The sequence below is a fragment of the Streptomyces sp. NPDC026575 genome (assembly GCF_055567415.1).
This window is the reverse complement of the sequence record NZ_JBVHQM010000003.1, coordinates 229,089-286,759: the sequence shown is the minus strand read 5'-3', so window position 1 is coordinate 286,759 and position 57,671 is coordinate 229,089. Positions and strand designations below refer to the sequence as shown.

General features: G+C 72.7%; 26 protein-coding genes and 2 pseudogenes (2 of these 28 cut by a window edge). 10 read left to right on the top strand and 18 right to left on the bottom strand.

All coding sequences use genetic code 11. The features are described from left to right. From ACZ4NB_RS05555 to fabD, 5 genes are all read right to left on the bottom strand, one after another. Nucleotides 1-18,022 carry the 5' portion of an SDR family NAD(P)-dependent oxidoreductase gene (locus ACZ4NB_RS05555; RefSeq protein ID WP_467658485.1) on the bottom strand. The gene continues 6,233 nt to the left of window position 1, outside the view, so 18,022 of the gene's 24,255 nt are visible here — the first part of the coding sequence; its start codon is at nt 18,020-18,022; its stop codon lies beyond the left edge, outside the window. A gap of 69 nt (nt 18,023-18,091) precedes the next feature. Next, nucleotides 18,092-27,706 carry an SDR family NAD(P)-dependent oxidoreductase gene (locus ACZ4NB_RS05550; RefSeq protein WP_467658484.1) on the bottom strand — a complete coding sequence of 3,205 codons (9,615 nt, stop codon included), beginning with the start codon at nt 27,704-27,706 and terminating at the stop codon, nt 18,092-18,094. A gap of 16 nt (nt 27,707-27,722) precedes the next feature. Then, nucleotides 27,723-29,693 (bottom strand): asparagine synthase (glutamine-hydrolyzing), encoded by a 1,971-nt coding sequence (gene asnB, locus ACZ4NB_RS05545; protein WP_467658483.1) that lies wholly within the window; start codon nt 29,691-29,693, stop codon nt 27,723-27,725. Nucleotides 29,694-29,697: 4 nt separating this feature from the next. Beyond that, nucleotides 29,698-29,949 carry an acyl carrier protein gene (locus ACZ4NB_RS05540; RefSeq protein ID WP_467658482.1) on the bottom strand — a complete coding sequence of 84 codons (252 nt, stop codon included), beginning with the start codon at nt 29,947-29,949 and terminating at the stop codon, nt 29,698-29,700. An 83-nt stretch (nt 29,950-30,032) separates the two neighbouring features. Continuing rightward, complete coding sequence (fabD, locus tag ACZ4NB_RS05535) at nt 30,033-31,610, bottom strand: ACP S-malonyltransferase (protein ID WP_467658481.1); 1,578 nt, start codon at nt 31,608-31,610, stop codon at nt 30,033-30,035. A gap of 369 nt (nt 31,611-31,979) precedes the next feature. Here fabD and ACZ4NB_RS05530 point away from each other — a divergent pair, with 369 nt between their 5' ends. Together ACZ4NB_RS05530 and ACZ4NB_RS05525 are read left to right on the top strand one after the other, a co-directional pair. Then, nucleotides 31,980-35,648: a BTAD domain-containing putative transcriptional regulator gene (locus ACZ4NB_RS05530; protein ID WP_467658480.1), complete on the top strand. Its 3,669-nt coding sequence runs from the start codon at nt 31,980-31,982 to the stop codon at nt 35,646-35,648. Between the two features lie 59 nt (nt 35,649-35,707). Beyond that, entirely contained in the window at nt 35,708-37,213 is a 1,506-nt protein-coding gene (locus tag ACZ4NB_RS05525) for a hypothetical protein (protein ID WP_467658479.1), read from the top strand. Between the two features lie 113 nt (nt 37,214-37,326). Here ACZ4NB_RS05525 and ACZ4NB_RS05520 read toward each other — a convergent pair whose 3' ends face one another. After that, on the bottom strand, nt 37,327-37,800 hold the full coding sequence (locus ACZ4NB_RS05520; protein ID WP_467658478.1) for a carboxymuconolactone decarboxylase family protein: 474 nt from the start codon (nt 37,798-37,800) through the stop codon (nt 37,327-37,329). A gap of 225 nt (nt 37,801-38,025) precedes the next feature. Then, on the bottom strand, nt 38,026-38,451 hold the full coding sequence (locus ACZ4NB_RS05515) for a MarR family winged helix-turn-helix transcriptional regulator (protein ID WP_467658477.1): 426 nt from the start codon (nt 38,449-38,451) through the stop codon (nt 38,026-38,028). A gap of 175 nt (nt 38,452-38,626) precedes the next feature. Between ACZ4NB_RS05515 and eno the strand changes: the two genes are divergently transcribed. Together eno and ACZ4NB_RS05505 are read left to right on the top strand one after the other, a co-directional pair. Next, complete coding sequence (eno, locus tag ACZ4NB_RS05510; RefSeq protein ID WP_467658476.1) at nt 38,627-39,934, top strand: phosphopyruvate hydratase; 1,308 nt, start codon at nt 38,627-38,629, stop codon at nt 39,932-39,934. Between the two features lie 517 nt (nt 39,935-40,451). Further along, nucleotides 40,452-42,365 carry a tetratricopeptide repeat protein gene (locus tag ACZ4NB_RS05505; RefSeq protein ID WP_467658475.1) on the top strand — a complete coding sequence of 638 codons (1,914 nt, stop codon included), beginning with the start codon at nt 40,452-40,454 and terminating at the stop codon, nt 42,363-42,365. Nucleotides 42,366-42,450: 85 nt separating this feature from the next. Here ACZ4NB_RS05505 and ACZ4NB_RS05500 read toward each other — a convergent pair whose 3' ends face one another. After that, on the bottom strand, nt 42,451-42,717 hold the full coding sequence (locus tag ACZ4NB_RS05500) for a hypothetical protein (RefSeq protein ID WP_467658473.1): 267 nt from the start codon (nt 42,715-42,717) through the stop codon (nt 42,451-42,453). A gap of 220 nt (nt 42,718-42,937) precedes the next feature. Beyond that, nucleotides 42,938-43,315 carry a VOC family protein gene (locus ACZ4NB_RS05495; protein WP_467658472.1) on the bottom strand — a complete coding sequence of 126 codons (378 nt, stop codon included), beginning with the start codon at nt 43,313-43,315 and terminating at the stop codon, nt 42,938-42,940. An 83-nt stretch (nt 43,316-43,398) separates the two neighbouring features. Here ACZ4NB_RS05495 and ACZ4NB_RS05490 point away from each other — a divergent pair, with 83 nt between their 5' ends. Next, nucleotides 43,399-43,695 carry an ArsR/SmtB family transcription factor gene (locus ACZ4NB_RS05490; protein WP_467658471.1) on the top strand — a complete coding sequence of 99 codons (297 nt, stop codon included), beginning with the start codon at nt 43,399-43,401 and terminating at the stop codon, nt 43,693-43,695. Between the two features lie 97 nt (nt 43,696-43,792). On the opposite strand, the gene ACZ4NB_RS05485 is transcribed toward ACZ4NB_RS05490, so the two are convergent. From ACZ4NB_RS05485 to ACZ4NB_RS05465, 5 genes are all read right to left on the bottom strand, one after another. Beyond that, complete coding sequence (locus ACZ4NB_RS05485; RefSeq protein ID WP_467658469.1) at nt 43,793-44,650, bottom strand: SAM-dependent methyltransferase; 858 nt, start codon at nt 44,648-44,650, stop codon at nt 43,793-43,795. Nucleotides 44,651-44,688: 38 nt separating this feature from the next. Beyond that, nucleotides 44,689-44,898 carry a hypothetical protein gene (locus ACZ4NB_RS05480; RefSeq protein WP_467658468.1) on the bottom strand — a complete coding sequence of 70 codons (210 nt, stop codon included), beginning with the start codon at nt 44,896-44,898 and terminating at the stop codon, nt 44,689-44,691. A gap of 339 nt (nt 44,899-45,237) precedes the next feature. Next, a complete protein-coding gene (gene secY / locus ACZ4NB_RS05475) occupies nt 45,238-46,548 on the bottom strand; it encodes a preprotein translocase subunit SecY (protein WP_467658467.1) in 1,311 nt (436 codons plus the stop codon). 814 nt (nt 46,549-47,362) lie between these two features. Then, nucleotides 47,363-47,752 carry a cellulase gene (locus ACZ4NB_RS05470; RefSeq protein WP_467658466.1) on the bottom strand — a complete coding sequence of 130 codons (390 nt, stop codon included), beginning with the start codon at nt 47,750-47,752 and terminating at the stop codon, nt 47,363-47,365. Nucleotides 47,753-47,763: 11 nt separating this feature from the next. Continuing rightward, entirely contained in the window at nt 47,764-48,270 is a 507-nt protein-coding gene (locus tag ACZ4NB_RS05465; protein WP_467658464.1) for a SigE family RNA polymerase sigma factor, read from the bottom strand. Nucleotides 48,271-48,555: 285 nt separating this feature from the next. Between ACZ4NB_RS05465 and ACZ4NB_RS05460 the strand changes: the two genes are divergently transcribed. After that, nucleotides 48,556-50,109: a PH domain-containing protein gene (locus ACZ4NB_RS05460; RefSeq protein ID WP_467658463.1), complete on the top strand. Its 1,554-nt coding sequence runs from the start codon at nt 48,556-48,558 to the stop codon at nt 50,107-50,109. A 133-nt stretch (nt 50,110-50,242) separates the two neighbouring features. On the opposite strand, the gene leuA is transcribed toward ACZ4NB_RS05460, so the two are convergent. Continuing rightward, nucleotides 50,243-51,961 carry a 2-isopropylmalate synthase gene (leuA, locus tag ACZ4NB_RS05455; RefSeq protein WP_467658651.1) on the bottom strand — a complete coding sequence of 573 codons (1,719 nt, stop codon included), beginning with the start codon at nt 51,959-51,961 and terminating at the stop codon, nt 50,243-50,245. Between the two features lie 355 nt (nt 51,962-52,316). Here leuA and ACZ4NB_RS05450 point away from each other — a divergent pair, with 355 nt between their 5' ends. Continuing rightward, nucleotides 52,317-53,006 carry a FadR/GntR family transcriptional regulator gene (locus tag ACZ4NB_RS05450; RefSeq protein ID WP_467658462.1) on the top strand — a complete coding sequence of 230 codons (690 nt, stop codon included), beginning with the start codon at nt 52,317-52,319 and terminating at the stop codon, nt 53,004-53,006. A gap of 32 nt (nt 53,007-53,038) precedes the next feature. On the opposite strand, the gene ACZ4NB_RS05445 is transcribed toward ACZ4NB_RS05450, so the two are convergent. Together ACZ4NB_RS05445 and ACZ4NB_RS05440 are read right to left on the bottom strand one after the other, a co-directional pair. Continuing rightward, nucleotides 53,039-53,830 (bottom strand): alpha/beta fold hydrolase, encoded by a 792-nt coding sequence (locus tag ACZ4NB_RS05445; RefSeq protein WP_467658460.1) that lies wholly within the window; start codon nt 53,828-53,830, stop codon nt 53,039-53,041. Between the two features lie 192 nt (nt 53,831-54,022). Next, nucleotides 54,023-54,169: pseudogene (locus ACZ4NB_RS05440) on the bottom strand (peptidase C39 family protein); the annotation flags it as partial. 564 nt (nt 54,170-54,733) lie between these two features. On the opposite strand from ACZ4NB_RS05440, the pseudogene ACZ4NB_RS05435 reads away from it, so the two are divergent. Together ACZ4NB_RS05435 and ACZ4NB_RS05430 are read left to right on the top strand one after the other, a co-directional pair. Next, nucleotides 54,734-54,838 (top strand): annotated as a pseudogene (locus ACZ4NB_RS05435) (3-hydroxyacyl-CoA dehydrogenase family protein); the annotation flags it as partial. 240 nt (nt 54,839-55,078) lie between these two features. Further along, on the top strand, nt 55,079-55,564 hold the full coding sequence (locus ACZ4NB_RS05430; RefSeq protein ID WP_467658459.1) for a hypothetical protein: 486 nt from the start codon (nt 55,079-55,081) through the stop codon (nt 55,562-55,564). Between the two features lie 482 nt (nt 55,565-56,046). Here the strand turns inward: ACZ4NB_RS05430 and ACZ4NB_RS05425 are convergent, their stop codons facing one another. Further along, nucleotides 56,047-56,244 (bottom strand): hypothetical protein, encoded by a 198-nt coding sequence (locus ACZ4NB_RS05425; RefSeq protein WP_467658458.1) that lies wholly within the window; start codon nt 56,242-56,244, stop codon nt 56,047-56,049. Nucleotides 56,245-57,499: 1,255 nt separating this feature from the next. Here ACZ4NB_RS05425 and ACZ4NB_RS05420 point away from each other — a divergent pair. Then, on the top strand, nt 57,500-57,671 hold the 5' end (the start) of the coding sequence (locus tag ACZ4NB_RS05420) for a P-loop domain-containing protein (protein ID WP_467658456.1). 4,070 nt of this gene lie beyond the right edge of the window; the window shows 172 of its 4,242 coding nt (coding positions 1-172); its start codon is at nt 57,500-57,502; its stop codon lies beyond the right edge, outside the window.

The following is a 57,671-nucleotide window of genomic DNA, read 5'->3' as shown; positions in this document are numbered from 1 at the left end:
TGTAGGCCATATCGCCCAGGTCCAGGTCCTCGTGGGTGAGGACGTGCTCCAGCAGGCGCTCGGCCTGGGCGCGGCGGCCGGCGTCGTCCTGCGCCGACAGGACGATCAGCCAGGCCCGCCGCGGGGCGTGCCCGGCGGTCCGCACGGCCGGGGCCTGTTCGATCAGCGCGTGCGCGTTGGTGCCCGCGGCGCCGAACGAGCTGACGCCGGCGCGGCGCGGACCGTCGGCGGGCGCCGGCCACGGGCGCAGCTCGGTGTTGACGTAGAAGGGGCTGCCCGCCAGCGTGATCGCCGGATTGGCCCGGCGGAAGTGCAGCGACGGCGGCAGCTGCTCGTTCCGCAGCGCGAGCAGCACCTTGATGACGCCGGCCACGCCCGCGGCGAACTGGGTGTGCCCCAGGTTGGTCTTGACCGACCCCAGGGCGCAGCCGCCCTCGGGCGCGTCACCGAACGCGGCGCGCAGCGCCTCGAACTCGATGGGGTCGCCCAGCGGTGTGCCGGTCCCGTGCGCCTCGATCAGCTGGATGCCGGCGGGGTCGACGCCGGCGCGCTCGTGGACGCCGCGCAGGAGGCGCTCCTGCGATCCGGCGCTGGGCGCGGTGAGCCCGTTGGTGGTGCCGTCCTGGTTCATGCCGGAGCCGCGGATCACCCCGTAGACCTGGTCGCCGTCGCGCAGTGCGTCGGCGAGCCGCTTGAGCACGACCACGCCGGCGCCCTCCCCCGGCACGAAGCCGTCGGCGCGCTCGTCGAAGGTGTGGCAGCGGCCGCGGGCGGACAGCATGTTCGCCCGCACGGCGGACCGGTAGAAGATCGGCGTGGACTGGACGAAGACCCCGCCCGCCAGCGCCATGGAGGTGTTGCCCAGGCGGAGGTCCTGGCACGCCTGGTGGACGGCCACCAGTGAGCTGGAGCAGGCGGTGTCGACCGACAGCGCGGCCCCTTGCAGGTCGAGGAAGTAGGAGATCCGCGAGGCGATGACCGAGGAGATGTTGCCCCACAGGGTCTGCGGTGGCGCGTCGTCGCCGATCAGCTGCTGGTAGTCGCTGGGCGAGCCGCCGACGTAGACGCCGCAGCCGCGGCCGTCGAGCCGTTCACCGGCGTAGCCCGCGTCCTCCAGGGCGTGCCAGCACTCCTCCAGGAAGATGCGCTGCTGCGGGTCGGTGTGGGTGGCCTCCTTGCCGGACATGCGGAAGAACCAGGCGTCGAAGCGCTCGATGTCGTCGACGAAGCTGCCGTACTGGCGCTCGGCGCCCGCGCCCAGCTCCTTGGCCAGGTCCCAGCGGGTGACCTCGCCGACCAGGTCGTCGCCCGCGGCGAGGTGTGCCCACAGGGCGGCCGCGTCGGGCGACTGCGCGAACCGGGCGGCGATGCCCACCACGGCGATGCCGTCGTCGTCCGGGGTGTTCGGGGCGACCGGGGCGTGCGGCTCGTCGGCGGGGGCCGCGGGGACGGAAGCCGGGGCGGTGGGCGCCGCCACGGAGGCGGCGGAAGCGACGGAGGTGACCGGAGTGACGGCCTCGGCCGACGGCTCGCGCAGGGCGCGGACGGACCGCACCTGGGGCGCGTACCGGGTGACCAGATGGTCGGTCAGCCGGTCGAGCGAGCTGTGCTCGAAGAGTGCGGTGCTCGGCAGCTCGACGGCGAAGGCGTGGTTGACCGCGGCGACGAGCTTGACGCTGAGGATCGAGTCCACGCCGTAGTCGGAGAAGGACGCCTGGGGGTCGATCTCGTCGGGCTCCATCATCAGCACGCGGGACAGCTCGGCCAGCAGCAGTTCACCGGCCTGGTACCGCACGGTCGCCTCGTCCAGCTCCGGCGTCCGCGGCGCGGGAGCCGGCCGGACGGGCTCGGGCGACGGCGCGGCGGCGGGGCCGTCGGCGGCTTCCGGGGCCGGCCGGCGCCGGCTCGGAGCGGCGGCCGTCGGCCAGTAGCTCCTGCGCTGGAACGGGTAGGTGGGCAGCGGGGTGCGGCGCACGTCGAGGCCGGCGAACAGCGGGGCGAAGTCGACCGCTTCGCCGCCGAGGTACCGGGCCCGGGCACGCTCCGGCGCGGTGTCGCCGCGCCCGTCGGCGGTGTCGCCGCGCCCGTCGGCCAGCCAGGCCGTCAGCCGATGTACGAGCGCCTCGCGGTCGGCGGCCACGAAGGCCGCGCGGTGGGCGAAGTGGTCCCGGCCGACCGCCAGCGTGTAGGCGATGTCGCCCAGGGGGGTGTCGGGGGTGCGGCGCAGGTGCGCCAGGAGGTCCTCGGCGCGGCGGTGCAGCGCCTCGGGCTGCTGGCCGGACAGGACGAACAGCAGCTCGCCCGCGGCCTGTTCGCGCTCGTCACGGTCCGGGGCGTTCTCCACGACCAGATGGCCGTTGGTGCCGCTGAAGCCGAACGCGCTCAGGGCCGCGACGCGCTTTCCCTGGCCGTTGGGCTGCCACGGCCGCAGCGTGGTGTTCACGTGGAAGGGGCTTTCGGTGAGTCGGATCGCGGGGTTGGGGTCGTGGTAGTGGAGGGACGGCGGGATCTGGCCGTGGCGCAGCGAGAGCACGACCTTGAGCAGGCTCGCCACGCCCGCGGCGGAGGTGGTGTGGCCGAGGTTGGTCTTGATCGAGCCGAGGGCGCAGGTGTCCGGGCCGCCGGCCGGGCCGAACGCGCCGACCAGGGCCTGGCATTCGATGGGGTCGCCGAGCTGGGTGCCGGTGCCGTGCGCCTCGACCATGCCGATCTCGGCCGGGTCGATGCCGAATTCGGTGTGCACCTGGCGGATCAGGCGCTCCTGCGACAGGGCGCTGGGGGCGGTGATGCCGTTGGTGGCCCCGTCCTGGTTGACGGCGGAGCCGCGGATCACGGCGTGGATGTGGTCGCCGTCGGCCAGCGCGTCGGACAGCCGGCGCAGCACCACGACGCCCACGCCCTCGCCGGGGACGAATCCGTCGGCCGCGGCGTCGAAGGTGTGGCACTTGCCGGTGGGCGAGAGCATCCCGCCGCGGCCGGCCGCCAGGTAGGTGTCCGGGGTGGTCTGGACACTGACGCCGCCCGCGAGGGCCATGTCGGTCTCGCCGGTCCACAGGCCCTGGCAGGCGAGGTGCACGGCGACCAGCGAACTGGAGCAGGCGGTGTCGACCGCGACGGCGGGGCCCTGGAGGTTGAGGTGGTAGGCGATGCGCGCCGGGACGACCGAGGGCGCGTTGCCCCAGGCCGCCTGGGCGGGCGGGGCGTCCTCGAACCACTGGGGGTAGTCGCCGCCGGTGCAGCCGGCGTAGACGCCGCACCGGCGGCCGTCCAGCGCGGAGCCCGCGTAGCCGGCGTCCTCGATGGCCGCCCACGCCTGTTCCAGGAACAGCCGCTGCTGGGGGTCGGTGTAGGTGGCTTCGAGGCCGGTCAGGTTGAAGAAGCGGGCGTCGAAGCGGTCGATGCCGTCGAGGAAGCTGCCGGCGCGGCAGGGCAGTTCGTCCTGGCTGTAGCCGGACAGGTCCCACCGTTCGACCGGGCCGACGAGGTCGCGGCCCGCGGCGAGGTGCTGCCAGAGGGCGTCGGGGTCGTCCGACTCCGCGAAGCGGCCGCTGATCCCGACGATGGCGATGGGCTCGTGCCCTTCGGGGCGGTGCGGTGCTCCGGTGGTGTCCGGTGCGGGCACCGGTGCCGGGACGGCGGGGGCCGACGCGGTGGGGGCCGACGCGGTGGGAGCCGGCGCGGTGGGAGCCGGCAGTTGCGGCCGGTGGTTCTCGGCGATGTGGGCGGCGAGCTGTGCGACGCTCCGGTAGTCGAAGATGACCGTGGTCAGCAGGTCGATCCCCAGCCCCTCGTTGAGGCGCTGGACGAACCGGGCGCCGACGATGGAGTCGAGGCCGAAGTCGGCGAACGCCTGGTCCGGGCCGATCCGGTCGGCGGGCATCCGCAGCGCGTCGGCCAGCTCGGCCAGGACCACGTCCTTGACGGTCCGGGCCGCGGCGGGGGCCGGGACCGCGGGCTCCGCCGGCGGCCGGGCCGCGGCGCCGCTCGCCTCGGGCGCTTGGGAGAGCAGCCGCGGGCTGCGGGCAAGGCCGTCGCTGTGGGCCACGACGATCTGCTGTCCGAGCGCCAGGGCGTCCCGCGCCGGATGGCCGATACCGGTGAAGCCCTCCTGCTCCAGTACGAGTTGCCAGGCCCCCGGCGACAGCGCGGGACTGCCGGGCACCCGCAGTTCGGCGTCGTCGTAGAGCCACCAGCCGTCCAGCAGGCCGAAGGTGAGGTGGTTGACGAGGTAGAAGCCGCTGATCTCGTTGAGGGCCAGCAGACCGTTGCCGCGCAGCAGCGCCTTGGCGTGCCGCAGGGCCGGGCGGATGGTGTCGGTGGCGTGCAGCACGTTGGCCGCGATGACGACGTCGAAGGCGCCGGTGTCGAGCCCCTGGAGGTGCGGGGGCCTGGCGGCGTCGAAGACGCGGTAGGTGAGGTGGTCGCGGCCCGGCCCGAAGGTGTCCTGGGCGCTCTGCAGGAATGCCTGGGACAGGTCGGTGAAGCAGTACTCGGCCAGGTCGAGTCCTTCGCGGGCGAGGCGGTCGAGCACCGGGCCGGTGGTGCCGCCGGTGCCCGCGCCGATCTCCAGCACCCGCAGCCGGGCGCCCGGGTCGGCGTCCCGGCGCGCGCGCAGGAAGGCCGCCACGTGTGCGGCGAGGACGGCGTTGAAGTGCCCGGCCACGCGGTTGTCCCGGTAGACGCCTTCGACGAGGGAGAACCCTCCCTGGGGGAACAGCACGTCGGTGGCGCGCACCCGGCCGCACAGGATGTCGGCGAGTGCGGGCAGGGTCTGGTCCAGCAGGTTCAGCGGTGCCCGCAGATCGGGGTTGGCGGCGGCCCAACGGGGCGTCTGCGCGGCCCAGTCGGCGCGGCAGGCGTCGGCGTCCCGGGCGGTCGGGCAGCCGGCGCTCCAGCGGCCCCGCTCGTCGAGCATGCCGTGCTCGGCGAGCGCGCGCAGGGTGGCCGAGAGCCACCCGTCGAACCGCGCGTCGACGCCCTGCCGCTCCTTCCACTCGGCCAGGCCGTGGCGCGGGTCGGCAAGGCCCGCCCGGCGCAGCTCGGCGGCGAGCCGGCGGAGCAGGTACGCGTCGATCTCGCCCGGGACCGGGCCCGCGTGGTAGGCGGCCAGGTCGGTGGGCAGGGCGAGGGCCGCGGCGCCGCCCCTGGCCGCCGCACCGTGCGGCTGCGGGGTCAGCGTCTCCGTGGTGAGCACCCCCTCGACGGGCAGCGGGCGGCCCAGGCGCATGAAGCCGATCTGGTGCAGCGGGCCGGCCAGGAGGCGCTCCAGCGCGCCCATCGCCGTGGCGGGGTCGATCGGGGCCAGCCCCATGGAGGTCACATCGCGCAGCAGCTCGTCGGGGACGTTGTCCCAGTAGCCCCAGTTGACGACCTTGACCCGGCAGTCCAGCGCCGCGCGCAGGGCCTCGGCGCGGGCGTCCTCGTAGGCGCAGGCCGCCGAGTAGTGCGCCTGGTGGGAGTTGCGGATGAAGCTCACCAGCGAGGAGATCAGCAGGATGAAGTCCAGGCCGCGGCCGGCGAAGACATCGGTGAAGTGCACGCAGGGGTCGACCTTGGCCGCGAGGGTGGCCTCCAGCTCGGGCTCGGTCAACCGGGCGAGCGGGGTGTGGCTGAAGACCATCGCCAGATGCACCACACCGTCGATCCGGCCGTGGCGGCGGACGACCTCGTCCCGCATGCGGGCCAGCGCGTCGGGGTCGGCGGCGTCGGCCGAGAGGTAGACCGGGCTCCGCCCGCCCGCCGCGACCCGGGCCGCCTTGGCCCGGATGTCCTCGTCCTCGGCGCGCCGGCCGACCCATACGACATGTGCGTCGTGCTGCCGTACGAGGTACTCGCTGAGCAGGACGCCGAGGTCGCCCGCGCCGCCGATCAGCACATAGACGCCGTTGCGGCGCAGTACGGGTTCGGCGGGCGGTTCGGTGGCGTCCACCGGCAGGAGCTGGCGGCGCAGCCACTGGCCGCCGCGGCGGGCGAGCGGATGGGCGCGGCGGTCGGCGGGCAGGGCGAAGACCTCGTCGACGACGAACGGTTCGCCGTCGGCCAGGTCGACCGCGCGGATGCGCCAGTGCGGCTGCTCCTTGGCCAGGCCGCCGAGCAGGCCGTGCAGGCTCGCCTGCACCGGGTCGGCGGCCCGGGAGCCGCCCGTGTCGAACGCGTCGCGGGTCACGAGGGTGAGTCCGAGCCGCTGCTCGTCGCGGGTGAGGGCGAGTGCCTTCAGCACGCGGAACATGCGCCGGATCGCCGCGCGTTGGGCGCTGATCTGCGCCTCGGCGCCGCCGTCGGCGGCCGCGGTCGGGAACTGCAGGACGAGGTGGTCGAAGTCGTCGCCCAGGCGGGCGAGTTCGTCGCGCACCTCCTCGGCGGACGAGGCGCCGGTGGTGTCCAGCACCACGGTCTCCGGGCGGCGGGCGGTCAGCTCCGCGAGGACGTCCGGTTCGAGGCCGATCGCCACGACCCGGGAGGCCGCGGACGGGTAGGGGCCGCCGCGCAGCAGCCGGGCGGGCTCCCAGACGGGGTGCAGGGTGAGGTCGCCCGCGGGCAGCTCGTAGGAGTTGGCCGGCTGGGCGGGCGGGGCGGATACGGCGGTGGTGGTCGTCACCGGCACAGCGGGCGCCGTCGCGGCCGCCACGGCGGGGCGCGGTGCGGCCGACTGCGGTGCGGCCGGCTGCCGCGCGGTGTCCCCGAACGCGGCCGGGGCCTCCGCGAGTTCCGGCAGTCCGTCGGTGTACCAGTAGCGCTCCCGGGCGAACGGGTAGCCCGGCAGGGCGACCCTGCGCGGCCCGGCTCCCTCGGTGTGGAGGCGGGCCCAGTCGACGGTCAGGCCGCTGGTCCATGCCTCGGCCAGCGGCGCCAGCTTGCCGCGCCGCGCCCAGCGCACGACCGTCTCCTGGAAGTCCTCGTCGGTCAGGAAGTCCCGGGTCGCACCGGCCCGTTCGCCGCCCGATCCGAGGTACGCGCCCGCGGGCAGCCCGCCGCCGAGCGCGCAGGCGTCCAGCGCGTCGACCAGGGCGGGCAGCGCGTCGGCGACCACGGCGAACCGCGCGGACATCGCCTCGCGGCCGACCTGGAGCGTGTAGGCGATGTCGGGCAGGTCCGCGTCGCTCCACCGCTCCGTGCGCAGCGTGTCGCGCAGCCGGCCGGCCGACTCGCGCAGCCGCTCCTCGTCGAAGGCCGACAGCACCACGACGACGGGTTCGCCGCGGTGCGCGGGCGCGTCGGGCGCGCGGTCCGTCCCGGCGGGCTCCGCCACGTACTCCTCGATCACGACATGGGCGTTGGAGCCGCCCGCGCCGAACGAGGAGAGGCCGCCGAGGCGCGGGCGGGTGCCGGTCCGCGGCCAGAGCGCGGCTTCGCGCTGCAGGACGAAGGGGCTGTCGGCGAAGTCGATCTCGGGGTTGACGCGTTCGGCGTGCAGGGACGGTAGGAGCATGCCGTGCCGCATCTGCAGCAGCAGCTTGGCCAGGCCCGCGATGCCCGCCGCGGACTCCAGGTGGCCGATGTTGGACTTCGCCGAGCCGATGGCGCAGAAGTTGCGGGCGTCGGTGAACTCGGCGAAGGCCGCGTTCAGCCCGGCGATCTCGATCGGGTCGCCCAGCGAGGTGCCGGTGCCGTGCGCCTCGATGCAGCCGATGTCCCGGGGGTCCACGCCGGCCCGGCGCCAGGCGCTGCGGATGACCGCCGCCTGCGCGAGCGGGTTCGGCACGGTGAATCCGTGGGTGTGGCCGCCGTGGTTGACGGCGGTGCCGCGGATCACGCCGAGGATGCGGTCGCCGTCGGCGACGGCGTCGGCGAGCGGGCGCAGCAGCACCGCGCCGACGCCCTCACCGGGCACATAGCCGTCGCCGCCCTCGCCGAAGCTGCGGCAGCGGCCGTCGCTGGAGGCGAACTGGCCCTCGCCGATCATCAGGTACTTGCCCGGGTGCACCGACAGGTTGACCCCGCCGGCCAGGGCGGCACCGCACTCCCCGCGCTGGAGGGCGGCGCAGGCGAGGTGGATCGCGGACAGCGCCGAGGCGCACATGGTGTCGACGGTGGCGCTGGGGCCGCTGGCGTCGAGGAAGTACGAGACGCGGTTGGCGATGGACGCCAGGCTCCCCGGGACGACGACCGGCTCGCCGCGCACGCTGTACTCGGCGCCGTAGAGCTGGTACTCGGAGTACATCGCGCCGACGAACACCCCGATGTCGCCGGCGTCCTGGCCCACCCGGGCGCCGGCCGCGGCGCGCAGGGCGTCGCGGGTGTAGCCGGCGTCCTCCAGGGTGGTGTGGGCGCACTGCAGGAACAGCCGCTCCTGCGGGTCCATCATGGACGCCGCCTTCGGCGAGATCCCGAAGAACAGCGGGTCGAACTCGTCGATCCCGTCGAGGAAGCCGCCCCACTTGCTGTACGTCCTGCCGGGCACACCGCGGCGGGCGTCGTAGTAGCGGCTGTGGTCCCAGCGGCCGGCGGGGATCTCGGTGACGCTGTCCCGGCCGGCGAGCAGGTTCTCCCAGTAGGCGTCCAGGTCGGGTGCGCCGGGGTAGCGGCCCGCCATGCCGACGATGGCGATGGGCATCTGCCGCCCGTCGCGGAGCGGCTCGGCCGGCTCGGCCGCCGGGCGGGCGGCGGAGCGGGGGGCCGGGTCCTGGGCGGTGTGCTCCGGGGCGCCGTCCGGCTCGGGTGCGGTGGCGGAGGGCTCGGTGGGTGCGGGCGCGGAGCCCTCGCCCGCCAGTCCGACCAGCGTCGCGAGCGCGTCGGGCTGGGTGCGCAGGAAGTGCCGTACGAGGCCGTCGACCGTCCGCACCTCGAAGAACAGGGTGCTGCCGACGTTGTCGAGCCCCTTGCGGACCGCCTCGGTCAGCTGGACGACCAGGATGGAGTCGATGCCGTAGCGGTCGAAGGAGACATCGGCCCGGATGTCGGCGACCGGCAGTTGCAGGGTGTCCGCGATCAGGGCGCGGAAGTGGTCGCGAGCCAGGTCCGCGAGCCGCTCGTCGTCACGCGCTCCGGTGGCGGCGTCGGTGTCGGCGGCCGAAGTCGGCGCCGGGGCGGGCGGTTGCGGCTCGGCGGGCCGGGGCCGCGCCGACGGCAGGGTGCCGCGGAAGGCGGACTCCCCGTCCGGCCGCGGCTGGCGGATCGCCCCGTCGCTCTCGGCGACGATCACCTGCTGGCCGAGGTCGTCGGCGCCCTCGGCGGCGACGAACGCCGCCCGGAAGCCGACCTCGCCGAGCACCCGCCGCCAGCTCTCCGGCGCGAGTCCCGGGGAGCCGGCGATCCGCGGCGCCGGGTCGTCGTAGAGCCACCAGCCGTCCAGCAGGCCGAACGTGAGGTGGCTGAAGAGGATGTTGTCGCTCAGCTCGTTGAGCAGCAGCAGGGCGTGCGGGCGCGCGGCGGCCTTGGCGTTGCGCAGCGTCGTGCGGATGTTGCGGGTCGCGTGCAGCACGTTGGTGGCGATCACCACGTCGTAGTCGCCGGGGGTCACCTCCTGGCCCGCCAGCGGCTGCTCGGCGTTGAAGAGCCGGGGGTCCAGGTACGGGGCGATCTCGCCGTACTCCCGCCGGGCGTGCAGCAGGAACGCCTTGGAGATGTCGGTGTAGGTGTAGGTGTCGATGTGCCCGGCCCACGGCCGCAGCCTGCGGAACACGGTGGCGCTGGTGCCGCCGGTGCCGGCGCCGATCTCCAGGATGCGCAGGCGGGCGGACGGGTCGTCGGCCAGCCGGCGTTCGAGGTAGTCGACGAGGGTGTCGGCGAGCACGTCGTTGAAGTAGTCGGCGACCGGGTTGTTCTTGTAGACGCCCTCGACCAGTTCGAGCGAGGCGTGGGGGAACATCACGTCGGTGGCCCGGCGGCGGCCGGTGAGGATGCCGGTCAGCGCGCGCAGCGTGGTGTCGACGAGGACGGCCTGGGGGCGTTTGGCGTCGTCGGCCAGCCAGGTCTGCCGCGCCCGGTCCCAGTCGGCCCAGGCGTCGTCGAGGGATCCCCTGCGGGTGTCGAGGGCGGCGTAGCCGTCCTCGCCCGCGCGGCGCAGGCGGCCCGCGTCGGCGAGTACGGCGAGGGTGTGCTCGGTCCAGCGCTGGTAGCGGTCCTCGATGCCGCCGACGGCGCGCCACTCGGCGGCGGTGGCCGCGCGGCCGTCGCGGAACAGTCCCAGGGATGCCAGCAGCGCCCAGCTGATGTCGACGAGGGCGTCCTGCATGGCGCCGGCGTGGCCGCCCGCCTGTTCGCGCAGCCGCGCGATCTCGGCGCTGCGGTCGGGGCGGTCCGCACTCAGCGCGCCGATCAGGGACGGGGTGGTGGCGGCCGGGTGGGTGAGGGCGTCGGCGTCGTGGAGTCCGTCGATGCTGCGGGTGTCGGTGGCCTTGAGCAGTGCCAACTGCGGGTACGGGGAGGCCAGCAGGGCGTCGAAGGCGGCCATGCCCTCGTCCGGTTCGATCGAGCCCAGGCCGAGCGCCGCCATGCGTCGGCGGTAGCCGTCGGCGGTGACGACGCCGACGCCGGCCCAGTAGCCCCAGTTCATGACCTTGACCGGGCAGTCGAGCCGGGTGGCCAGGTGCTCGGCGTAGGCGTCGGCGAAGGTGCAGCCCGCCGCGTAGTTGGCCTGGCCGGGAGCCTTGAAGAATGCCTGCATGGAGGAGAAGTACGCGAGGAACGCCAGCGGCTGGCCGGCGAAGGCGTCGGCGAGGTTCACCGCGATGTCGGCCTTGGCGGCGTAGGTCGTGCAAAACCGCTCCTCGTCCATCCGGGCCAGGGTCTGGTCGCCGAGGACGATCGCGGTGTGCAGGACGCCGCGCACGGGTCCGTGCCGCCGCACGATCTCGTCGCGGGCGCGGCGCAGCGCGTCGGGGTCGGTGGCGTCGGCCTGGATGTAGTCCGGTGCGGGGCCGTGCGCCGCCAGTGCCTCCTGCCGGGCGGCGATATCGGCGTCCAGGGGGCGGCGGCCGATCCAGACGACCCGGGCGCCGTGCCGACGCATCATGTGCTCGGTCCACACGGTGCCGATGCCGCCGGCGCCGCCGACGGCCACGAGCACACTGCCGGGTGCGAGCGGGGCGGCCGCGGCGCCGGGCTCGTACGTCTCCAGCAGGCGCGGGCGGTACCACTCGCCGTGCCGGTGGGCCAGGGTCTCGCCGCGGGGGTCGGCGGGCAGTTCCAGCAGTGCCGGCCACGGCACCGGGGCGTCCGCTGCGACGTCGGCGACGCGGAGGTGCCAGTGCGGGTACTCCTTGGCCAGGGTCCCGGCGAGGCCGTGCACACCGGCGTGGGCGGGGTCGCAGCCGGTGTCGCCCGGCAGTCGGCGCGCCTGTCGGGTGACCAGGGTCAGGCCCAGTTCACGGGCGTCGGCGCCATCGGCCAGGAGCGCCTTGACCAGGCGGAAGACGGCGAGGGGGGCGTCGTACCGCGCCCCGGCCGGATCGCCGGTGGCGCCGGCCGGAGCGAGCCAGAAGACATGCTCGGCGCCGGCGGGCAGCCGCGCGGCCAGCCGGTCGGCCGGCTCGTCGGCGCGGGCGTCCAGGACGGTGGCGTCGGGGTAGCGGCGGCGCAGTCCGTCCTGTTCCTCGGCGGTGCCGCCGAGCAGCACGACGCGGGTGTGCGGCGCGGGCCACAGTGCAGCGGGGGCGGCGGGCAGCGCGTCCCACACCGGCGCCAGCAGCGTCGCGCGCGGGGCCTCGCCGGTCGGGGCGGTCATCCGGCGGAACGCGTAACCGCGCAGGCTCACGCAGAGCCGTCCGTCGTCGTCGTACACGTCGATGTCGACCTTCGTCACGTCCTGATCGGCGGCGGGGGCGTAGCCCTCGGTGTGGCGCAGATGGGCCCACATGCGCTCGGTGGTGGGGGCGAGGAGGTCGGCGGCGTCCAGGGCGAACGGCAGCGCGGGCGCGCCGGGTTGTTCGTCGAGCGTGCCGGTGGCGTCGCCGTAGAGGCCGACGACGGCCTGGACGGCGCTGTCCAGCAGCGCGGGGTGCAGCGCGAGGGTGCCGTCGCGGGCGCCTTCGGGCAGTACGAGCCGGGCCAGCACCTCGCCGTCGCCGACGGCCAGGGTGTCGATGGCGCGCAGGCGCGCTCCATGGCGGATGCCGACGGCGTCCAGTGCCGCCCGTACCTGGCCGTGCGACAGGGTGCGGCGGCCGCAGCGGGCCCGCAGGGCGTCCAGGTGCGCCGGCTGCGGGGAGCCGGGCGCGGCGGTGCGGCCCTGGGCGTGCACGGCCGAGTCCTCGCGCAGGACCCGGAAGGCGTCGCCGTCCAGATCGACGCGCAGTTCGGCGCCGCCGTCCCCGACGGGGAACGGCTCGGGCCACACCACGTCGCGCAGGCCGACCGGTGCGAAGGAGCCGCCGGTCACGGCGCGGCGGGCGACCTCCAGCGCGAGCACGCCGGGCAGTACGGCCCGGCCGCCCACGTGGTGGTCGGCCAGGAAGAACTCCTCGCCGTCGAGCCGCAGGCGGTAGGCGGCCCCGTCGGTGCCCTCGGGCGCCCGGCCGTCCCGGGTGCCGGTGGCGCCGGTGCCGGTATCGGTATCGGTATCAGCCCAGTAGCGCTGCCGCTCGAACGGGTAGGTCGGCAGCGGTACTTGGCGGCGCGAGGCGGGCGCGAAGCTGTCGGCGAACCGGTCGGCCTCGCCCCGGACGTAGGCCGCGGCCAGCGCGGCCGGGGCCAGGGCGCGGACACCGCCGACGGGGCGGGGGTCCGCGGCGGTCTCCCCCTGCAGCACCGTGTCGCCGGCGGTCCCGGACAGCCAGCGGCGCAGGCGGGCCGCCAGGTCGGGCAGGCCGGTGGCGACGACGGCCAGTCGGTGCGCGAAGTGGCCGCGTCCCGCGGCGAGGCTGTAGGCGACGGCGTCGGCGGGCAGGCCGGGTTCGCGGTCGAGGTGGGCGAGCAGCCGTTCGGCGACGGCTCGCAGGGCGGCCGGGGTGCGGGCCGACAGCAGGAAGGCGTGCTCCCCGCCCGCGCCGGTGGCCTGGGGGACCGGGTGCTCCTCCAGTACGACGTGCGCGTTGGTGCCGCTGGCTCCGAAGGAGCTGACGGCCGCCCGGCGCGGGCCGCGGGCGGGCTCGGCCCAGGGCTGCGCGGTGGTGGTGACGGTGAACGGGCTGCCGTCGAGCACGACGGCCCGGTTGGCCTCCTGGAAGTGCAGCGACGGCGGGATCTGCCGGTGCCGCAGGGCCAGCAGCGCCTTGATGACGCCCGCGATGCCGGCCGCGAACTGCGTGTGCCCGATGTTGGTCTTGATCGATCCCAGCACGGCGCTGCCGGCCGGGGCGCCCTCGAACGCGCGGGTCAGCGCGCGGAATTCGATCGGGTCGCCGAGCTGGGTGCCCGTGCCGTGGGCCTCGACGAGCTGGATGCCGCCGGGCTCGATCCCGCATGCGGTGTGCACCTCGCGCAGCAGCTGTTCCTGCGAGGCGGCGCTGGGGGCGGTGATGCCGTTGGTGGTGCCGTCCTGGTTGATGCCGGTGCCGCGGACGATGCCGTAGATGTGGTCGCCGTCGCGGCGGGCGTCGGCGAGCCGCTTGAGGACGACCGCGCCCGCGCCCTCGCCGGGGACGAAGCCGTCGGCGCGGGCGTCGAAGCTGTGGCAGCGGCCGCTGGGCGAGAGCATGCCCGCGCGCGTCGCCGACTCGTACAGCCGCGGCGTGGTCTGGATGAACACCCCGCCCGCGAGGGCCATATCGGCGTCGCCGGAGAGCAGGTCGCGGCAGGCGAGGTGCAGCGAGACCAGGGAGCTGGAGCAGGAGGTGTCGGTGGTGAGGGCGGGGCCCTTGAGATCGAGGTGGTAGGCGATCCGGGAGGCGACGACCGAGCCCATGGTGCCCCACAGGGCCTGCGCGGGCGGGCGGGCGGCCAGGTGGTCGTGGTAGTCCCCGGCGTAACAGCCCACGTAGACACCGCAGTTGCGGTGGGTCAGGCGTTCACCGGTGTAGCCGGCGTCCTCCAGGGCGTTCCAGCACTGTTCGAGGAAGATCCGCTGCTGGGGGTCCATGGCGGCGGCCTCGACGCCGGAGACGGCGAAGAACACCGGGTCGAACTGGTCGATGCCGCGGACGAAGCCCCCGGCGCGGCAGGCCACGTCCGCGCCGAGCGGCCAGCGGGTCACCGGTTCGACGAGGTCGCGGCCGGCCATCAGGTGGTCCCACAGGGCGCGCGGGTCCTCGGCGTCGGCGTAGCGGGCGGCCATCCCGACGACGGCGACGGCGTCGTCGTCCGGCGTCGCGGCGGCCGGGGAGGCCGCTGGGCGCGGCGCGTCACCGCGGGTGGCGACGAGGAACGCGTGCAGGCGCTCGACGGTTCCGTGGTCGAACAGGTCGGTCGTCTCCAGCGCGGTGCCCAGGGCCGTGTTGAGCGTGTGGACCAGGTTCACGCCGAGGATGGAGTCCAGGCCGTAGTCGGCGAAGGGGCGGCGGCGCTCGATCTCGGCGACCGGCATCTGCAGGGCTTCGGCCAGCGCGTCGAGCAGGACGCGCTCGATGTCGGCGGTCCCGGCCGCCGCCGTGCCGGACGGGGCCGTGGCCGGCGTCGTCTCCGGCTGCCCGCCGCCGACCGGGCCGTACCAGAACCGCCGTCCGGCGAAGGGGTAGGCGGGCAGATGGACCCGCGCGGGCGGCTCGGCGCCGGTGTGCAGGCGGGCCCAGTCGAGCGGCATGCCCTTGGCCCAGAAGGCGGCCAGGTCCCGCCAGTCGCCGCGACCGATCCAGCGGGCGACGAGCTCGCGCAGTTCGTCCTTCTCCGCCAGGGCGGCCAGGGTCTCGCGGGTGGCCCGGACGCGGCCGCGGGACCAGGGGCCCTCGGCGTCGGCGTCGGGGGCGGAGTCGGGGGCGGCGAGGAAGGCGGCCAGCTGGTCGAGCCACTCCTGCGGGGTGCTCGCGACGAAGCACACCCGCTCGTCCATCTCCTCGCGGCCGGTCTGGAGGGTGGCCGCGACGGCGGGCAGGTCCACGGGGGCCCCGGAGCGCAGCAGTCCGGCGAGCTGTCCGGCCCGTGCGCGCAGGTCCTCGGTGGTCCGGGCGGACAGCGGCAGCAGCACCGGCCGCGCGGACGGGGCGGATGCGGCGGGTACGGGCGTCGTGCCCCGGTACTCGGCGACGATGACATGGGCGTTGGCGCCGCCCGCGCCGAACGAGGAGATCCCGGCCATCCGCGGGCCGCCGTCCGCGGGCCGCGGCCAGGGGGCCACGCCGGTCTGCAGGGCGAACGGGGTGGCCGCGAAGTCGATGTCGGGGTTGGTCCGCTCGACGTGCAGGGTGGGCGCGAACTCGCCGTGCCGCAGCTGCAGTACGGCCTTGGTCAGGCCCGCGATGCCCGCGGCGGCCTCCAGGTGGCCGATGTTCGACTTGACCGAGCCGAGGGCGCAGGCGCCGCGCTCGCCGGTGTCGGGCGCGAATGCCTGGGTCAGACCGTCGATCTCGACGGGGTCGCCGAGCCGGGTGCCGGTGCCGTGCGCCTCGACGTAGCCGATGTCGGCGGCGGACACCCCGGCGCGGTCGAGGGCGTCGCGGATCAGCGCGGCCTGTGCGCGCGGGTTGGGCACGGTGTAGCCGTTGGTGCGCCCGCCGTGGTTGATGGCGGAGCCGACGATCACCGCGTGGACGGGGTCGCCGTCGGCCTCGGCCGCGGCCAGCGGCTTGAGCAGCACCGCGCCGACACCCTCGCCGGGCAGGAACCCGTCGCCGCCCGCGCCGAAGCTGCGGCAGTGCCCGTCGGTGGCGAGCATCCGGGAGCGGCTCAGCTCGACGTACGAGGAGGGGTGCAGGTAGAGGTTGACGCCGCCGGCGATGGCCAGCTCGCACGCGCCGTGCCGCAGATGCTCGCACGCCTCGTGGATCGCGGTCAGCGACGACGAGCACATGGTGTCGATCGGCATGCTCGGGCCGCGCAGGTCCAGCAGGTACGACACCCGGTTGGCCAGCGAGCCGAAGGACGTGCGGGGCGCGGGCGGCAGCCCGTCGGTGGCCGGCGGGCGGTGGCGGTCGAAGCCGGTCTTGGTGATCCCGGCGAAGACGCCGACCGACGAGCCGTGCCGCTCGGCGAGGCGGCGCCGGGTGTATCCGGCGTCCTCCAGCACCGACCAGGCGCTCTCGACGAACAGCCGTTCCTGCGGGTCCATGTCGGCGGCGTCGCGCGGCGCGATCCCGAAGAACGCGGCGTCGAACCGCGCGAAGTCGTCGAGGAAGGCGCCCCACTTGCTGTAGCTGGCGCCCCGCTCCACGGCCCGCTGCGGGTCCGGTTCGAAGAAGCCGTCCAGCGACCAGCGCTCGGCGGGGATCTCGCGGACGCTCTCGCGGCCCGCGCGCAGGTTCTCCCAGAACGCCTCCGGGGTCGCCGCACCCGGGTAGCGGCCGCTGAGGCCGATGATGGCGATCGGCTCGTCCGCGCCGACCGGACGCGGCGTCCGCGCCGCGCGGGCTGCTCGGGGGCGCACCGGTGCGGCGGCCTCGTCGGCCCGCGCCGTGCCCGGTGCGTCGGTCGCGGCCGCCGCCTCCGGTGCGGTGGCCGCCCCCGCCGCGTCGTCGAGCCAGCGGCGGCAGCCGTCCGCGTGCCGCTCCGCGAGGTGGCCGGCCAGGTCGTTCAGCGTCGGGTACTGGTAGAGCACCGTCTTGGGCAGGGCGCCGAACCACCGCGCGAAGTCGCGGTTGAGCCGGGTCACGGCCAGCGAGTCGATGCCGAAGCCGTCGAGCGGCGCGGCCGCGTCGAGCCGGGCGGCGTCCAGCCGCACCGTCCGGGCGATCAGCTCCTTCAGCAGCGGCAGTACGCGTGCCCGCAGCGACGCCGGCTCTGTCGGCGTCTGCGTCTGCGTCTGCGTCGTCTCCGCCGCCTGCGGGGCTTCCGCGTCCACTGCGCTCTCCTCGTCCATGACCAGTAGGTGTGGTGTGCCGAGCGCCAGTGCGCCGTGCAGGGCCCGCAGCGCCGTGTCCGTTGCCAGGGGGCGTCCGAAGCGGGCGGTGAGCGCGGGCAGTTCCGCGGCCGGGACGCTCATCCCGCCGTCCTGCCACAGCGGCCAGCCGATCGAGACGCTCGTGCCGTGCCGCTCGCCGGCGGCGGCCAGGTCGGCGCGGTGGGCGAGGTAGGCGTCGAGGAACCCGTTGGCGGCGGCGTAGTCGGCCTGCCCGGGGTTGCCGCGCGTCCCGGCGCCGGAGGAGAACGCCGCGAGGAAGTCCAGCGGCAGACCCCGGGTGGCCTCGTCGAGGTTCACCAGTCCGGCCACCTTCGGCGCCAGGACCCGCTGGGCGTCCTGGTGCGACTTGCGGATCACATAGTCGTCGCTGATCAGGCCGGCCGCGTGCACGACCCCGTCGAGCCTGCCGTACGTGCCCACAAGGGAGTTGACCAGGTCCGCCACGGCGGCGGCGTCGGTGACGTCCACCCGGCGGTACTCGGTGCCCGGTACCGGGCGACCCGGCTCGGCGCCCTCCGGCGAGCGTCCGCACAGCACCACCCGGGCGCCGGGGGCGCGGGTGGCGATGTCGGCGGCGACCAGCCGGCCGACGCCGCCCGCTCCCCCGCTGATCAGGTAGACGCCGTCGGTCTTCCACGGCGGGCGGGCCGCCGCGTCCGGGGCCGGGGTCCACACGCGGACCTGGCGGCGGCCGTCGGTGTGGCGTACGTGGTCCGCCTCCTGTCCGGACTCCGCCCGCAGTACGTCGGCGAGTTCCCCGCCCGACGGCCACCGCGTGAACTCGATCAGCTGGCCGTGCAGCGACGGGTCCTCCTGGGCGGCGGTGCGCAGCATGCCGAGGAGACCGGCGTAGCCGTACACAGTGCCCTCGCGGCACACGACCTGCACCGAGCGGGGGCCGCCGGCGGGCTGGTTCAGCAGCCGCTGGAGCTCGCCGAGCAGCAGGGTCGCCGCGTGCTCGTAGGCGGCGGCCGGTCCGTCGGCGCGGCTTTCCACGCGGGCGACGGACACACCGGGCAGCTGCCGGCGCAGGGCGGTGACATCCGCGTCGGGGGCGTCGCACAGCACGACCAGCCGACGGGTCGCGGGGGTCGCGGTGCGCCCTCGCACCGGTTCGTCGTGCCAGGCCGGCACACGAAGGAGGTTTCTGCTCACGTTCATTCCGTTCCAGGTCACTGGGCGGCCGGGCCGCCCGGTCCAGTCAGGAGGCGGGGAGGGGAGGCGTCAGATCCGGCTCAGGGCGTCCGGGTCGGCCCGGCCGTCGAGGACCGCGTCGAGCAGCGCCGCACGGGCGTCGGTCTCGAACGCGGGCTCGGCCGCGGGGGCGGGGGCGGCGGGTGGTGGGGCGGGGGCCGTGCCGTCCGCGGGCACCCAGTAGCGGTCGCGGGCGAAGGGGTAGGCGGGCAGCCGCACGGTGCGGCGCTCGCCCGCGCGATGACCGGCCTGCCAGTCGACCGGGGCGCCGTCGCACCACAGGGCGGTGACATGGTCGAGCCGTCCGTCGTGCAGGGCCCGGGTGACCTCGGGGGACTGCTCCGGCTCGCGTCGTACGCCGGCGCCGCGCGAGCGCCGCAGGGCGCCGGTGTGCCAGCCGGCGGGCTCGCCGCCCGCGAGGAACCGGTCCAGTGTGCCGAGCACCTCGTCGATGCCTGCGGCGACGAAGCCCAGTCGCGCTTCCATGGCCTCCCGGCCCACCTGGAGGGTGAACGCCAGGTCCGCCAGGTCCGGTGCGTGCCCGTCGCGGCGCGCCCGGTCGAGGAAGTCCCGCAGCCGGCCGGCCGCGGCACGCAGCCGGCCGTCGTCGCGGGCGGACAGCACGATGGCCTGGGAGGCGGCCGGACGGGCCGGCGCCACCGGTGCGGACGCCGCGGGCGGTGCTTCGAGGACGACATGGGCGTTGGCGCCGCCGAAGCCGAAGCTGCTCACACCGGCCCGCAGGGGCTGCGGCCGCCCGGTGGCGTCGGTGCGCGGCTCCCAGCGGCGCAGCTCGCGCACCACCTCGAAACCTCCGCCGTCGAGCGGCAGTTGGGGGTTGAGCGGGTCGCAGTGCAGGCTCGCCGGCAGTTCGCGGTGGCGCATGGCGAGCAGCACCTTCAGCACTCCGGCCAGGCCCGCGGCCGACTCGGCGTGGCCGATGTTGCTCTTCACCGAGCCGAGCGCGCACGGCCGGGCCGCCTGCCGCGCCCTGCCCGCGGCGGTGCGCAGTGCGCGGTAGGCGCTGTCGAGGGCGTTGACCTCGACCGGGTCACCCAGGCCGGTGCCCGTGCCGTGCGCCTCGACGTAGCCGATGCCGTCCGGGTCGATCCCGCGCATCGCGTCCTGGATCAGCGCGGTCTGCGCCCTGCCGTTGGGGGCGGTCAGGGAACCGGCGCGGCCGCCGTGGTTCTCGGCGCTGCCGCGGACCACGCCCCAGATGGCGTCGCCGTCCCGCAGGGCTCGGGCGAGCGGCTTGAGCAGCACCGCGGCGACGCCCTCGGCGCGGACGTATCCGTCGGCTCCGGCGGCGAAGGTCTTGCAGCGGCCGTCCGGGCTGAGCATGCCCGCCATCTGCGTCGCGGCGAAGGTGTCGACGCTCAGCAGCAGGTTGACCCCGCCCGCGACGGCCATCTCGCAGCGGCCCGAGCGGATGCTCTCCACGGCGCGGTGCAGCGCCACCAGCGAGCTGGAGCAGGCCGTGTCGACGGGTTCGCTCGGCCCGTTCACGTCCAGCACGTAGGAGATCCGGTTGGCCAGCATGGAGTGGGCGTTGCCGGTGGCGGTGAAGCCGTCGGGTGCCACGCCGCTGGCGTTGAGCAGGTGGTGGTAGTCGCCGCCGGAGACCCCGAAGTAGACGCCGGTACTGGCGGGGAGGCGCGCCGGGGCGTAGCCGCCGTTCTCCAGCGCGGCCCACACGGTCTGCAGCGCCAGGCGGTGCTGGGGGTCCATCAGCTCCGCTTCGAGCCGGGAGAGGTGGAAGAAGTCCGCGTCGAAGCGGTCCACGTCCTCGATCAGACCGGCGTACTTCGGGAAGTCCGCCCGCGCCACGACGTCCGCGTAGGGGCCGTCGAAGCGGTCGCCGGGGTAGTCGGAGACCAGGTCCTCGCCCGCGCGCAGCCGCTGCCAGAAGGCGTCCAGGTCGTCCGCGCCGGGGAACCGTCCGGCGGCGCCGACGATGGCCACCGCGTCGTCGTCCGGCTCGGGGGCCGGCGGCGGCTCGGTTGCCCGCTTCGGCTGCGGGGTCGCCGCCGGAGCCGGCCGGGTGGCGGCGACCGGCGCCGGGGCGTCGGCGGCCTTGGGGAGGGTCAGCTCCGGTCCGTAGCGGTCCTGGAGATGCTCGGCGAGGCTGCGGATGTCGGGGCACTCGAAGAAGACGGCGGGGGTGAGGTCCGTGCCGAGGATGCCGTTGAGTTCCGAGGCCAGCTTGGCCAGCGCGATGGACTCGAAGCCGTACGCGTGGAAGTGCGTGTCGAGGTCGATCTCGGCCAGGTCGAACTTCAGCAGGTCGGCGACGGTCTCGCGGAGCGCGGCGAGCAGCGCCGCCGGTGCGTCCCCGGGCGCCGCGGCGGTCACGGGCGGCGCGGCGGTCACGGACGGCGCGGGCTCCGGCGGTACGGCCACCGGCCTCCGCTCCCCCTCGCCGGTCGGCATCGGCGGTGCCGGACGCGGTGTCGGCGGCAGCGCCACCACTGTCCGTTCGGCCTCACCGGGAAGTGCCGGCTCAAGGCCGCCGACGGTGAACTCGGCGTCCTCGATCCGGCCCAGCACCCGGCCGTCCGCGTCGAGGAAGGCCACATGGAAGACCGCTTCGGACGTCCGCGCCAGCACGATCGCCCGGGTGCGCTCCCACTGCTCGCCCTGCACCGATCCGACCCGTACCACTTCGGCGTCGACCCGGCCCCAGGCGTGCGCGACGCCCTGGACCAGCCCGGCGAGCGCCCAGGCCGGGAGCTGCACCTGCCGCTTGTGCGGGTCCTGGCACATGGCCGGTTCGGCGACCCGGACCAGCAGCCGGTGGCCGTCGAGCTCGGTGACGCCTTCGACGCTGCGGGCGTACGGCCGGGCGTCGAGACCGGCGCGGCCGAGCGCGGCGTGGAAGCCGTCCCGGTCGAGGGTCTCGGGCGCGGTCAGCACCTGCGGCATCGAGGCGTCCTCGGCGGGCGCTGACGGTAGGACGTCGGCGGCGAAGCGGAGGGTGGCCTCGTCGGCGTCCCACAGCTCGACGCGGTGCCCGCCGTCGTCGGACGTGCCCAGCCGCCAGGTGAACGCCTCGGGGGCGTCCGCGGGCGAGGGCAGTGCGGCCCATCGCGCGTGCCGCAGCCGCAGCGGCCCCGCCAGACCGGCGAGCCGGGCGAACGCCAGGCCCGCGTCCAGCAGCGCCACCGTGGCGTATCGGCGCTTGCGCCCCACGGTGTAGACGTAGTCCAGGAGTTCGTCGCCGCGCAGCCGGAGGGTGTAGCGCACGCCGCTGAGGTCCGAGGCGTTGGTGCCGACCCAGGGGTGCGCGCGCCGGGTGAAGGCGAGCGGCCGCAGCACGCTGGGCGCGTCGTCGTCCTCGGGGTACCAGCAGCGCACCTTGTCGAAGGGGTAGGCGGGCAGCGAGGGCTTGGCCGGGCGGCCGCCCGCCGGCCACAGCCGGTCCCAGTCGATGCTCGCGCCGTCCGCCCAGTGCCGCGCCAGCTCCGCCTGGCTGCCGTCGCGCAGGGCCTGTTCGACGGTTGCCGGGTCGGCGGTGCGCCGGCGCCGCAGCGTGCTCGCCGTGAAGTGCACGCCCGCGGGCACGGCGGGCGAGGGCGCCGTGAGGTCCACGGCGGACAGCCGGGCCAGCCGGGCCTCGGCGTCGGCGAGGTCCTCGGCGACGAAGGCCAGTCGGCACGGCAGTTCGTTCTTGCCGGTCTGCAGGGTGTACGCGAGGGCGTCCAGGCCCGGTGCGGTCCGTCGCAGGTACGCGTGCAGATCGCGCAGCACCGTCTGCAGGGCCTTGGGCGTCATGGCGGAGAACACCAGCAGCCGCGGGCGGCCGCTGTCGGGTGCGGCGGCGACCTGCCCGTCGTACTCCTCGACGACGAGGTGCACATTGATGCCGCCGGCGCCGATGGACGTCACGCCCGCCCGGCGCGGCACCTCCTCGCCGCCGACCACCGGGCGCCGCCAGGGGTCGCGCCGGCGCTGCACCACGAACGGCGTGCGGTCGAAGTCGATCGCCGAGCTGAGCGTCTCGGCGTGCAGCGAGGGCGCCAGCGTGCGGTGCTTGAGCTGGAGCAGCACCTTGGTCAGGCCCGCCATGCCGGAACCGGACAGCAGGTGCGCCACATTGGACTTGACCGAGCCCAGTGCGCAGAAGCCCAGGTCCGGGGTGTGCCGGCCGAAGGCGAGGGCGGCGCCCTTGATCTCGATGGGGTCGCCGAGGGAGGTCGCCGAGCCGTGCCCCTCCAGGTAGCTGATCGTGCGGGCGTCGACCCCGGCGTCGTCCAGCGCCTTCTCGATGGCGCGGGCCTGCTGCTGCGGGCTCGGCACCGTGAAGCCGTTGCGGACCCCGGCGTTGGTCATCCCGCTGCCCTTGATCACGCCGTAGACGTGGTCGCCGTCGGCGACGGCATCGGCCAGCGGCTTGAGCACGAGCGTGCCCACGCCTTCGCCCAGGATCGTGCCGTCGGCGCCGAGGCCGTAACTGCGCACGACATCGGCCGACTTGGTGGTGAAGTGCGCCTGCGAGGTCGCGATGAGGTCGTACGGGTGCAGCATCAGGTTGATACCGCCGACCACGGCCACCCGGCACTCGCCGCCGCGCAGCATGCGCACCGCCTGGTGGACGCAGGCCGACGCCGACGAGCACATGGTGTCGAGGAACGCCGACGGCCCGGTGAAGCCGTAGTGGTAGGACAGCATGTTCGCCATCACGCCCAGCTCGCTGCCGCTGGTCGCGGTGCCGCGCATCAGCATGTTCTGGAAGCCGTAGAGCGAGTAGCTGTTGTTCATCGAGCCGACGAGCACGCCGACGTCGCCGTCGTAGCGGCGCCGCAGGGTCTCGCGTGAGTAGCCCGCGTCCTCCAGGGCCGTCACGCCCGCCTGAAGGAACAGCCGGACCTCAGGGGACAGCAGCTCGGCGTCGCGCTGGGAGATGTTGAAGTAGCGCGGATCGAACGCCTCGACGTCCCGCAGGAACGTACCGGTCCTGACGACGGTCTTGCCGTCGACGTCGCGCTCGTCGAAGTAGATGTCGCTGTGCCGCCACCGCGACTCCGGGACGGGCTCGAAGCTGTGCCGGCCCTCGCTGAGCAGCTCCCAGAACTCCTCCAGGGTGTCGGCGCCCGGGTACCGGCCCGCCATGCCGATCACCGCGATGTCGTGGCGGTCCGGGTCGGCGGCCCGGACGACCGGGGCGGGCCCGGACGCGGGCACCGGCACGGTCGCGGGCGGCTGTTCGGCGGCGGGGACCTCGGCGGCGGGCGCGGGCGGCTCCGCGACCGCGGCGGCCTTCTCCGGGGCGGGCTCCTCGGGTGCGGGTGCTTCGGGGGCGAAGAGTTCCAGGAGCCGTGCGCGGTGCTCGGCGACGAAGTAGCCGGCCGCGCCCCGCAGATCGACGTACTCGAAGAAGAGCGTCTTGGGCAGCGATCCGAAGGTGTCCTCCAGCCTGCTGGTCAGCTCGACGATGGAGATCGAGTCGATGCCGTAGGTCTCCAGCTTCTCCTCGGCCAGGATGTGCTCGGGGTCCTGCAGGGTCACCTCGGCGAACAGGTTCCGCAGCAGGTCCTGTGTACGGGCGAGGAGTTCGCCCTCGTCCAGGGCTGCCGGCGCGGCCGCCTCGCGCGCCGCCGCGGACGTGCCCGGCTCGGGCCGCGCGGCGCGGTCCAGGCCCGCGTACTCGCGCAGCTTGGCGCGCTCCCCGAAGAGCACCACGCGGCGCACCGGCGCGGCGGGGTGCAGTGCGCGCTCCAGCGCGTCCAGGCCGGTCCCGCTGGGCAGCGGCACGGTCCCGGTGCGCTTGCGCAGATAGGCGAGGCTGGCGTCGTCCACGCGCATGCCCCCGTCGGCCCACAGCGGCCAGTCCACCGAGCGGGTCACCCGGCCGGCGGCCTGCCGGCGGGCGGCGAACGCGTCGAGGAAGGCGTTGGCGGCGGCGTAGTCGCCCTGCGCGGCGTTGCCGAAGGCGCCCGCCACGGAGCCGAACAGCACCAGGAAGTCCAGGCCGTGGGCGCGCGTCGCGTCGTCGAGGTACGTGGCGCCGTCCACCTTGGGCGCGAGTACGGCGGCGGTGCCCGCGAGGGGCTTGTTCGCGAGGTAGCCGTCGTCGAGGACACCGGCCGCGTGGAAGACGCCGTCGAGCCGTCCGTGGAGCGCGCGGATGTCCGCGACGGCGTCCCGCACGGCGTCCGGGTCCGTGACGTCGGTGCTGCGGTAGGCCAGCTCGCCGCGGGACAGACGGGCCCGCAGGGCGAGGACGGCGGGGCTGTCCGCCGAGCGGCCGCCGACGACGACCGTGGCGCGGTGGCGCTCGCAGAGCCGCTCGGCGAGCAGCAGGCCGAGTCCGCCGGCGCCGCCGGTGATCCAGTAGACGCCGCCGTCGCGCAGCAGCGTCCCGCCCGCCTCGCCGGGAGGAAGTTCGACGAAGCGGTGCCGCAAGCGGCGGTCCCGGGCGTCGTAGGCGACTTCGGTGCCGTCCGCGGCACCGGCCTCGGCTCGGACCACCCGCTCGAAGCGGTCGGCGTCGCGGGGGTCGCATGCGTCGAGGAGCACCAGCCTGCCGCGGAAGGAGGGGTTCTCCTGCTGTGCGGTCTTCAGCAGCGCCGCCAGCGGCGCGTAGACCGGCGAGTCCGGGGCGCCCGGCGCCACGACGAGCACCTGCCGTCCCTGGCCGAGCAGTTGCCGGACCTGCGGATAGCAGGACTCGAACGCCGTCTTCATGGCGGCGGCATCGGTGGCGGTGTCGGCGGTCACCGCCAGCTGCCGGACGTCCACGCCCAGCCGCGCGGCGCTCGCCGCGGCGAGGTCGCCGTCCAGGGCGGCGTTGAGCACCGTCACCGCACCGGCCGGGTGGGCCTGCCCGGCCGCGGGGGCCGGGGCGGGGGCCTCCTCCCAGACGCCGGTGACCTCCAGGAGTTCGCCGTCCGGGGCCGCCGGCCTGGCGGCGGGCAGCTCCCTCGACGTATAGCCGGAAAGGCGCACGCACAGCCGGCCGTCGGCGTCGTAGAGATCGATGTCGGCCCCGGTCGCCCCGGCCGCCTTGCCGCCGCCGGCCGGCCGCAGCCACGCCCACATCGTCGCGCTCGTCGGTGCGTGCACGGTGAGCCGGTCCAGCGCGAACGGCACCGCGGGGGCGGTGGGCCGGCGCCAGCCGCCGTCGGGCGAGCCGAGGGCCAGGGCCGCGAGCAGGGCGCTGTCGAGGATCGCGGGCTGCAGTGCCGTGCCGTCCGGGGTGCCCTCGGGCAGCCGCAGTTCGGCCAGCACACCGTCCGGGCCGCGGTGCAGGGCGTGCAGAGCGCGCAGCGCGTGGCCGTGCTCGATGCCGCTGGACCGCAGCACCGCGTACCCCTCGGCGACGTCGACGCTCCGGGGGAACCGCTCGCGCAGCGCGTCCGGGTCCGTCCGCTCGTCCTCGGCGGCCGCGCCGTACTCGACCCGGCCGCTGGTGTACGGCGTGCCGTCGCCGTCGGTGATCGCGTAGTCGTAGCCGTCGCCGGCGGGCGTCAGGCGTAGGCGCGGGAACAGCCCGGCGTCGCCGACCAGCAGCGGGCGGATCCACACCGCGTTGCGGATGCGGGGCGCGAGCCCGGCCCGGGTGCCGGCGACGGCGGCCCGGCCGGCCGCCGCGGTGACGAGTTCCAGGGCCAGCACGCCCGGGACGATCCGTGCGCCGTTGACGAGGTGGTCGCGGACGAAACCCTGTGCGGCGTCGAAGTGCAGGGGGAAGGTCCAACCGCCTCCGTGCGCCTCGCCGTCGCCGAGCGGGGCGGGCGCGGCGGGCGCGAGGTCCGTCGCGCCGTCCTCCGGCCCGGTGTCCGTCGCCTCGCGCTCCGGCCGTGCGGCCGCATCGTCGCGGGTCGGCTGGAACCAGTGCGGCGTACGGGCGAACGCATAGCCGGGCAGATGCACCCGGCGGCCGCGCTCGGGCCACTGCGCCCAGTCCACGGGCAGGCCCTGGACCCAGGCGGCCGCGAACTTGTCCCCCCTCTCCTGCGCGAGCCAGCGCTCGGCCAGGGCCGTCAGATCGTCCGCGTCCAGGCCCTCGGGGGCTTCGGCGCCGGCCCGGCCGCGCGGGCAGTCTGCGGGCGGCTCCTCCCCCGCGGCGACGCGCTCCAGCTGCGCCGCCCACTCCTCGACGCCGCTCGCCCGGAACACCACGCGCTCGCGCAGCGGCACCCGGCCCTCGCGCAGCGTACGGGCGACATCCGTCAGCGACGGGGCGTCGCCCTGCTCGATCCGGGTGCGGACCCAGCGGGCGAGCCGGTCGCAGGTCTCGCGGAGCCGGTCGGTGTCCCTGGCGGACACCGGGAGCCACTGCTCGCCGGTGTCCTCGGTGGCGGCCACCGGGTCCGCGGCCTCCAGCAGGGCGTGGGCGTTGGTCCCGCCGAATCCGAAGGAGCTGACGCCCGCGCGCAGCGGAGCGGACCCTTCGGCGGTCCAGTCGGTGAGCCGGTCGAGGACGTACAGCGGGCTGCCGTCCAGCTTGATGAGGGGGTTGAGCTTGCGGAAGTTTACCGTCGCGGGCAGCTTGCGGTGGCGCATGGCGAGGATGACCTTGAGCATGCCCGCGATGCCGGCGGCCCCTTCCAGGTGGCCGATGTTGGTCTTCACCGAGCCGATGCCGCACCGGTGCGCCGCGGCCGGCTCGGGCCGGTCGGCCGCCAGGTCGGCGAACGCCTGCTTCAGGCCGCGGACCTCGATGGGGTCCCCGACGGGTGTGCCGGGGCCGTGGGTCTCCACGTAGCTGACGGTCTCGGGCGCGATGCCGGCCCTGCGGTAGACCCCGGCGATCAGTTCGGCCTGTGCGGCCGGGTTGGTGACGGTCAGCGAGCTGGTGCGCCCGCCGTGGTTGCTGCCGATGCCCTTGATCACGGCGTGCACCGCGTCGCCGTCGCGGCGGGCGTCCGCGGCCCGCTTGAGCAGGACGATGCCGCCGCCCTCGCCGCGCACATAGCCGTTGGCGTCGGCGTCGAAGGCCCGGCACAGGCCGTCGGGCGAGAGCATGCCCGCCTTGGCGAAGGCGATGAAGTGCCGCGGCGACCAGGTCAGGTTGACCCCGCCGGCCAGCGCGAGATCGCAGTCCCCGGCCTGGAGGGCCTGCACCCCCTGCTGCACGGCGACGAGCGAGCCGGCGCAGGCCGTGTCGTTGACGACGCTCGGGCCGCGCAGGTCGAAGTGGTGGGAGACCCGGTTGGCGATGATCGCGTAGGCGGCGCCGGTCGGGTAGTAGGCGTCGATCTCCTCGACTTCCTGCTCGATCAGCTCGGCGTAGTCCCAGTGGCACACGCCCATGAAGACGCCGATGGCGGAGCCCGCGACGCGGTCGGCCCGGTAGCCGGCGTCCTCCAGGGCGTGCCAGCTCAGCTCCAGGGCCATCCGCTGCTGCGGGTCCATGGAGCGCGCCTCGCGCGGGGAGATCTGGAAGAAGTCGGCGTCGAAGCAGTCGGCGTCGTCGACGAAGCCGCCCCAGACGCTGTTGGTCTTGTTGAACTCGCGGCGCGGGTGGCCGAGGTGGTCCTCCTTGCGCCAGCGGCGCTCGGGTACCTCGCTGATCAGCGAGCGGCCCGCGGCCAGATGGCTCCAGAACTCCTCGGGCGTGCGCGAGCCGGGCAGCCGCAGGGACAGGCCGATGACGGCGATGTCCCGGTCGTCGGCGAGGACGTCGTTCTCCTTGGTCATGGCGCGTTCTTTCGTCCTAGGCCGACTGGGCGCCGCTGCGCCGGTCGACGACGTGAAGGGGGACCCCCAGCGGGCTCCGGTTGCGGGCGTTGCCGCGGACGTACCAGTGGTGCAGCCAGACCGTCGACGCCAGGCAGACGAAGGTCTGGTTCTCCTTGGTGCCGATCTGCTCGGGCGGGCTGTCGAAGACGCGGTCGGTGAACCGCCGCACGAAGCGCGCGTCGAGGACGCCGATCTCGTCGAGGGTGCCGGGGTCGGTCAGCAGCTCGCGGTAATCCGGGCGGGAGCGGACGAACGCGGCGCTGTCCGGGGCGCGGTAGGGGAACTTCCCCTTCTTGACGATCCGTTCCGGCAGCACCTCGGCGTAGGCTCGCTTGAGCAGGTACTTCTCGTCGTAGGGGTCGCCGAAGCGCAGATTGACCGAGGCGGCGCGGCGGACGACCGCGGGGTCGAGGAAGGGGCAGCGGTTCTCCACACCGTGGGCCAGCGCCATCCGCTCGCCCTGCGTCGAGAGCAGATAGCCGCTCAGCAGGGTGCGGAACTCCAGCCACTGGGCCTTCTGCACGGGGGTGAGCCGCGCGTACCCGGGCTCCTCGGCCACGAGTTCGGTGAGGGCCGCGAAGGGGTCGCCGGCGTTCTTGAGCAGGCGGGCGGCGAAGCGGCCGTTCTGGAACCGCATCTGGTGGGAGAAGAGGCCGGGCAGGGTCTCCTCGGTGAACTGCCGGTAGAGGCCCAGCATCCGGCGGTGGCCCTCCTCGCCGCTGAGGTGGCGCAGGTACGGGTAGAGCCGGCTCATGCGGCGCAGGCGGGTGTCGTCGTCCAGCTCGTGCCAGGTCGACAGCAGCAGCGTGTCCTTGAAGATGCCGTAGCCCAGGAACGCCTCGTCGGCGCCCTCGCCGCTGAGCACCACCTTGATCCCTTCGCTGCGGACATGGCCCGCCAGCAGGTACATGGGGACGAAGGCGGTGCGGAAGACGGGCACCTCGGCGTGCCGGACGGCTTCGGGGAAGGCGTCGACGACGTCCTCGTCGGTCACCCGCACCGTGGAGTGGTGCGTGCCCAGATGCGCGGCGAGCGCGGCCTGTTCGGCCGATTCGTCGAACTCGGCGTCCTCGAACTCGATCGAGAACGTCCGCAGCGGGCGGTCGGTCCGCCGCGCCGCGAGGTGCGCGATGATCGAGGAGTCCAGGCCGCCGGAGGCGTAGACGCCGACCTCGACGTCGCTGCGCAGCCGCACGTCGACCGCGGCTTCGAGGTCCGCGCGGACGAGTTCGACGGCCTCCTGCTCGCTCTGCGGGGCCGGGCCCGCGGCCAGGTCGAGGGTGGCCCAGCGGCCGCGCCGGACCTCGTCGCCGCGCAGGGACAGGTACTCGCCCATGGGGATCTGCTCGATCCCGTGGTAGCCGCTCTGGCCGGGCAGCGGGGTCCAGGTGGCGAAGACCGACGCCAGCTGCGCCTCGTCGAAGGCGAAGCGGAAGTCCGGGTAGGCCAGGAACGCCTTCATCTCGGAGGCGAACAGCCAGGCGCCGCGGTGCCGCGCGACGAACAGGGGCCGCTTGCCGAACCGGTCGCGCACCAGGTGCAGTTCGCCGGTGACGCTGTCGTAGAGGGCGAACGCGAAGGCGCCGTTGAAGCGGGGCAGGCAGTCCAGGCCCCAGGCCACCCAGGCGGCCAGCACGACCTCGGTGTCGGACTCGGTGCGGAAGGCGAAGCCGCGGGCGGTCAGCTGCTCACGCAGCTCCCGGTAGTTGTACAGCTCGCCGTTGTAGCACAGCCAGTAGCGGCCGTCGGCGCTGCCGACCGGCTGCGAGCCGGTGGCCAGGTCGATGATGCTCAGCCGCACCGTGCCCATGGCCAGCCGGTCGTCGAGTAAGCAGCCCGCCTCGTCGGGGCCGCGGTGCTCGATCTGGGCGAGCATGCCGTGGATCAGGGTCTCGTACTCCTGCGGGGGCAGGGGGCTCTGGAAGAAGCCGGCTATGCCGCACATCGGGTCACCTGCTCCCGGCGGCCCGCGCGCGGGCGGCGTCGACGAACTCGACGATGCCGGACAGCGAGACCATGACGTTGCCGAGGATCTCGTCGCCGAGCGGCACCGCGTACTTCTCCTCGATGTGCCCCATCAGCGAGATATAGCCGAACGAGTCGAGGATGCCCGCCTTGAACAGGTCGGTGTCCTCGGTGATGTCCGAGTCGAACTCGAACATGAACTGCTCTTCCATGTGCTTCTTGAGTTCCTGCTTCATGGCTGTGCGTCACCCTCGCGATGGTCGATTCGGGGCGCGTGCCGGTGTCCGGCGCGCGTGGACTCTGCGCTGCTGCGGCGGTGTCAGGCGGGCGCGAGCCCGGCGGCGACGATCCGGCCCAGCGCGGGCCACTGGGAACGGATGAAGAAGTGGCCGCCGGGGAACCGGTGTGCGGCCAGGGGCCGGGTGCTCTCCCGTTGCCAGCCGTCCAGGTCGGCTCGGGTGAAGCGCTCGTCCTCGCCGGTCATGGCGGTGATCGGCACGTCCAGCGGCGCGGCCTCCTCGTGCCGGTAGGCGCCCAGCGCGGTGAAGTCGGCCCGCATCATCGGCTCGTAGTACGCCATCAGGTCGGGGTGCTCCCACAGCTCCTCCGGGATGCCGCCGAGCTCGCGCAGGTGCTCCCAGAAGGCGTCGGTCGACAGCTCCCAGGTGTGCCGTTCCCGGCTCGGGATCGCCGGTCCGCACTCTCCGGAGACGAACAGGTGGACCGGTGCGGGCAGCCGCTCGGCGCGCAGCCGGCGGCAGAGCAGGAAGGCCAGCCGGGCGCCGAGGCTGTGGCCGTAGAGCGCGTAGGGGGCGTCGAGCCGGTCCCGCACCTGCCCGAGCAGGTCGTCGACGATCGCGGCGGGGTCCAACAGGAGCGGCTCGGCGGCTCGGCGGCCGCGCCCGGGGCGCTCCAGCGTCACGACGTCGACGTCCGGGCAGGCCGCGGCGAGTCCCGCGTAGGCGCGCTCGTCGCCTCCGGCGTAGGCGACGCAGAACAGGCGCCGCCGCGACGGCGGTTGCGGCTGCGGCTGCGCTTGCGGCTCGGGCGTCCGGTGGGCGGGTACCGCGTCGATCTGCCCGATCATGCGGGTGAGGACTCCTTTCCCGCCCACCTCGCGGCAGCGGTCGGCGCTGGTGTGCGCGAGCAGGTAGCGGACGCTGTCCAGCCACCGCACCGATCCGCTGATCTGGTCGCTCAGCGTCGTGGCGGCGTCCTGGTCGGTGTACGGCCGTGCGGTGAGGTTGGCGATCACCGTGGCCCGCAGCGGCGCGAACCGGAAGCCCTTGAGGAAGGCGGCGAACTCGTCGCGGGCGGCGGCCATGAACCGCGAGTGGAAGGCGGCCGAGACCTTCAGCCGGGCCACCCGGGTCCCGCGCGCGTCGAGCGTCTTGTGCGCACGCTCGATCTCGTCCAGGGCCCCGGACAGCACGGTCTGCACGGGGGTGTTGATGTTGGCGACGTCGAGCCGCGCGAGCCCCTCCTCGGCGAGGAAGGCCCGCACCTCGTCCGCGTCCGGCCCCACGACGGCGAGCATGCCCCCGTCCGAGGCCCGGGCCATCAGCTCGCCCCGCTTGACGACGAGCTTCAGTCCGGTCTCGAAGTCGAAGGCCCCGGCGGCGTGCAGGGCGTTGTACTCCCCCAGGCTGTGGCCCAGCAGGTACCCGCCCTCGGGCTCGCCGCGCTCCAGCGAGTCCTGGTAGGCCAGGGCGTTGACGACGTAGAGCGCGGGCTGGGTGTAGCGGGTGTCGTCGAGGCGGCCGTCCGGGTCCTCCAGGCACAGCCGCACGAGGTCGTAGCCGAGCACGTCGCAGGCGAGCGCGGTCGGTTCGGGGAACCGCTCGAAGAGGCCGGCACCCATGCCGCGGGTCTGGGAGCCCTGACCGGGGAAGAGCACGGCGGGCGTTCCCGTTGCAGAAGCCCTCACGAGCGGCCCGCAGCACGGTGGTCGCGGAGGGTGGCAGGGCAGTCGTCCAGCGGGTTCATGGCCTCCCCGATCAGCGGTGGTGTCCGATGACGGGAATCCTGCGGCACCCCCCTTGCAGGGGCCTGGTCAGGACGCTGGCGGATTCCTGCCGTCCGCTGTAGCGGTTTTCCGCCATCCTTGCCGCACCCCTGCAGAGACCTTGCCATTTGCTTACAGGTCGCCAAGATGATCTTGGAACACCCGGTTCGCTATGCAAGGCTCCCTTTTGGGAGGGCTCCGGCCGCACGGCGCCACCCGCCTGTCAGCACGATCGCGCGTGCGAGAACGATTGGGACCGATATGCCTTCATCCCTCATACCGACCCCGGCCCCGACCACCCCGACCCCCGAGGTCGGGTCGCACGAGCCCGCCTTCCTGCTGAGCGTTCTGGGCCCCATGTCGGCGCACCGCGACGGCCACGACCTCCCCCTCGGCCCGCCACGCCGCAGGGCCCTGCTCGCCCTGCTCCTCATACGCCTGGGGCGCGTGGTGCCCACCGAGCTGCTCATCGAGGAGCTGTGGGGCGAGGAGCCCCCGCGTCAGGCCGTCGCCACGCTCCAGAGCCACGTCTCCCACCTGCGCCGCGCACTGCAGCCGGCCGCCGGGCCCGACCGCCCCTCGGTGCTGCGCCACCGCGCGCCCGGCTACGTCCTGGAACTCGCCCCCGAACACATCGACGGCTGCCGCTTCGAGCGCCTGGTCTCCGAAGGCCGGCGGCTGCTGGAACGGCACGATGCGCGCGCCGCGCGGGACCGGTTCGCGGCGGCCCTGTCGCTGTGGCGGGGCTCGCCCTTCGCGGAGTTCGACGGCCATCCCCCGCTCAGCGACGAGAGTTCGCGGCTCGAACACGTCCGGCTCACCGCCGTGGAGTCCTGCGCGGAGGCCCGGCTCGCCCTCGGGGAGGCCCAGGAGGTCGCCGCGGGCCTCGACCGCGAGGCGCGCCTGCATCCGGCGCGAGAACGCCTGGTCGGCCATCTGATGACGGCCCTGTCCCGGCTCGGGCGGCAGGCCGAGGCGCTCGAAGTGTACGAACGGACCCGCGCCCATCTGAACGAGGAGTTCGGCGTGGGCACGGCCGCCGAACTCCGCCGGGTCAGGACCGCGATCCTGCGCCAGGAGCCGGGGACGGGCGGGCCCGGCACGGGAGCGCGCCCCGGCCGCCCGGAACCGGCCGGGCCCGCGCTGGGCGCTCCGGTGATCGGGGTCGCCGCGCGGAACGACGGCGAAGGAGCAACCAGGGCCGCGGCGCGGCCGCCCGTCGGCGCGGCGCAGGAGCCGCAACCACTGGCCGAGAACGAGGCGTCCGGTGGAGGCGGCGGTACAGCGGCGGCCCCGGGCGGGCCCTTCACGGCAACGGCGTCCGACCGCAGGGAAGGCCCCCAGGACGGCCCCGGATCCCCAGCGCGCCGAGAGGTCGGCGCCGCCCCTACCGACCGGGCGGCGGCGACGCACACCACCACCGGGCCGGACCACGCCCACCGACCGGCGCCGGTCGCCGCGGACTCCCCGCCGGCCGCCCCTGCCCCGTCCGCGAGCGCACCGGACGCGCCGGCCCCGGACAGCGACACGAGCCCGCAGGTCGCAGAGGCGGTGCCCGACGGGCCGCGCACCCAGTCGCCGTTCACCGGCCGCAACGAGGAATTAGAGCGTCTGACGGCCGCGGCGGAGTCCGCGGTGGCCGGGCACGGCCATGTCGCGGGCGTCCTCGGCCCGGCCGGCGTCGGCAAGACCCGGCTGCTCCTCGAACTCGCCTCCCGGCTGCAAGCCGCCGGCGCCGGCCAGGAGGGTGCGGGCCGGGCCGGTGCCGAACAGGCCCGTGCGGGCCTGGAGGTGGTCTGGAGCCACTGCTTCCTGGGCGAGGGCGTACCGCCCTACTGGCTGTGGGCCCAGATCCTCAGGCGGCTGTCCACGACCCGCCCGGACGCCTTCCGCGAGGCGGCGACGCCGTTCGGCGCGCTGCTCGCCCCGCTGATGCCCGAGCGGGCGTCCCGGCCCGGCGGACCGGCCCCCGAATCCGACTGGGGCCAGGCCCGGTTCCTCACCCACGACGCGGTCTGCGAGGTCCTGCTCGCGCTCGCCGCCCAGCGCCCGCTGGTCCTGCTCCTGGAAGACCTCCACTGGGCCGACACCGCCTCCCTGGACCTGCTCCGACTGCTGAGCACCCGCAGCCAGGGCCACCCGCTGGGCATCGTCCTGACCGCCCGCGAGTACGAGGTCGAGTCCGACGCGACGCTGCGCCGGATGCTCTCCGAGGTGCTGCGCGGCCCCCGGACCGAGACCCTGCGGCTCGGCGGCCTCTCCCGGCACGCCGTCGCCGCCCTCGTCGTCGCGCAGGCCGGCCCCGGTGTCGACGCGGAGGTCGTCGAGGTGCTGCACCGGCGCAGCGAGGGCAACCCGTACTTCGTCATGCAGCTGCTCTCCCTCCTGGGTGACGCGCGTAGCCTGCGCCGGCCCGACGCGGTGGACGTATTGCTGACCCGGGTCCCGACCGGCGTCCGCGAGGCGCTGCACCAGCGGTTCGCCGCACTGCCCGAGACGGTGCTGTGCGTACTGCGGCTGTGCGCCGTCATCGGCACCGAGATCGACACCGATCTGCTGGACCTGACCGCCACCGACAACGAACCGGTCACCGCGGCACTGGAGTCGGCGATCCGCGCCGGGCTGCTGGGCGAGGACCCCCACCACCCGGAGCGGCTCCACTTCACCCACGCCCTGGTCCAGGAGACGCTCATCGACGAGCTGACCCGCGAGGACCGGCACCGGCTGCACGCGCGGGTCGCCGAGGGGATCTCCACCCGCAGGCTCGGGCGGGTGGCGGACGAGGAGATCGAGCGGCTCGCCCACCACGCCTGGCACGCCAAGAGCGCCATGCCCACCGCCGAAACGCTTCCCGTGCTGCTGCGCGCCGCCGAGCAGGCCGAGCAGCAACTCGCCTACGAGCAGGTGGAGATCTGGCTGCGCCGCGCGGTGCACCTGGTCGGCCTGCTGCCGCCCGGCGATCCCTCGGCCGCGTCCCTGGACCAGCGGCTGCACATCCAGCTCGGCCAGGTGCTGGCCACCACCCGGGGCTACGGCCACGCCGAGGCCGAGACCGCGCTCGCCCGCGGACGGGCCCTCAACTCCGTCACCCGCTCCCCCGAAGACCCGTCGGTGCTCTGGGCCCTGTGCGCGTCGGACCTCGTCACCGGCCGCTACGACACCTCGCGCCGGTACTCCGGCCTGCTCCGGGAGCTCGCCGAACGCGACGGCCAGCCCGTGGCGGTGCTCGGCGCGGCCTACGGCGAGGGCATCGTCCTGCACGTCCGCGGCCAGTTGCCGCAGGCACTGGTCGAACTGGAGCACGGCGTCGCCATGGCGGACGGCTACGCCCGCGAGGGCCACTCCCTGGCCCGCACCTTCCAGCACGACCCGCGCGTCTCCTGCCGCTCCTACAACACCTTCACCCACTGGCTCCTGGGCGACCGGGAGACCGCCACGGCACGCCGCCGCGAACTGCTGCGCCTCACCGAGGACGACAGCAGGCCCTCCGACCGCTCCTTCGCCCTCTACGTGAACGCGGTCGTGGCGGCCTGGGAAGGCGACGCCGAAACGGCCCGCTCCTCCGGCGCCGAGGGCGTCCGGGTGGCGAACGAGCACGGGCTGATCTACTGGAAGGCGATGCTCGGCATGCTGGAGGGCTGGGGCCTGACCTGCTCCGGACGGGAGGACGGCCTCGCCCTGATGCACTCCTGTCTCGCCGAACTCCGCAACTCCAGAACCCATCTGCGCCGCCCCCTCCACCTGGGCCTCCTCGGCCAGGCCCAGCACCGGGCCGGCCACACGGAGGACGCGAAGACCACCTTCCACGCCCTCCTCGCAGCCATCACCCGACGCGGCGAACACATCTACCTCCACCCCGAACTCCCCGCCACCCGCCTCCTCCACGACCTCCTGGGCCGCGGTGCCGCGGAGTCGGTGGCGGCGGGGTGAGCGACCGTTCTCGCCGCCCGCGCGGGAACTGGGGAGGCCGCTCCGTCGTCGTCACGAGCATGATCGAAAACTGCCGACCCGCATCCCCCCGCTCGCTCCCGCTCGACGAACTGATCGCGGCCTGGGGCGGCGTGGGGCCGTGGTCCGAGCGGGCCGACGCGGACCCGCTCGTCGTGGACTGCGCACGCCGGCTGGCCGCCGACCCCGGTGGGGAGTGGGCGCCGCTGTGGACGTTCGGGCTGGTGACGATGGCGTCCTACGTGGCGTGGAGGCCGGGGGAGGGCGTGGCGGGCCGCGCCCTGGAGGCGCTGCTGGCCGCCGACAGTGCGCTGGGCGGGCGCGGCTGCGCGCATGAGGCGCACCCGTTCCGGGCCGCACTGGAGCGCATCGACGATGACGGGGTCGGTGTCCTGGTGCCGGAACTCCGCGGCTTCCCGGCCTTCGGCAGCGGAGAGACGACCGACGCCGAGCACGACGACGCCTCGTGGTGCCCGACGAACGTCGCCACCTGCGCGCGGATCACCGCCGATGTCCTGGCGCCCTTCGGAACGGCGGGCACGGCAGACACGACGGGCGCGCCGGGCATCCCGGCCGTCATCCCGCGCAAGGATGCCGACGCGCTCAGGTGGCTCTCCTCGACGCTCTGCGACCACCCCTACGGGGACCCCGCGCTGGATCTGTCCCGCCTGGCGCTCTCGCTGCCCGACCATCCGTCCCAGGGCGTCCAGGCCGGGTATGTCGCGGCCATGCACGCCAGCCGGTGGTATGCGGTCTCGGGCCGCATCACCACGCCCGAAGCCCTCGACGACATGATCGAGGGGCTGGAGAAGGTGCTCGCCCAGCTTGCCGGCAGCACCTGCGCCCACACGCCCGCCGAGCACCCCGAGCCGCACTCCGACCCCGCCGGTGCGGCGCAGTTCGGCTGCTACCTGCGCAGCCCCGGGGGACGCGCGAAGCTGGCCGGGGCCGGCGGCCGCCGGGGCGGCCTCCGGGGCTGGCTGTGTCCCGCCTTCCTGCACTCCCTCGCCGACGAAGCCCTGGACGAACTGCGCGAGGGGTATGCGGAGTTGTTCGCCCCGCGGGAGACGGACCACCTCGACGAGGAGTTCCTGGACGCGGACGGGCGTCTCGCCCTCGACCGGCTGGCCCGCCTGCTGGAGGACGAGGACCCGTCCATCGACGTGGACGACCTCGCGGTGTGGGCGGCCCGCCGGTACGGGCGCGACGGCATCGCCGATCCGCGCGAGCAGGCCGTACTGCTGCTGGTGATGCTGTGGTACGCGGAAGACCCCTACGACATCCCCTACAACGCGGGGAGGGAACTGCGCGACGCACTGCGCCCCGCGGCCACTGCGGCTCTCGACGCCGAGTGCCCGCACGGCGGCACCCACCCCGACACCGGCGACCGGCTGCCGTCCCTCCTCGACCACCTCCACGCACCCGACGCGTCCCCCGCACCCGACGACGGCCTCACCCCTGAGGTCCGGCTGTGCCCGCACCACCTCGCCGAACGAGCCCAGGAGGCGCTGGAGGAACTGGACGACGCCTTCGACGAGGACGAGTAGCGCACGCGCACGGCGGCGGACGGCGGCCCGGAGCCGGGGCCGCCGCCAGGGCGGGACGTCCGCCGGCGGCAGCCTTCCGGGCCGCGCACCACTCGTTGCCGCAACGGGCCGAATCAGCCGAACTGGCCGGGCTGGTAGTCGCCGGCGGGCTGCTGGACGAGGACGTTCAGCCGGTTGTAGGCGTTGATGAGGGCGATCAGCGACACCAGGGCGATGAGCTGCTCCTCGTCGTAGTGCTTGGCGGCGTTCGCCCAGACCTCGTCCGCGACCCCGCCGGCCGCGTCGGCGAGGCGGGTGCCCTGCTCCGCCAGTTCCAGCGCCGCGCGCTCGGCCTCGGTGAAGACCGTGGCCTCCCGCCACGCCGCGACCAGGTTGAGGCGCGTCGAGGTCTCACCGGCCGCGGCCGCCTCCTTGGTGTGCATATCGAGGCAGAATCCGCAGCCGTTGATCTGGCTCGCGCGGATCTTCACCAGTTCCTGTGTCGCGGCCGGCAGTGCCGAGTCCGAGATCACCTTGCCTGCCGAGGTGAAGTGCTTGAGCAGCTTGCCCGCGGCCGGGCTGGCGAAGAGGTTCAAACGGGCGTCCATGGTGTGCTCCTTGGCCGTTGTCGTTGGCTACACCCCTATGACGGAAGCGCTCGCCGCGATGTGACACGGACGCGTGTGACGGGCGTCTCCTCCGCCGCACCGTCACACTCTGGAAGCACCAGCTCGACCAGCGGCAGCACCGGTACGGGGTTGAAGAAGTGCAGACCGGGAGCAGCCGCGCTCTCCCCGGACCCCGCCGACGCGCGGGGCCCGCAGGCGTACGGACTAGTGGCGCGTGGCGAGCCGCTCCAGCAGGGCGGCGCTCTGCGCCAGCAACGCCCGCTCCTCATCCGTGAGTTCGGCCTCGATGGCCTGCGCGAGCCAACCGACCCTGCGGCCGCGCTCCGCTTCGAGCGCGGCCCGCCCCGCGTCGGACAGCTCGACCAGCGACTTACGGCCGTCCGTGGGGTGCGCCCGGCGCGTGACCAGGTGCTGTTCCAGGAGCAGCCCCACCGCCCGGGCCATCGACTGGGGGCGTACGCGCTGATCGGCGGCGAGGTCGCTGGTCGTCATGGCGCCGTTGCGGTCGAGTGCGCCGAGCACCGCGACCTGGCCCAGCGGGATGCGGTCCTCGTGGGTGACGCGTCGGGTGAGCTTGCCCATCGCGGTGCGCAGTTCAGCGGCGATGGCGGCGGCTTCCGAGGTGGGCATAGGGCACTTTACCGCGCTGGTCAGCATTGCTGCGCGGCCAAGCTGCGCAGCAATGCTGCACAGCGATACTGCACAGCAAAACTGATCAGCTTTGCTGTACTGTTTGGCCTGTCGGGCTCAGCGCCAGCGTGGTCGCAGCCGGGGCCACGGCACACGACAACGGGAAGGACCTCCGATGTCCACACAGGCAGTCGGAACCGTCAACGCCGCCATCGAGACCGTCAACGCCCGCCGGATCATCGACAGCCGTGGCAACCCCACGGTCGAGGTCGACGTCCTCCTGGCGGACGGATCCCTGGGGCGTGCGGCCGTCCCCTCCGGTGCCTCCACCGGCGCCCGGGAGGCCGTGGAACTGCGCGACAAAGACTCCGCGCGCTGGCACGGCAAGGGCGTCGACCGCGCGGTGGCCCATGTCAACGGGGAGATCGCGGCGTCCGTACGGGGCAGGGACGCGGCGGACCAGGCGGGTCTCGACGCCGCGCTGATCGCCCTCGACGGCACCGCCACGAAGTCCCGACTCGGCGCGAACGCGGTCCTCGGCGTCTCCCTCGCCGCCGCCAAGGCCGCCGCTGCGGCCCACCGCCTGCCCCTCTACCGCTACCTCGGCGGCGCCGGCGCCCGCCTCCTGCCGCTGCCGATGATGAACATCGTCAACGGCGGCGCCCACGCCGACAATCCGCTGGACTTCCAGGAGTTCATGATCGCGCCCGTGGGCGCGGACACCTTCGCCGAAGCCGTCCGCATGGGCAGTGAGGTCTTCCACACCCTGCGCCGCGACCTGCTGGCCGCCGGGCACTCCACGGGCGTCGGCGACGAGGGCGGCTTCGCGCCCGCGCTGCGTACCGCCGAGGAGGCGCTCGACTTCGTGATGACCGCCATCGAGCGCACCGGCTACCGCCCCGGGACGGACATCGGCCTGGTCATGGACCCGGCGTCGTCGGAGTTCTTCCGCGACGGGGTGTACGACTACGCGGGCGAGGGGGTGCGCCGCACCCCCTCCGAGCACGCCGCCTACCTGGCCAAGCTCATCGACGGCTACCCGGTCGTCTCCATCGAGGACCCGATGGCCGAGAACGACCTGGACGGCTGGCGCGAGCTGACCGCCCGCGTCGGCGACCGCTGCCAGCTCACCGGCGACGACGTGTTCTGCACCAACGAGGCGCTGCTGCGCGAGGGCATTCGCACCGGCGTCGGCAACTCGGTCCTGGTCAAGGTCAATCAGATCGGGACCCTGACCGAGGCGCTGGCAGCGGTGGCGACGGCTCACGAGGCGGGCTGGACGGCTGTCATGTCGCACCGCTCGGGCGAGACGGAGGACACCACCATCGCGGATCTGGCGGTGGCGACCGGCTGCGGTCAGATCAAGACCGGATCGCTCTCCCGATCCGACCGTACCGCGAAGTACAACCAACTGATCCGGATCGAAGAGGAGTTGGGCGAATCGGCGCGCTACGCGGGCCGCTCCGCACTGCGTCGGGCGTGAACCGCGGGCAGAGGTAGCGACCACGCCGGCCCCTCGATCGCGATCGGGGGGCCGCTGGCGTGGCGGGGGCCGCTGGCGTGGCGGGGGCCGCTGGCGTGGCGGGGCCGCTCGCGCGCGGCTGGTCGCATCCTCCTCAAAGCCCCCCGCACCCGACACGGGACCACGACACTGGGGTGACGAGGACGTTGAGCGCGGGGTCGGGAGCCTGACGTTGTGGGAACTCTTGCGGCCGTGGGCCGTATTGATGGCAGTGGCCGCGACAGCGGCTGCCGGTGGCTTGGTGGCGGCGGCGTGGTTACCGGGTTGGGCGACGGCCGTCATCGCGGCGGTCGGCGCGGCCGTGACCGGCGTGGTCACCGCCGAAGCCCAGAGCGCGCTGGCCCTTCGCCGCCGCCCGGCGCGACAGGCGGCGGACTCAGATCTTCAGCCGTGCCAGGTGCACGAAGTCTTTGACGCCATCGCTCTGGGAGTCCACCCCGCGGCGGTGCGCGGCGGCTCACGAACGGGCACGGATCGCGTGCCCGACTTCGTCCGCAGAGACCGGTTCGACGAGGTACGACGTCGCATCGCCGCCGGCGGTTTTGTACTGATCGTCGGCGAGTCGACGGCCGGCAAGTCACGGCTGGCGTTCGAGGCGATGAAGGCGGCCGTGCCCGAGCACAGGTTCTTCCATGCCAGGCCGACCCAGGATCTGCGGGCACTGGCGGCGCGGGTCGCCGCGACGCGGAACTGCGTGGTGTGGTGCGACGAGTTCGACCAGTTCCTGCGCGTGGGAGGGCTGACAGCGGACATGGTCGCCACCATGCTCGCGGGGTCCCACCGGCGCGTGACGTTGATCGCCTCGATGCGCAGCAAGGAATTCGACCGGTACAGCGCCCGGCAGCGGGACGTGACAGAGGCGACGACCTGGCAGGCGGGCCGCGAGGTGCTGCTCATGGCACCTGATCCCGTGGAGCTGGACCGCCTGTGGACCCCGCGCGAGGTCCGGCTGGCGCACTCGTCCGCGGACGACCCGCGCATCAGGGCGGCAGCCGAGGGCGCGAGCCGGTTCGGGGTGGCCGAGGTGCTGGCCGCCGGTCCCGAGCTGGTGAAGGACTGGAAGCACGCCTGGCAGGCAGGTGAACACCCGCGCGGCGCCGCCTTGGTCGCGGCCGCGGTGGACTGCCGGCGTATGGGGCTGCACCGACCGGTCCGCGAGGAGGTCCTGCTGCGGCTGCACGAGGAGTACCTGGTCCGGCAAGGCGGCCCGCTGCTGCGCCCCGAGTCTCCGGAAGCGGCTTTCGGCTGGGCCACGTCGGCCGTGCACGGGGCGAGCAGCCTCCTGCTTCCGGCCGACGGCGGGTACCTGGCTTTCGACTATCTGATCGACCTGGCGTGGCTGCCGTCCATCCCCGAGACGAGTTGGCGCACCCTCCTCGCGACGGCTTCGCCCGACGAGGCGTTCGGTATCGGGTGGGCCGCCGTGTACTTGATGCGCACGACCATCGCCGTCGATGCCTTCGACTTCGCGCGCCGCAGCGGGGTGCCCGACGCCGAGTACGCGCATGCCATCGCCCTCGGCAACGCCGGGCGCCCCGCCACGGCGGTCCAGGCGCTGTGGACCGCTCTCGAACAGCGCCGCGGCCGGTTCGGCGACGACCACCCCGCGACTCTGGTCGCGCGCAACGACATCGCCCGCTATCTCCTCGAAGCCGGAGACCTCGTCCGGGCATCGGGCATCCTGGACCAACTCGTCCTGGACCAACAGCGGGTCCTGGGTGCCGGGCACGAGCAGACACTGGGAACGCGTAGGCTCCTGGCGCGCTCGTGCAGGGAGTCGGGGGACTGCGCCGGATCCGTGCAGCGGTATCGCGACCTCGTGCCTGATCAGGAACGGGCCATGGGGCATGACCACATGGAGGTCCTCCTCACCCGTCAGGAACTCGGCCGGGCCCTGGGTCTCGCGGGCCGCGTGACGGAGGCGCTGGAAGAACTGCAACGGACGCTGGCCGACCAGGAACGGGTGATAGGACCGTCCCATCCCCAGGTCCTCACCACCCGTTACGAGATCGCCGTCCTGACCGGACAGGCGGGTGACCCCACCGAGGCCGTCCGCCAGCTCGAAGCCCTACTCGCCGACCAGGAACGCATCCTCGGACGGCACTCACGCACCTTGAGCACCCGGCACCAAATGGCGCGGTTCATCGGGGAAGCAGGTGAACCGCGGAAGGCCGCTCTCCAGCTGGCGAACGTGATCACCGATCAGCAGGAGTTCCATGGAGCCCTCCACCCGCGCACCCTGGCGACACGCTACGACCATGCCCGCATGCTCGAACTGTCCGGCAGGCGGGAACAAGCGCTCCCGCTACTGACAGCACTGGGTGAGGACTGCCGCAGCGCACTCGGTGACACCCACCCGCTCACCGTCCGCGTAGTGCAGGGGGCGCCGTAGGGAAGTCCGGCACCCGAGGGGTGTCGTGGGGGAAGCGGATTCGGCGCCCCTGTGGCAGGAGCGCCGATGTCTCACCAGCCGACGATCAGCGAGTGCCCCTGGCGCCAAGGGCGTTCGTCTTGGAGGCGAGGTCGTTCTTCGTCGCCAGCTTGTCGGCGACCTTGCTCAACCCGCCGATCACCACATCGGCGTTGATGTCCTTGAGCGGGTTCTTCACGTCGTTCTTGCTGACCGTGCTGCTGTCCACCAGCATGTCGTCACCGCTCGGCGCAGGAGCCGCGAGCGCCGGGGACGCGGCCCCCAGCATCAGCACGACGCCGACAGCACCCACAGCGGCCTTGGCGATCTTCACGATCCATACCCCTTCCAGCAGGTGCGCTCAACGACGCGGCACGACTCTCGTGCCTCCGGAGCGCCCCACCTTCGGACGCTCGTAACGCACTGCCACCACCCCTAACCACTGCGCTCATATCAAAGTGTCGGAGCGTCACTCGTCCGAGCACATATCTTCATCCGACAGGACTTGTCCGACGGGTCCGGTGGGCGCGGCCGCTTCGGGCCGACTGGTCGACTCAGGCGAGGGCGGACCGTGCGGTTGCGTGGAACTGCACGTACTCGATGGTCCCGCCTCCGGGATGCCGCACAGTCAGGTTGCGACCGGTGGGGACCTCGTTGGGTCCGTCGAGGATCTCCCCGCCGTGTTGCTCGGTGAGGCGCAGGACCTGGTCGAGGGAGTCGACGATCGCGGTGGCGTGGGTGCCCCTGTACGGGGCGAGGGCCTCCTCGGAACCTGCGAGAAGCAGATAGCCGCCGACGGCAGCGAGGTCCAAGTCACCGTAGTCGAACCGGAGTCGTGGCTGCTCGCCGGTGAGCTCGACGAAGGTGGGCAGCGCCACGTCCAGGTCGTCGACGTAGACGCGGGCAAAGGTGGCGAGTACCGACACGGTCATCCCCTAGATCATTTCGATTTTCCCGAAACAACGAAGCGATCTGCATACTACGGGTGTCACATCGGCGAAGGCGAGGAGGACCAGTGGGACAGCCCCACCCTGCGGACCGGGAATGGGCCGAGGTGCTCCACGCCCTGGGCGATCCGGTTCGGTTGGCACTGGTCCGCCGGATGGCCGAGGACGGCGAGAGTGCGTGCAGCCCGGACGGCGTGGACGTGCCCCGATCGACGCTGTCCAATCACTGGCGGATCCTGCGCGAAGCCGGAATCACACAGACCCGTCGGGTGGGGAAGGCCCGTCTGATGACTCTCCGACGCGAAGACCTCGATACCCGTTTCCCGGGACTCCTCGCCGCCGTGTTGGCCGAAGGCAGGAGATGAGTGCCACGACTGCCGGTCGGGGTGGGGTGGGCCGCCCGCCGTCCTGACCGGCGGCAGCCGGCGCAGCGGATCGCGGACAGCGAGGGCCCGTTCCGGGTCAGCGCGGCGGCGGCTGATGGTGCGACTGCTGGCCGGGGATGGTGGCGGTGACCAGCCAACACGCCGACGCGCCAGGACTGGTGTGCTCGATCGCCTCGGCGGGGACGCGACGGTGGGCCACCGCTTGGTGGAGGAGGTCGTGGGCGTGTGCCTGCCAGCCGTGGCGTGCCAGCCAGGGTTCGGGGTGGCCGGGCAGCGCCGGGTGTGCCACGCCGACGCGGTCCAGATGCCGGCCACCGGGAACGGACGCCAGCGTGCGCAAGGCTCCCGGGTTGTAGGTGAGGGCGAGCGTGCTGCCCGGCGCTGACAGGCGTCCGATCCCCGTCAACAGCCGGTCCGCGACCTCCACCTCAAGGTACGGCAGAAGCCCTTCGGCCAGCCAGGCGACCGGTTGCGCGGGGTCCAGCCCGGCAGCGCACAAGGCGGCGGGCCAGTCGCCGGTCAGGTCGACGGCCAGCGGCGTACGACGGCAGGTGGCGGCAGCGCCCTGGTCGGCCAGCACGGTCTCCTTGAACGCCAGCAGTTCGGGTGTGTCGAACTCGTAGAGGCTGGTTTCGGCCGGCCACGGAAGGCGGAAGGCGCGGGTGTCCAGTCCGGCGCCGAGCAGCACCACCTGTCGGATGCCGCCGGCGGTCACGCTCCTGAGGTGCTCATCGAAGAAGGCCGTCCGGGTCGCCACAGCCGCGGGCAGCGATTCGCGGAACTCGGCGGGAGGGGTGCCGGCCTCCGCACCGGCCGCAGCCAGGAAGGCAGCCGCAAAGTCGTCTGCGAACAGCCTGTCCGGGCGGCGGTGCTCCGCCGCCCGGGCCCAGGCAACCCACAGTGCGGTTGTGCTCGGCGAGCGCGAGGAGATCACGTGACTCACGGTTCGTGCCGACTCCACCGCGGACCGCTTCAGATGCCGCCCAGGCCGCCCACGAGGCCCATCACGGGGTCGAGGAGGCCGCCGCCCTCGCCACCGGCAGGCTTGGCGACGGCTTCCTTCGACAGGGAGGCGGCGGCCTGTGAGTGCTGGGCCGCCGAGGCGTCGGTCCCGGCCAGGGCGAGGGTGACAAGGGCCAGGGGCAGCGCTGAGGTGATGACGGTGACGCGGACGGATCGCATGCTGTACCTCCAGGTGATCGGTAAGGTGCCCGTGATGATCCCGCCGAATCCGTGCTTGTGGCCCAGCGGGCAATACCATGCCTAACGCGTCGCGAAAGCGATGAAACACCGACCGGGCCGGGCGTCATGCGTTCGGCCCATGGCTCCACTGGCCGCACGAGGCGCGGCCGTGGACGACCACCCGCGCAGCCCGGCCCGGATCTGCCTCCCGGGCCATGCGCGGCAAGTACAGCGCCGCCGCGCCCATCCGGGTCAGTGAGATCGCCCCGCCCCAGACCGCTCCGGTCTCCCTGGTACCTCACCGATACGAGGTGTGGGTGGTGCGGTTCGTGGTGCGCGTCAGCGCAGAAACCCTTCGTAATTGCGCTGCTGGAGCTGACTCTCGATCTGCTTCACGGTCTCCAGTCCGACGCTCACGATGATGAGGATGCTCGTGCCACCGAAGGGGAAATTGCTGCCGTTGAACAGCACCAGTGCCGCTGTGGGCACAAGCGCGATCAACCCCAGGTAGAGCGCTCCCGGCCAGGTGATCCGGTTGAGCACATAGCCCAGGTAGTCAGCCGTGGGTCGGCCGACCCGGATACCGGGGATGAACCCGCCATGCTTCTTCATGTTGTCGGCAATTTCTTTGGGCGTGAAGGAGATGGCGATGTAGAAGAACGCGAAGAAGACGATCAGCAGGAAGTAAAGCGTCAGATGGATCGGTTGGTCGCCTCTGGAAAGATTGGTGGCGATCCACCGGGACCACCCTGACGCCGAGTTACCGCCGAGATCGATCAGACTGGGGATGGTGAGCACCGATGAGGCGAAGATGACGGGAACGACACCCGCCTGGTTCACCTTCAGCGGGATGTAGGTCGAGGTGCCGCCGTATGAACGGCGGCCGATCATTCGCTTCGCGTACTGAACCGGGATCCGACGCTGCGCCTGCTCGACGAAGACCACAAGGCAGACCATGCAGAGTCCTACCGCGATCACGATGGCGAACTCGCCCCAGCCGCCGAGGATTTTGCCGGATTCCTTGATCCCCCACAGGTTGGCCGGGAAGCTGGCGGCGAGGGAGGTGAACATCAGGATGGACATGCCGTTGCCGATGCCGCGGTCGGTGATGAGCTCTCCGAGCCACATCACCAGGGCGGTGCCGGCGGTCATGGTGATGACCATGACGGAGGTCGGGAAAATCGAAGTGTCCGGGACGATCTGGGCGCGGACCTGGCAGGTCGGGAAGAGCCCACCGCTTTGGGCTTGAGCCACCAGGGCGGCGCCCTGAAGCACCGCCAGGCCCAGCGTCAGGTACCGGGTGTACTGGGTGATCTTCGCAGTGCCCGCCTGCCCCTCCTTCTTCAGTGCCTCCAGGCGCGGAATGACCGCCGTCAGCAGTTGAAGGATGATGCTCGCCGTGATGTACGGCGTGATCCCCAGGGCGAAGACGGTGAGCTGCAGTAGCGCACCACCGCTGAACGTGTTGATCAGGCCGAGGAGGCCGTCGTTGCCGACCCCCTCCTTGATGCACTGCGTAACGCTCCGGTAATCCACCCCGGGGACCGGGATGCTCTGGCCCAACCGATAGAGAAGCAAGATTCCGAGCGTGAAGAGTATCTTCTTGCGAAGACCGGGCGTTTTGAAGACCCTGACGAGTACGGTAGGCACTTTTTCAATTCGTCCTTATTCTCGCAAGTTGATAGGGCATGTGCACTGATACCCGACCGTCGTTCCCCGCCGAGTAGTTCCACCTCGACGGGCGGAGCACCCTGCCAATGGCGGCTCGCGGCGGGGGGCGACCATTTGGTGCCTGAAGTAATCGGTCCGGCAAGGCACATGGGTAGGCGTCGGGTCGAGCACGGTCGTCTTTGCGGACTCGCGGACTGATCGCCCATCAGTCTCCGAGCGCAGCAGAGACTGACGTGATGTCATGGAGCCCGTGGCGCTGGGCACGCCTTTGGCAGCGGAATCGCATGGCGATCTCCTGGTTGGCTGCCTTTGCCGGCGGGGCCTTCTCAGTGGCTGGTTGCCACTGCCGCCCGGTGCCTGGTCACGGCGCGGGCGACCGACGGCGGGTACGCGGGTATCACCGGTGGCTCGCGAATCTGCCGGTCGGCGGGCGGTCGGTGGTGGTGCTGGTCGACTCGACGCTTCAGCGGCAATGCGGCACAGCGTTCGCATGGGGCGAGGCGCTCCTCGCCCCGGTGCCGATGTCGATGCCGCTGGCGGTGCCGGTGCCGGTGCCGGTGCCTTTACCGCTACCGCTACCGCTACCGAGCGGAGTCGCGCAGGTAAGCGGCGAGTCTCGATATGTACTTACGGCCCTCCCGCTCCCCCTCCTCCATCCCGGGCGCGCACCGTCACTTCGGTGTCCGGCTGTTCCACCGGCGGGTCGATGCCGCTCCAGGATCCGCGCGCCTTGGTCTCGGCATTGCCGTCATTGCCGTCCACTCCTGCGCCACAGCCCGCATCCTGGCCGGCCCTACTTGGTCGTCGAGCTGTGGGTCGGGGCCGGCGCTGTCGTGCAGGTGCGGGTGGGGATCGGAACCGGCACGGTCGTTGACGTGTAGGTCGGAATGGGGACCGGCACGGTCGTGCAGGTGCGGGTCGGGGTGGGGACCGGCACGGTCGTGGAGGTGGGTCGGTGATGAGGAACGGTGGGCCCGCCTTGGGCGGAAGCGCTCGGCAGGACTTCCAGCCCGACGCCGAGCCCGGCGATCGTCAGCGCCGAGCCGGTGGCCACCCAGACCGTCCGAGCACGCCGACGGGCACGGACCCCGGCTTGCAGCCGCTGCCGGTGCTGGTCCTCAAAGGGGGTGTCTGCCTGGGTATCGCGCATCATCCGCGCGAGTTCGTGTTCGAAGTCTTCCATGATGTCTCCTTTCACTTCACCGGCTCGATGGCGTCACCCAGGAGCTGACGCAGACGCGTCACGCCCCGTGACGTAAGGGACCGGGCGGTGCCCACCGGACACCCCAGCGCCTCGGCAACCTGCGTCTCTGACAGGTCCTGGTAATAGCGCAGCACCACCGCGGCGCGCTGCCGCACCGGCAGCAATGCCAGCGCGGCCTCCAGCCGAGTCCGTTCCTCCACGGCAGTGGCCACATCGCCGGCCTCGGGAAGCTCCGGCAACCGTTCCACCGGACGCTCGCCCCACCAGCGGCGTCGCGCCGAGCGAGCCGCCGCGCGTGCCAGCACTCGGCGCACATACGCCTCCGGCGCCTGCTCGGCCACCCTCGGCCACGCAAACCACAGCTTGACCAGCGCCTCCTGCAGCAGATCCTCGGCCCGATGCCGATCTCCACCGGTGAGCAGATGCGCCAGGTGAAGCAGTGCCGGCCAACGAGCCGCGACGAACCGGTCGAACGCATCGGCCCGCAACTGCCCCATCAACGCCATCCCTCGCCTCGATCACTCGCCTACGCCCCTACAAAGGCCCTGGCCCATCTCCCGCTATGCAGTCCCCGGGCGTGAGCTGCCTCACATGCCCGCCACGGCCCCTGCCCCGTTGCCTGTTCCGACCCCACCGGGGGACTGCCACGGGCACCACCACGGTGCTGCCGCGGTTCCATGGACAATCTCCAGCAATTCCCTTACGTCGCCAACGTGGTTCGCCGGGAAGCTGCCGAACTCCGCCCAAGCCGGACCAGTCCGACCAGTGACATGATTCCCTTTATGAGCAATACGGGGGAAATAACGTGCCGGCCTTCCCGGAAGTGCGCGCTGTGGTTCTTCGTCGGACTCGGGGCGGTCGGAGTGGGCCTGGCCGTCGTGCACGCGGCGTATGGCGGCACGCTCCTGGATCTCTGGCCGGGCATCGGCGTGCTGCTGGCGCTGCTGGGCATCGTGGCGCTCTTCGCGGTCACCGCCGAGGTGACCGCCGACGCGGACGGGCTGCGCTTCCGAAAGCGGCTGCGCCGCCGGAGCGTACCGTGGGGTGACGTCGCCGATCTGCGCATACGCCTGTCGCACACGAACAACAGCCGGGTCCGGGAGGTGCGTCGCGTCAGCCTGCTGCTGCGGGACGGACGCACGGTGCTCCTCCCTCTCCCGCAGGCGGTTTCGGGGTACGCCTCGGACTTCGACGCGGAGTTGGACGCGCTCCGCGCGCTGCACCGCGAGTACGGAGCCCCGGAATCGGACCATCTCCCTGTCGTCTCGCACCGCACCGCCGGGCGGGGCTGGGCCGGGTCGTTGGCCGTGTGCGCGTTGCTGCTCGCGTCGGCCGGCGGGACCGCGTCCGTCGTGCCGATCATCGCGTCGTACGAGCAAGCGTGGACGTCGGCCGCCCCGTGCGCCGCCGGGACGCCCGCCAGTGAGCGCAGCGAGTGCCGGACCACCCGGCCGGCCGTGATCGCGCGGACCGAGGCCAACCCGCCCAAGCAGAGCAGCTGGCTGTACTTCACCGAGAACCGGCCAGTGAGGCGAATCGAGGTCTCCCAGGACGCCGCCGAGGGATTCCAGCCCGGTGCACGCGTCGAACTGACCGTCTGGCGCGGCGAGGTGATGGAGGTCGCCGGAGAGCACTACGTCTGGCGCGACCATGTCCCCACCGGCGGGTCCGTAGCCGTCGTCTCGGCAGCGTTCGCGCTCGCCGCGGGCTACCCCGGAGCCCGGGTACTGCTGCGCCTGCGCGGGCGCCGGCTGCCCGACGACGAGGTCCTCCCGTCGGCCCTCCCGTTCGCGGGTGCGCTGGTCGGGACCGCTCTGTGGCTACTGCCGCTCTGCTACCTCCACGCCACGAACCTGCCTCGCTCTCCCGTCGCGATCACATGGGCGGCCGTCGGCTCGCTGTGCACACTGGGCCTGTTCGCCTTGGCCTGGCGTGCCACTCGGGCCCGTATGCCCGGAGAGCCCGGGACGACCGAGGGGACCGCCGGGGCAACGTCCGCCGATGAGGAGGTGTTCGTGGCCGCCTGCTTCCTGGAGCACACCGACTACAACCCGTACCGCTTCGGCACCCACATCGTCCTCGGCGGCGGCCCGCTCGCGGTGACGCCCCACGCCGGCCCGGGACGGTTCGCGGCGAAGCGGATTCCGGTGGAGCGGCTCACCGTCCAGAACGTGCGGCGCGCCCGCGGTGGCGACGGCGACGGGATCCCCCGTAGCTGGCACATCGCCGAACTCGACGACGCGGGGAGGCCGGTTCGCCTCGCGGCCGCCCCGGCGGACCTGACCCGCCTGATCCGCGAACTGCGCGCCCCGGGCACCTCTACGCGCCCCTGCTGAATGCCGGGTTCCGCTGGGACGCTGCCCCTTCTGGCTCAAAGGGGTCGGATGGCGCTCGGGTATCCGCGCTGCAAGCACGATGGCCTGCCGCTTGTCCCGCGGATCAGGTCCAGGTCCTGCGGCTACCGCACCGTCACGCCGCTTCGTCCTTTGTCCGGTGCGCGCGGTTGACCGCGGCCATGACCGCGTGCACTCCGGCCGCCACGATGGAGGTGTCGACGCCGGCTCCCCACCAGTTGCCCTGGTCGGCGACGTGGCAGTGCGCATACGCCACGGCTTCGCCGCTGCTGCCGGTCGAGGTGGCGTGCTCGCTGTAGGAGAGGATGTCGACGGTGATCCCGGCGTCCCGCAGCGCGGCCGTCATGGCGGCGAGCGGTCCGTTCCCCGAACCCCGCACCTCCTGGGAACCGCTGGGTGTCTTCAGCGTCGCGGTGAACTCCTGCGTCCCGTCGGCGCCGTGGGGCAGGACCTTCCACCGGCCGAGGGCGTACGGGCCGGACGTGGCGGGGGCGGTGTAGGTGCGGTCGAACAGCTCCTTGAGGTCCTTGTGGGACGCCTCCCGCTGGGTGTCGTCGGTGACCTGCTGTACGGCGCGGGAGAAGTCGATCCGCATGCGCTGCGGCAGGTCCAGGCCGTGGTGCGTGTGGAGCAGATGCGCGATGCCGCCCTTGCCGGACTGGGAGTTGACGCGGATGACCTCCTCGTAGGTGCGTCCGATGTCGGCCGGGTCGATCGGCAGGTACGGCACGTTCCAAGGGGCCTCGCCGGGCTCCACGCCGAGCTTCGCGGCCTGCTCGTGGTGGGCGATCAGGCCCTTGGCGATGGCGTCCTGGTGGGTGCCCGAGAACGCCGTGTGCACCAGATCGCCGCCGTAGGGGTGGCGGGCGTGGACGGACATACGGATGCAGTCCTCCACCGCGGCCCGGACGGTGTCGATGTCGGAGAAGTCGACCATCGGGTTGACGCCCTGCGTGTACAGGTTCAGGGCGAGCGTGACCAGGTCCACGTTCCCGGTGCGCTCCCCGTTGCCGAACAGGCACCCTTCCACGCGCTGCGCCCCCGCGAGGACGGCCAGTTCCGCGCAGGCGACGCCGGTGCCACGGTCGTTGTGGGGGTGGACGGAGAGGAGGACGCTGTCGCGGTTGTCCAGGTTCTTGTGCATCCACTCGATCTGGTCCGCGTACACATTCGGGGTGGAGATCTCCACCGTCGCCGGCAGGTTGATCACCACCGGGCGTTGCGGCGTGGCCTGCCACAGGGCGGTGACGGCGTTGCAGACGTCGAGGGCGTATTCGGGCTCAGTGCAGTTGAAGACCTCCGGGGAGAACTCGAATCGCACGTCGGAGTCCGGCAGTTCCTTCTCGGCGCGGCGCATCAGGTGCTCGGCCGCCCGCAGAATCAGGTCCTTGTGCTCGGTACGACTCTTGTTCAGCACGACGTTGCGCCAGGTGGGGGCGCTGGGGGTGTACATGTGCAGCAGCACCCGCGGCAGACCCCGGACGGACTCGATGGTGCGGTCGATCAGCTCCGCCCGCGCGGGCGTGAACACGCTGATCGTGACGTCATCCGGCACCGCACCGCTCTCGGCGAGGTGGCGTACGAAGGCGAAGTCCGTCTGGCTGGCGGAGGGGTAGGCGACCTCGATCTCCTTGAAGCCCATCACCGCCAGCAGGTCGAACAGCCGCCGCTTGCGCGGGGTGTCCATCGGCTCCGGCAGGGCCTGGTTGCCGTCGCGCAGATCGACCGGCACCCACAGCGGCGCCGTCTCGATACGGCGGCCGGGCCAGTCCCGCCGCTCCAGCACCGGCAGCGCCACGCGCTCGTGCACGGGGCTGTAGCGGTGGTGCCGCATCGCGGAAAGCCGCTGCGGATTCCATGCGGGTGCGCCCGGCGGAACGTCCCCGGCGGGGGTACGCAGACGCGAGAAAGCGGATGTGTCAGCCACGAGGGCTCTCCTTCATGCGAGGTATGCCAACGTGACCGGCGCGCAACCCAGCCCCGCTGCGGGGTGCCGGTCACACGGTGGTCAGGCCCCGCAGCGGCAGCCAAGAAGAAGCGCACGCAGCGTCATGCCGACAACAGTAGCGACACCTCAGGTCCTCAGACAAGCTGAGTACCCGGGGGTCGCCGCGCACGGGCCCCCAGGGCACGCCCGGTAAACTGGATCGCAGCTCAGCTCCGCAGACAACCTGAGAGGTGACAGCCGGATGCCGCTCGGCGCCCTCCGCCCCAGTCCCCTGGTCGAACAGGCCACCCAGCACCTGCGCGACCAGATCACCGAGGGCCATTGGCCGGTCGGTACGAAACTCCCCGGCGAGACGACTCTCGCCAAGACCCTCGGCGTTGGCCGCTCCACGGTGCGGGAGGCTCTGCGCGCCCTGGCCGGGGCCGGTCTGGTGCAGGCCCGGCAGGGGGCCGGTGTCTTCGTCATCGCCACCGAGCCCGCGGAGGACTGGCCCACCCGGCTGCGGCGGGCGGCCGTCACCGACGTGTACGAGGTCCGGATGCTCATCGAGGTCGAGGCCGCGCAGGTGGCCGCGCAGCGCCGAACCGACGACGACCTCGCCGTTCTCCATACGGCGTTGGACCGACGCCGCCAGGCGGCGGACGCGAGCGACACCGAGTTCGTCGATGCCGACGTCGCCCTGCACACGGCCGTGGTCGCCGCGGCACACAACCCCGTGCTCACCGGCCTGTTCGCGGAATTCGTCCCCGTGCTGCGAAAGGGGCTGATCGACTTGGTGGAGCTTTTGAACCTGCGGTCCGGCAACCCGAATCACGGCGACGCCGGGCACGCCGCCCTCGTGGACGCCATCGCACGGGGTGACGCCGAAGCGGCTGGGCGGTCTTTGCGCGAAGAGCTCCAGCAGACGCTCGCCCAGCTCCACGCCATGTGACAGCCGCCGTTGGGCGGGAACGCGCCGAAGGGCTATGACCTGTGCGGGGCGGTGGTGAGGAAGTCCAGGACGAGGGGGCCGGCGGTGCTGCGGAACTCCTCGAAGTAGGCGTGCCGGGCTCGGGGGATCAGGTGCAGCCGGGCGCCGGGGATGCGGTCGGCGAGCAGGGGTGCGTTGGCGGCCGGGTTGAGCCGGTCGTCGCTTCCGTGGACTACCAGGGTGGGTGCGCCGATGTCCGGCAGGAGGTCCCAGGCGTTGTGCCGGTTGCTGGCCGCGAGGTGGCGGCGTCGGGAGTGGGCGGGCATGCCGGGGTCGCCGAGGGTGTGGTGCGGGCCGGGGTGGGAGGCGAGCCATTGGGGGGTGTACATCAGCTCCAGCAGGGCCTGCCGCGCGGCTCCGGGCTGAGGTTGCGCCAGGGCTCGGCGGACGTCGTCGCCGCGTTCGACGCCGTGCGGGCCGCCGGGCGAGGTGCAGCCCAGAACCAGGGCGCCCACGCGGTGCGGGTGGCGGGCCGCGAGCTGCTGGGCCACCCGTCCGCCCATGGACGTGCCGTAGACGTCGGCCCGGTCGATGCCGAGTGCGTCGAGGACGGCGATGACGTCCTGGGCGAACAGTTCGGTGCTGTGCGGGGTGTCGGGCTTGTCGCTGTCGCCGGTCCCGCGGTAGTCGAGCGTGAGGGTGCTGCGGGCGGGATGGAAGTCGGCGCGAACCGCGTCCCACCAGTGGTGGTTGTTGGCCTGGCCCGCCAGCAGGACCAGCGGCGCACCCTGGCCCTGGAGCTGGTAGGCGATGCGGGTTCCGTCCGGCGTCGTCGCATGCGTCATCGGATCGCCCACTCTATCCGGACGCGGCACCGCGGGAGCTTCGGGCGCCGTTCGCGGAGCTTGATGGGCACTGCCGTCGCACGGCGATGTGCGCGGGGAGCCGCAGCTGCACCGTTCCGTGTACCACGGATCAGGAACGTCGCCACCAGAGCCCGGACCGCGCGTGCAACCCGGGCCCTGTCCTTCGTGTCCTCAGCGCACCCCGACAGCGACGAGTGCACGCCTTTGCACTGCGGAAGCCCGGGCCGGGAAGTACAGATAGCAGACGCCGCCAGTGGCGCCGACGACCTTGCCTTCGGCGTTCTTGCGCTTGGTGCGCAGCCAGATGTTCTCGAACTGGGATGCGGGGCATTAGCAGACGCGCGATGGGGCGGCAAACATGCAGGTCAACAGCTTGGGCTCGTTCGTTGCGAACGAGCCCAAGCTGGGGCGTGCTGAGTTTGTGCTGACTTCCGCTGCCGTCCCTTCGGGCCCGTTGGGGGGCGTTGCGCTGGATCGGTGCTGGCTTCCGGCGGTGGCGGGCGGAAGTGTGCACAACCTAGGGCCGCAACTTGCCCTCTCTTCACTAGGCGTCACCTCACCTCAGCACTGCCTCCCTCGCGGAGGCTGTGTTCGACAAGCTCAACGAAGGTCGAGCTGCATTGCACGACTCGTTTGGTGCGGCCGCGTTCCGTCCCTATCGTGTCGCACTCCCGACCTCCGGAAGTGAACAGCTATGGACCAAACCATGTGGACCGTGTCGGCCCTCGCCAGCTTTCTCCGAAAGCCCGTCTCATGGGTTTACGACAATCACGAGAAACAGGCCATCCCCAGTTTTCGCGTGGGCCAACAACTGCGGTTCTGGCCCAGCGAGATCAAGACCTGGCTGGAGGACACCTGCCGCGAGCAAGAGGCTGAATAAACGAGGAGTATAAGGAGCCTCTGTACGCCACTCCCCCACTGCTCGCACGCATGGTGGACGCGGGGCGGCTGGGCCAGAAGTCGGGGGCCGGGCTTATGGCGCTATGACGTATCGACTTTCTCCCCTCAAGGAACCGACAGCCCTGGGATACTCCTCTGACGGAAGCCACGGGGGTACATGCGGACGAGGGTAAGGCGCCCTTTACGCCGCCATCATCGGTGCTGCCTTCGGAGGCTGGGCCAGCTGGACAGCAGCACGCCACAGCGCCAGCGCGGTCGTGAGGGCTGCTGCAGGGTTCAACTGGGTATGAGCATCGAGAAACCTGTCGAGGGGTGTGAGGGGGAGCAGTGAGCGCAGACACGGTCGTCGCGCTGTGCGCAGTCGTGATCGCCGTAGCCTCACTCGGCGTCTCTGTATGGCAAGCACACGTCACACGCCAACACAACCGCCACTCCGTTCGCCCTGTCCTCCAACTGCACCTCGGCATCCATCAAGGAGCCCGGTCAGGGATACGTCTTATCAACGCCGGCCTCGGCCCTGCCGTCATCGTCTCAAGCAGCGTAACCATCGACGGCGAGACCATCGGTAGCTGGAACAAACCCACCGCTGACAGGGCCCGAGCCGGACTGCCCGCCCACCTCAACGCGGTGACTTTTGGAGAAAACGAAGTCCTCGCCACCGGATACAACGAATACTTACTATCTCTCCCGGACTACGACGCCCACTCCCACGCCCCCATCAAGCAACTCCTAAGCCGCAGGCTAACGATCATCATCAACTACGAGTCGCTCTACGGCGGCGAAGACTTCCGGGTCGTCTACAGCTCAGACTGAACCGCCGGGCCGAGCACCTTTCACACACGCCACGCTCTGTTCCCTCTCCCTGTGCCCGATGAGGAGGCGAGTCTGGAAGATCCGCCAGGAGAAGAATGTCGCGAAACGCTCGGCCTCCTGCCCGATGGGGCAGAGCAGAACAGGCGCTGTGGCACGCCCACCGTAACGGGGAACCTTTGGACGTCACTGCTGCGGCCTATGGGCCGATACGAGCGAGGACGATCGCTCAGCTCCTCCTGGAGACGTCGCCAATGGAGCCTGGCCGTGTACCGAAGCTGTCCCTATCAGGAGCCCGCATCACCGGGTGTCTGGACCTTTCTGCAGCGCATGTGCGGTCCCCTGTCACCTTTCACCGCAGCCAGTTTGAACAGCGGCTCATACTTGACAACGCCAAGATGACCTACCTGAACCTAATCGGTTGCGAGCTTCCGGAGATAAGCGGTTGGTCCCTGCAGATAGAACAATGGCTGGGACTTCCAGACTCACATGTCGCTGGCGAGGTGCAGCTCTTCAACGCACGTATCGGCGGAAGCGCAGAATTCGACGGCAGCACGATCGACGGTGCCCTCACTCTTGGCCGTACCGCAATCGAAGGAAGCCTCCATCTCCGCAGAGGCTGCGTGATCAACGGCAAGCTTCGACTCAAAGGCACAAAGATCACTGGCGCTCTCTTGGCTCACGGCCTCAGCGTGCACGGCGTCATCAATGCCATTGGAGCACGAGTCGACGAGGGAATCTCAATCCTCGACGTCACTCTTGATCACCCTGGCGATTGGGGCCTTATCCTCACCGAAGCCCAAGCTCCCAAGGCAGCCTTAAACCTGCATGAAGCTTCTGTCGGTGCGGTCAGCCTCAGGGACGCACACTTCGGGCGATGGGGCCCTGGCGTCTCGGGATGGCCGGAGGAGTGCCCCGTCGATCTCACGGGGTTCACTTTCGGCGTCCTGCATGGACAACCAGACGGGGAAACCTCGCCGACCGTCAAGGAGTGGCTCGCATGGATCCAAACAATAGGAACTCTTGATAGATCGCCCCACCCTGCTCGATTCCCCACCTTCACGCCCCGCCCGTATGAACAACTCGCCCGAGCACTCCTAGTCGAAGGTCGTGAACAAGAAGCTCGAAGCGTCCTAAGAACCAAGGAACGTCTCCGGCACAGAGCTATGGGCCCCCTGGGATCCTTCTGGGGAATGGTCCAAGACATCACCGTAGGATTCGGATACCGCCCTACCTATGCGCTTGCATGGCTCGCGGCATTGCTTACCAGCGCCACCGTGTACTTCGGCCAAGCAGGACCGCTTCCCCGTACTACACCCACCGCAGGCCCTGCCTGGGACCCGTTCCTCCACACCCTCGATTCCCTCGTCCCCTTGCTGAACCTAGGGAACGACACTGCTTGGAACCCTACTGGTTGGGCGAAGGCTGTCACCGTCCTGCTCATGATCACAGGATGGGTGCTTGTCACCACAGTAATTGCCGGGCTTGGGCGGGCACTCAAACGCCAATGATTCCCCCGGTGAGCCAGCTACGTCTCGACTTCAGGCCGTGGAGCCGGTCCGCCCGGGGTGAGGAGAGTGCGGTGCGCTATCGCCAAGGACCTGCGGGCCAGTGTCCGTGGTCGAGTCGTTCTCCGTTGCCGGCGGCGCAGTAGCCCCCGGAGTGTGGGCGAAGCGCGCCGGGAGCCGGGCGACGCGGTCACCCCCAAGGTGGACTCTGGCCGCTTTGCTGCGAGGGGGCCACCAGCCTTCAGAATAGGAGTCCGCCCTTGTCCGTCGACTGATGAGTTCGCATGGCCGCAGCTCCGGCGCACTCCACTCCGCCCGTCCCCGAACCACTGAAGCCGAGTTGGAGGACTGGCTCGGCGAGAGGCAGGCATACGTCATGTCGTAACCACCGCTCTTCTACACTCGGTTCAGGCAAGTCGGGGGAGGGGCCATGGCCACAGCGCTCGTCGTCGGGATGGGCAAATTCGGGGATACTCAGGCGAGTTTGGAAGATCCGCTGGGAGCGGCATCGCTCCACCCGCTCGCCTTCGTGCCGGCGGCCGCCGCCGGCGTCGCGGAGGCGCTCGGCAGCCATCCCGGCATCACCCTGCATGGCGAGGGCC

Coding starts and splice junctions, on each gene's coding strand:
- ACZ4NB_RS05550 (WP_467658484.1), bottom strand. CDS start 27,706: ATGACCAAGGAGAACGACGTCCTCGCCGACGACCGGGACATCGCCGTC.
- asnB (WP_467658483.1), bottom strand. CDS start 29,693: ATGTGCGGCATAGCCGGCTTCTTCCAGAGCCCCCTGCCCCCGCAGGAG.
- ACZ4NB_RS05540 (WP_467658482.1), bottom strand. CDS start 29,949: ATGAAGCAGGAACTCAAGAAGCACATGGAAGAGCAGTTCATGTTCGAG.
- ACZ4NB_RS05530 (WP_467658480.1), top strand. CDS start 31,980: ATGCCTTCATCCCTCATACCGACCCCGGCCCCGACCACCCCGACCCCC.
- ACZ4NB_RS05525 (WP_467658479.1), top strand. CDS start 35,708: ATGATCGAAAACTGCCGACCCGCATCCCCCCGCTCGCTCCCGCTCGAC.
- ACZ4NB_RS05520 (WP_467658478.1), bottom strand. CDS start 37,800: ATGGACGCCCGTTTGAACCTCTTCGCCAGCCCGGCCGCGGGCAAGCTG.
- ACZ4NB_RS05515 (WP_467658477.1), bottom strand. CDS start 38,451: ATGCCCACCTCGGAAGCCGCCGCCATCGCCGCTGAACTGCGCACCGCG.
- eno (WP_467658476.1), top strand. CDS start 38,627: ATGTCCACACAGGCAGTCGGAACCGTCAACGCCGCCATCGAGACCGTC.
- ACZ4NB_RS05495 (WP_467658472.1), bottom strand. CDS start 43,315: ATGACCGTGTCGGTACTCGCCACCTTTGCCCGCGTCTACGTCGACGAC.
- ACZ4NB_RS05480 (WP_467658468.1), bottom strand. CDS start 44,898: ATGCGATCCGTCCGCGTCACCGTCATCACCTCAGCGCTGCCCCTGGCC.
- ACZ4NB_RS05470 (WP_467658466.1), bottom strand. CDS start 47,752: ATGGAAGACTTCGAACACGAACTCGCGCGGATGATGCGCGATACCCAG.
- ACZ4NB_RS05465 (WP_467658464.1), bottom strand. CDS start 48,270: ATGGGGCAGTTGCGGGCCGATGCGTTCGACCGGTTCGTCGCGGCTCGT.
- ACZ4NB_RS05460 (WP_467658463.1), top strand. CDS start 48,556: ATGAGCAATACGGGGGAAATAACGTGCCGGCCTTCCCGGAAGTGCGCG.
- leuA (WP_467658651.1), bottom strand. CDS start 51,961: ATGCGGCACCACCGCTACAGCCCCGTGCACGAGCGCGTGGCGCTGCCG.
- ACZ4NB_RS05450 (WP_467658462.1), top strand. CDS start 52,317: ATGCCGCTCGGCGCCCTCCGCCCCAGTCCCCTGGTCGAACAGGCCACC.
- ACZ4NB_RS05445 (WP_467658460.1), bottom strand. CDS start 53,830: ATGACGCATGCGACGACGCCGGACGGAACCCGCATCGCCTACCAGCTC.